Source organism: Bradyrhizobium sp. 23AC, assembly GCF_054863025.1.
Window position 1 is genome coordinate 1 of record NZ_JAVAYN010000004.1, and the last position, 56,769, is coordinate 56,769.

Annotated in this window: 54 protein-coding genes (1 of these 54 only partly in view); 35 read left to right on the top strand and 19 right to left on the bottom strand. The window is 61.3% G+C overall.

The genetic code is table 11. From position 1 onward, the window contains the following. Positions 1 to 275: 275 nt before the first annotated feature. The gene (locus RAD10_RS11155) at positions 276 to 1,088 is read right to left on the bottom strand and encodes a helix-turn-helix domain-containing protein (protein WP_246788890.1); all 813 of its coding nucleotides are present in this window, start codon (positions 1,086 to 1,088) and stop codon (positions 276 to 278) included. A 73-nt stretch (positions 1,089 to 1,161) separates the two neighbouring features. Between RAD10_RS11155 and RAD10_RS11160 the strand changes: the two genes are divergently transcribed. Continuing rightward, on the top strand, positions 1,162 to 1,698 hold the full coding sequence (locus tag RAD10_RS11160; RefSeq protein WP_461617512.1) for a peroxiredoxin-like family protein: 537 nt from the start codon (positions 1,162 to 1,164) through the stop codon (positions 1,696 to 1,698). Between the two features lie 292 nt (positions 1,699 to 1,990). On the opposite strand, the gene RAD10_RS11165 is transcribed toward RAD10_RS11160, so the two are convergent. Both RAD10_RS11165 and RAD10_RS11170 read right to left on the bottom strand, forming a co-directional pair. After that, positions 1,991 to 3,004 (bottom strand): methyltransferase, encoded by a 1,014-nt coding sequence (locus RAD10_RS11165; protein ID WP_461617513.1) that lies wholly within the window; start codon positions 3,002 to 3,004, stop codon positions 1,991 to 1,993. Positions 3,005 to 3,040: 36 nt separating this feature from the next. Further along, a complete protein-coding gene (locus RAD10_RS11170; protein WP_461617514.1) occupies positions 3,041 to 4,021 on the bottom strand; it encodes a Bug family tripartite tricarboxylate transporter substrate binding protein in 981 nt (326 codons plus the stop codon). Between the two features lie 171 nt (positions 4,022 to 4,192). Between RAD10_RS11170 and RAD10_RS11175 the strand changes: the two genes are divergently transcribed. The 3 genes from RAD10_RS11175 to RAD10_RS11185 all read left to right on the top strand — a co-directional run bounded on the left by RAD10_RS11175 (position 4,193) and on the right by RAD10_RS11185 (position 6,698). Continuing rightward, positions 4,193 to 5,752 (top strand): winged helix-turn-helix domain-containing protein, encoded by a 1,560-nt coding sequence (locus RAD10_RS11175; protein WP_461617515.1) that lies wholly within the window; start codon positions 4,193 to 4,195, stop codon positions 5,750 to 5,752. Between the two features lie 259 nt (positions 5,753 to 6,011). Then, a complete protein-coding gene (locus RAD10_RS11180) occupies positions 6,012 to 6,242 on the top strand; it encodes a hypothetical protein (protein ID WP_461617516.1) in 231 nt (76 codons plus the stop codon). Positions 6,243 to 6,380: 138 nt separating this feature from the next. Next, complete coding sequence (locus RAD10_RS11185) at positions 6,381 to 6,698, top strand: hypothetical protein (RefSeq protein ID WP_461617517.1); 318 nt, start codon at positions 6,381 to 6,383, stop codon at positions 6,696 to 6,698. Between the two features lie 63 nt (positions 6,699 to 6,761). Here the strand turns inward: RAD10_RS11185 and RAD10_RS11190 are convergent, their stop codons facing one another. Further along, positions 6,762 to 7,406 carry a glutathione S-transferase family protein gene (locus RAD10_RS11190; protein ID WP_461617518.1) on the bottom strand — a complete coding sequence of 215 codons (645 nt, stop codon included), beginning with the start codon at positions 7,404 to 7,406 and terminating at the stop codon, positions 6,762 to 6,764. Positions 7,407 to 8,425: 1,019 nt separating this feature from the next. On the opposite strand from RAD10_RS11190, the gene tnpB reads away from it, so the two are divergent. Together tnpB and tnpC are read left to right on the top strand one after the other, a co-directional pair. After that, positions 8,426 to 8,674 (top strand): IS66 family insertion sequence element accessory protein TnpB, encoded by a 249-nt coding sequence (tnpB, locus tag RAD10_RS11195; protein WP_461617519.1) that lies wholly within the window; start codon positions 8,426 to 8,428, stop codon positions 8,672 to 8,674. A 70-nt stretch (positions 8,675 to 8,744) separates the two neighbouring features. Continuing rightward, positions 8,745 to 10,331 (top strand): IS66 family transposase, encoded by a 1,587-nt coding sequence (gene tnpC, locus RAD10_RS11200; RefSeq protein ID WP_461617520.1) that lies wholly within the window; start codon positions 8,745 to 8,747, stop codon positions 10,329 to 10,331. Between the two features lie 189 nt (positions 10,332 to 10,520). On the opposite strand, the gene RAD10_RS11205 is transcribed toward tnpC, so the two are convergent. Further along, the gene (locus tag RAD10_RS11205) at positions 10,521 to 11,465 is read right to left on the bottom strand and encodes a DUF5996 family protein (protein WP_461617521.1); all 945 of its coding nucleotides are present in this window, start codon (positions 11,463 to 11,465) and stop codon (positions 10,521 to 10,523) included. 404 nt (positions 11,466 to 11,869) lie between these two features. Then, entirely contained in the window at positions 11,870 to 12,553 is a 684-nt protein-coding gene (locus RAD10_RS11210) for an ABC transporter substrate-binding protein (RefSeq protein WP_461617522.1), read from the bottom strand. A gap of 904 nt (positions 12,554 to 13,457) precedes the next feature. Between RAD10_RS11210 and RAD10_RS11215 the strand changes: the two genes are divergently transcribed. After that, complete coding sequence (locus RAD10_RS11215) at positions 13,458 to 13,730, top strand: hypothetical protein (RefSeq protein WP_461617523.1); 273 nt, start codon at positions 13,458 to 13,460, stop codon at positions 13,728 to 13,730. A gap of 153 nt (positions 13,731 to 13,883) precedes the next feature. Here RAD10_RS11215 and RAD10_RS11220 read toward each other — a convergent pair whose 3' ends face one another. Both RAD10_RS11220 and RAD10_RS11225 read right to left on the bottom strand, forming a co-directional pair. Continuing rightward, complete coding sequence (locus tag RAD10_RS11220) at positions 13,884 to 14,105, bottom strand: hypothetical protein (protein ID WP_461617524.1); 222 nt, start codon at positions 14,103 to 14,105, stop codon at positions 13,884 to 13,886. Between the two features lie 1,292 nt (positions 14,106 to 15,397). After that, entirely contained in the window at positions 15,398 to 15,589 is a 192-nt protein-coding gene (locus tag RAD10_RS11225) for a hypothetical protein (protein ID WP_461617525.1), read from the bottom strand. 459 nt (positions 15,590 to 16,048) lie between these two features. Between RAD10_RS11225 and RAD10_RS11230 the strand changes: the two genes are divergently transcribed. Together RAD10_RS11230 and RAD10_RS11235 are read left to right on the top strand one after the other, a co-directional pair. After that, positions 16,049 to 16,180: a hypothetical protein gene (locus RAD10_RS11230; protein ID WP_461617526.1), complete on the top strand. Its 132-nt coding sequence runs from the start codon at positions 16,049 to 16,051 to the stop codon at positions 16,178 to 16,180. Positions 16,181 to 16,220: 40 nt separating this feature from the next. Beyond that, positions 16,221 to 16,745 carry a hypothetical protein gene (locus RAD10_RS11235; RefSeq protein ID WP_461617527.1) on the top strand — a complete coding sequence of 175 codons (525 nt, stop codon included), beginning with the start codon at positions 16,221 to 16,223 and terminating at the stop codon, positions 16,743 to 16,745. 444 nt (positions 16,746 to 17,189) lie between these two features. On the opposite strand, the gene acnA is transcribed toward RAD10_RS11235, so the two are convergent. From acnA to RAD10_RS11250, 3 genes are all read right to left on the bottom strand, one after another. Beyond that, positions 17,190 to 19,802, bottom strand: coding sequence for an aconitate hydratase AcnA (gene acnA, locus RAD10_RS11240; protein ID WP_461617528.1), 2,613 nt, complete (start codon positions 19,800 to 19,802; stop codon positions 17,190 to 17,192). 10 nt (positions 19,803 to 19,812) lie between these two features. After that, positions 19,813 to 21,126 carry an MFS transporter gene (locus RAD10_RS11245; RefSeq protein ID WP_461617529.1) on the bottom strand — a complete coding sequence of 438 codons (1,314 nt, stop codon included), beginning with the start codon at positions 21,124 to 21,126 and terminating at the stop codon, positions 19,813 to 19,815. A gap of 109 nt (positions 21,127 to 21,235) precedes the next feature. Beyond that, positions 21,236 to 22,111: a GntR family transcriptional regulator gene (locus RAD10_RS11250; RefSeq protein ID WP_461617530.1), complete on the bottom strand. Its 876-nt coding sequence runs from the start codon at positions 22,109 to 22,111 to the stop codon at positions 21,236 to 21,238. Positions 22,112 to 22,244: 133 nt separating this feature from the next. On the opposite strand from RAD10_RS11250, the gene RAD10_RS11255 reads away from it, so the two are divergent. After that, entirely contained in the window at positions 22,245 to 23,450 is a 1,206-nt protein-coding gene (locus RAD10_RS11255; protein ID WP_461617531.1) for a lactonase family protein, read from the top strand. Between the two features lie 424 nt (positions 23,451 to 23,874). On the opposite strand, the gene RAD10_RS11260 is transcribed toward RAD10_RS11255, so the two are convergent. The 3 genes from RAD10_RS11260 to RAD10_RS11270 are packed head-to-tail and all read right to left on the bottom strand — an operon-like array spanning position 23,875 to position 26,257. Then, positions 23,875 to 24,696 carry a DUF3108 domain-containing protein gene (locus RAD10_RS11260; RefSeq protein ID WP_461617532.1) on the bottom strand — a complete coding sequence of 274 codons (822 nt, stop codon included), beginning with the start codon at positions 24,694 to 24,696 and terminating at the stop codon, positions 23,875 to 23,877. Continuing rightward, positions 24,693 to 25,622, bottom strand: a complete 930-nt coding sequence (locus RAD10_RS11265; protein WP_461617533.1) for an NAD(P)-dependent alcohol dehydrogenase — start codon at positions 25,620 to 25,622, stop codon at positions 24,693 to 24,695. The genes RAD10_RS11260 and RAD10_RS11265 overlap by 4 nt, the downstream gene beginning before the upstream one ends. Positions 25,623 to 25,642: 20 nt before the next feature. Then, on the bottom strand, positions 25,643 to 26,257 hold the full coding sequence (locus RAD10_RS11270; RefSeq protein WP_461617534.1) for an FMN-dependent NADH-azoreductase: 615 nt from the start codon (positions 26,255 to 26,257) through the stop codon (positions 25,643 to 25,645). Positions 26,258 to 26,466: 209 nt separating this feature from the next. Here RAD10_RS11270 and RAD10_RS11275 point away from each other — a divergent pair, with 209 nt between their 5' ends. Continuing rightward, positions 26,467 to 27,060, top strand: coding sequence for a TetR/AcrR family transcriptional regulator (locus RAD10_RS11275; protein WP_461617535.1), 594 nt, complete (start codon positions 26,467 to 26,469; stop codon positions 27,058 to 27,060). A 163-nt stretch (positions 27,061 to 27,223) separates the two neighbouring features. Here the strand turns inward: RAD10_RS11275 and RAD10_RS11280 are convergent, their stop codons facing one another. From RAD10_RS11280 to RAD10_RS11295, 4 genes are all read right to left on the bottom strand, one after another. Beyond that, a complete protein-coding gene (locus RAD10_RS11280; protein WP_461617536.1) occupies positions 27,224 to 28,825 on the bottom strand; it encodes an AMP-binding protein in 1,602 nt (533 codons plus the stop codon). Positions 28,826 to 28,830: 5 nt separating this feature from the next. Next, positions 28,831 to 29,283, bottom strand: a complete 453-nt coding sequence (locus tag RAD10_RS11285; protein ID WP_091960650.1) for a VOC family protein — start codon at positions 29,281 to 29,283, stop codon at positions 28,831 to 28,833. Between the two features lie 33 nt (positions 29,284 to 29,316). Beyond that, complete coding sequence (locus tag RAD10_RS11290) at positions 29,317 to 30,528, bottom strand: ABC transporter substrate-binding protein (RefSeq protein WP_461617537.1); 1,212 nt, start codon at positions 30,526 to 30,528, stop codon at positions 29,317 to 29,319. A gap of 103 nt (positions 30,529 to 30,631) precedes the next feature. Then, complete coding sequence (locus tag RAD10_RS11295; protein ID WP_461617538.1) at positions 30,632 to 31,555, bottom strand: LysR substrate-binding domain-containing protein; 924 nt, start codon at positions 31,553 to 31,555, stop codon at positions 30,632 to 30,634. A 200-nt stretch (positions 31,556 to 31,755) separates the two neighbouring features. Here RAD10_RS11295 and RAD10_RS11300 point away from each other — a divergent pair, with 200 nt between their 5' ends. From RAD10_RS11300 to RAD10_RS11325, 6 genes are all read left to right on the top strand, one after another. Then, a complete protein-coding gene (locus RAD10_RS11300) occupies positions 31,756 to 33,456 on the top strand; it encodes an acyl-CoA dehydrogenase family protein (protein ID WP_461617539.1) in 1,701 nt (566 codons plus the stop codon). 5 nt (positions 33,457 to 33,461) lie between these two features. Further along, positions 33,462 to 34,247: a 2-keto-4-pentenoate hydratase gene (locus tag RAD10_RS11305; RefSeq protein ID WP_461617540.1), complete on the top strand. Its 786-nt coding sequence runs from the start codon at positions 33,462 to 33,464 to the stop codon at positions 34,245 to 34,247. A 125-nt stretch (positions 34,248 to 34,372) separates the two neighbouring features. Further along, on the top strand, positions 34,373 to 35,353 hold the full coding sequence (locus RAD10_RS11310; protein WP_461617541.1) for a Bug family tripartite tricarboxylate transporter substrate binding protein: 981 nt from the start codon (positions 34,373 to 34,375) through the stop codon (positions 35,351 to 35,353). A 142-nt stretch (positions 35,354 to 35,495) separates the two neighbouring features. Beyond that, positions 35,496 to 36,443, top strand: coding sequence for a tripartite tricarboxylate transporter substrate binding protein (locus RAD10_RS11315; RefSeq protein WP_461617887.1), 948 nt, complete (start codon positions 35,496 to 35,498; stop codon positions 36,441 to 36,443). Between the two features lie 3 nt (positions 36,444 to 36,446). Continuing rightward, a complete protein-coding gene (locus tag RAD10_RS11320) occupies positions 36,447 to 36,932 on the top strand; it encodes a tripartite tricarboxylate transporter TctB family protein (RefSeq protein WP_461617542.1) in 486 nt (161 codons plus the stop codon). Positions 36,933 to 36,940: 8 nt separating this feature from the next. Continuing rightward, entirely contained in the window at positions 36,941 to 38,449 is a 1,509-nt protein-coding gene (locus RAD10_RS11325) for a tripartite tricarboxylate transporter permease (protein ID WP_461617543.1), read from the top strand. Positions 38,450 to 38,480: 31 nt separating this feature from the next. Here RAD10_RS11325 and RAD10_RS11330 read toward each other — a convergent pair whose 3' ends face one another. After that, positions 38,481 to 39,095 (bottom strand): TetR/AcrR family transcriptional regulator, encoded by a 615-nt coding sequence (locus RAD10_RS11330; protein ID WP_092253200.1) that lies wholly within the window; start codon positions 39,093 to 39,095, stop codon positions 38,481 to 38,483. 96 nt (positions 39,096 to 39,191) lie between these two features. On the opposite strand from RAD10_RS11330, the gene RAD10_RS11335 reads away from it, so the two are divergent. From RAD10_RS11335 to RAD10_RS11420, 18 genes are all read left to right on the top strand, one after another. After that, positions 39,192 to 39,680: a tautomerase enzyme gene (locus RAD10_RS11335; protein WP_183235226.1), complete on the top strand. Its 489-nt coding sequence runs from the start codon at positions 39,192 to 39,194 to the stop codon at positions 39,678 to 39,680. A 15-nt stretch (positions 39,681 to 39,695) separates the two neighbouring features. Then, positions 39,696 to 40,475: a crotonase/enoyl-CoA hydratase family protein gene (locus tag RAD10_RS11340; RefSeq protein ID WP_461617544.1), complete on the top strand. Its 780-nt coding sequence runs from the start codon at positions 39,696 to 39,698 to the stop codon at positions 40,473 to 40,475. 299 nt (positions 40,476 to 40,774) lie between these two features. Next, positions 40,775 to 41,827: an NAD(P)-dependent alcohol dehydrogenase gene (locus RAD10_RS11345; protein WP_461617545.1), complete on the top strand. Its 1,053-nt coding sequence runs from the start codon at positions 40,775 to 40,777 to the stop codon at positions 41,825 to 41,827. Between the two features lie 1,181 nt (positions 41,828 to 43,008). Next, positions 43,009 to 44,679: an aromatic/alkene/methane monooxygenase hydroxylase/oxygenase subunit alpha gene (locus RAD10_RS11350; protein ID WP_461617546.1), complete on the top strand. Its 1,671-nt coding sequence runs from the start codon at positions 43,009 to 43,011 to the stop codon at positions 44,677 to 44,679. Between the two features lie 84 nt (positions 44,680 to 44,763). Further along, positions 44,764 to 45,804, top strand: coding sequence for a 2Fe-2S iron-sulfur cluster-binding protein (locus RAD10_RS11355; RefSeq protein ID WP_461617547.1), 1,041 nt, complete (start codon positions 44,764 to 44,766; stop codon positions 45,802 to 45,804). Positions 45,805 to 45,865: 61 nt separating this feature from the next. Continuing rightward, complete coding sequence (locus RAD10_RS11360) at positions 45,866 to 46,936, top strand: aromatic/alkene monooxygenase hydroxylase subunit beta (protein WP_092252089.1); 1,071 nt, start codon at positions 45,866 to 45,868, stop codon at positions 46,934 to 46,936. A 6-nt stretch (positions 46,937 to 46,942) separates the two neighbouring features. Then, positions 46,943 to 47,314 (top strand): MmoB/DmpM family protein, encoded by a 372-nt coding sequence (locus RAD10_RS11365; RefSeq protein WP_018319956.1) that lies wholly within the window; start codon positions 46,943 to 46,945, stop codon positions 47,312 to 47,314. A gap of 122 nt (positions 47,315 to 47,436) precedes the next feature. Then, positions 47,437 to 48,459: an amidohydrolase family protein gene (locus RAD10_RS11370; RefSeq protein WP_092252091.1), complete on the top strand. Its 1,023-nt coding sequence runs from the start codon at positions 47,437 to 47,439 to the stop codon at positions 48,457 to 48,459. A gap of 4 nt (positions 48,460 to 48,463) precedes the next feature. Further along, the gene (locus RAD10_RS11375; protein ID WP_461617548.1) at positions 48,464 to 49,300 is read left to right on the top strand and encodes a metal-sulfur cluster assembly factor; all 837 of its coding nucleotides are present in this window, start codon (positions 48,464 to 48,466) and stop codon (positions 49,298 to 49,300) included. 103 nt (positions 49,301 to 49,403) lie between these two features. After that, a complete protein-coding gene (gene groEL / locus RAD10_RS11380) occupies positions 49,404 to 51,035 on the top strand; it encodes a chaperonin GroEL (RefSeq protein ID WP_461617549.1) in 1,632 nt (543 codons plus the stop codon). 176 nt (positions 51,036 to 51,211) lie between these two features. Continuing rightward, positions 51,212 to 51,706 (top strand): hypothetical protein, encoded by a 495-nt coding sequence (locus RAD10_RS11385; RefSeq protein ID WP_095426616.1) that lies wholly within the window; start codon positions 51,212 to 51,214, stop codon positions 51,704 to 51,706. 103 nt (positions 51,707 to 51,809) lie between these two features. Continuing rightward, entirely contained in the window at positions 51,810 to 53,876 is a 2,067-nt protein-coding gene (locus RAD10_RS11390) for a sigma-54-dependent Fis family transcriptional regulator (protein WP_461617550.1), read from the top strand. A gap of 17 nt (positions 53,877 to 53,893) precedes the next feature. Beyond that, positions 53,894 to 54,343 carry a hypothetical protein gene (locus RAD10_RS11395; protein ID WP_461617551.1) on the top strand — a complete coding sequence of 150 codons (450 nt, stop codon included), beginning with the start codon at positions 53,894 to 53,896 and terminating at the stop codon, positions 54,341 to 54,343. Next, positions 54,340 to 54,648 (top strand): hypothetical protein, encoded by a 309-nt coding sequence (locus tag RAD10_RS11400; RefSeq protein ID WP_461617552.1) that lies wholly within the window; start codon positions 54,340 to 54,342, stop codon positions 54,646 to 54,648. The genes RAD10_RS11395 and RAD10_RS11400 overlap by 4 nt, the downstream gene beginning before the upstream one ends. An 8-nt stretch (positions 54,649 to 54,656) precedes the next feature. After that, a complete protein-coding gene (locus tag RAD10_RS11405) occupies positions 54,657 to 55,772 on the top strand; it encodes a WD40 repeat domain-containing protein (protein WP_461617553.1) in 1,116 nt (371 codons plus the stop codon). A gap of 47 nt (positions 55,773 to 55,819) precedes the next feature. Next, the gene (locus RAD10_RS11410; RefSeq protein ID WP_091960733.1) at positions 55,820 to 56,002 is read left to right on the top strand and encodes a hypothetical protein; all 183 of its coding nucleotides are present in this window, start codon (positions 55,820 to 55,822) and stop codon (positions 56,000 to 56,002) included. Positions 56,003 to 56,486: 484 nt separating this feature from the next. Beyond that, positions 56,487 to 56,648, top strand: a complete 162-nt coding sequence (locus RAD10_RS11415) for a DUF2934 domain-containing protein (RefSeq protein ID WP_461617554.1) — start codon at positions 56,487 to 56,489, stop codon at positions 56,646 to 56,648. Then, positions 56,645 to 56,769: the 5' portion of a hypothetical protein gene (locus tag RAD10_RS11420; protein WP_104463822.1), read on the top strand. The gene runs 61 nt beyond the window's last position; 125 of the gene's 186 nt are visible here — the first part of the coding sequence; it begins with the start codon at positions 56,645 to 56,647; the stop codon falls past the right edge of the window. Before RAD10_RS11415 ends, RAD10_RS11420 begins: the two co-directional genes overlap by 4 nt.

The window sequence follows — 56,769 nt, forward strand, 5'->3', positions numbered from 1 at the left end:
GGCCTCAGCGTGCCGACCTCATTACTCCTTCGCGCTGATGAGGTGATCGAATAGAGATCCTATTTGCTGCGATGCACAAGTCTCTTGTTGGCCCATAGGGGACCTGCCGCGCCGTCCGCCGCTTCGTCAGCTTGTGACCCAAGGCGGACAACTGGGCCTATCTAATCGAAGTCTAGCGGAGGCGCAGATGGACACCGCGCTAAATCCTTTGCAAGCTACTTAGTGTATGCGGCCCATCGAGTAGCCCGATCTTGATGCTCTGCTGGCCGTAGCCCCTAGGTGGCAGCAGCGACATCCTGAGACAAAGAACCTGGTTTACGCAAAGAGACCGGTGAATGGCCGAATGCCAATGCGTATGCGCGCGAGAACGCTGCTGCGCTGCCAAAACCCACGCGTCGGGCGACCGACTTGATGCGCTCGCCGCGCTGAAGCTCACGCTGGCCAAGCGTCAGCCGCCACGCCTTAAGATAGGCAGCCGGTGTAGTGCCAGTCACTTTGGGAAACAGCGTCATAAAGCGGCTCCGCGAGAGCCCACTGATACTGGCAAGTTCCTCGGTGTGCCACGGGCGAGAGGGTTGATCGTGCATGGCGACCAGAGCCTTATGGATCGCTGGATGGGATAGGCCGGCAAGAAGTCCCGGTTGCGTTGAGCCGATATCGATTGCCCTCCGAAGGACAAGCAAGATGATCACCTCGCACAGGCGGTTGAGAGCGACTTGCCTGCCGCATCGCATGTCCGAGGCCTCGGTCACAAAAGCTGCAGTAAGAGCTTGCAAAGTAGGAGCCTCGCTGAGGGGGATCACGATCCGCTCGGGTATCGCATTCATGAGCGGGTTTGTGACACCCCCGAATCTGATCGCGGCCGCAGCCAGGATCCCGCCGCCGTGATCGAGCATCGCATCACGGTGGGGGCAGAAGGTGACCCTCGTTGCGGAGCCGCCCTCTCCCAAAATGACAAGGTTTGCGACCGCGTCTCGCTCGTCTTTCGCCGCGACCGTCACTGACAGTTCAAAGGCATCAAAGAAGGCGGAAAGCCGGTCGCGCTTGCCGACAACAGGACTCTCAATCATGTTTTTGGAATTATTCATGCTCGCGAGTGTGACATGAGGTGGATGCAGGAGCAACTCTTCTGTGTTGCCCAAGTTCGTGAAAGGAATCTTGATGCTTACACCCCGTCAGAAAGCACCGGCCCTTGTCGTAAGAACGCTCGACCATGGTCGCTTCGATCTAGCAACGGAAAGCCCCGAGCGCATGACGCTCATCTGCTTCTATCGCGGCTTGCATTGCCCGATCTGTGCCAACTACCTGAAGGAATTGGACCGCCTGACCCCGGAATTTGCCGTGCGCGGCGTTACGACCGTCGCCATCAGTTCAGATGGGGAGGAGCGAGCGCGCCAGATGGCGGACAAGATCCAAGCCAAAAATTTGCGTGTGGGACATAGTCTGGGATTGAGCGATGCCCGCAATTGGGGTCTCTATATCTCGACCTCTCGCGGAAGGACCTCGATCGGAATCGAAGAACCTTCCTTGTTCTCCGAACCCGGCGTGTTTCTGATCAGACCGGATCAAACGGTTTACTATCTCTCCGTCCAGTCCATGCCGTTCGTTCGTCTCAACTTCGCTGAAATGGTCCAGGCGTTGGATTTCGTCATCAAGAACGACTATCCAGCCAGAGGCGAGTATACGGGCGCGATATGAGACGTTGGGCGCGTCTTCATCCGCACAGGTTTGAACGCTAGCGGCACCGCGACCCGGTGCGAAAGATTGCAGGCTCGCTGCCGGTAATCGTTGAGCGCCTTCCGTGGATTTCCGCTAGTGGCCCGAATGCGAAGTCTAGGCAGCGTCCCGGGTGGTCGGCCCATGGGTAGACCGGAAGCAGCCGGCCGACACTCCGAAGGGCGCTCTTGACCCAAAGCGGAATCCAGAATTGGCGGGACGTGGGCTCGCCTATGCCCCAACGGTCCTGGGTCGGAGCAATGGGACGCTTTCCCTAGTGCTCGCCGTTTCTGAACTGGATTAGACTGAACATGCCAACATCTGCCGTCCCGACTAACCTGAAGCCGGCCGATGAGGCCAGCTTGCAATACTCGGCTTCCATGCGCTCGCGGCCGCCAGGTCCCCGCAGCATGTTGAGGTCGCTCATGGCGCAAGAAAGGTTCTCCGCACCAGCTGTGGCATCCGGCATGATCCGTTCGATTACGATCAAGGTTCCGCCGACAGGCAATGCATCCCTACAATTGCGCAGAATGACCTCGCAACGATCGTCTTTCCAATTGTGGAGGATGCTCTTCATCAGGATCGTGTCGGCGCCTCTCGGAATTGCTTCGAAGAAATTGCCGGCCACGAATCGGCCACGATCGGCGATACCGAGCCGTTCGAAATGCGCACAAGCCTCTGCTTCGCAGCGCGCCAGGTCGAGCACAACACCCTCAAGATGCGGGGTGTGCTGAAGCACCCCGCCGATCAATTCGCCGGTGCCGCCGCCGACATCCATCACTATGCGCGCGGCCGAGAAATCGTGAGCCGCGATGATCTTTGGAACAATTGACCGCGTGAGGCTCACCATGGCGGCGTTGAACCGACGAGTCCACTCCGGTGGATTGCCAGCTGCAGCATAGCGATCGTCGCCATCGCCCCGCAGCTGCGCAGCGGTTTTGCCGGTACGGACTGAAGCGAGCAAACCGCTCCAGGACTGCATGAGCATTTCACCCTCGAAGATAACCCAGTCCTTGAAAGAGGGATCGCCGTCCCGGTCGAGTTGCCGCCCGAGATCGGTCATGGCAAATCGGTCCTGCTCGGGTTGCCTGCAGAGGCCAAGTGTCGTCAGGGTAATGAGCAGTCTCCGCAACGCACTCTCCTCGGCGGACACGAGGCTCGCGAGCTCGGCCACCGACTTCGTCCCACCGCCGATAGCCTCGGCAAGATTGAGCATTGCCGCCGTATATATAACCGCGGTGATGCGGTGCGACTGTACGAGCTCATACACAGACGTTAATTGGCACATGCGCTCCCTCCGCTAAACACCAAGCTCAAGCCAATTTCAGTCGGTTGGGACAAAGCCGGTCGTCCGCACGATGTGCTTCCATCGCGCCGACTCAGATGTGATCAACCGCGCGAAGTCGTCCATGGCAATCGAATCGGGCTCGACGGCGAGCTTTGCCATGCCGGACTTCACTTCCTCAGTGAGCAGAGCTGCCTGAATCGTCATATTAAGCTTCTGGACGATTGATGCAGGTGTCTTCGCCGGAACGAAGAACGCATACCACGTCAGATCCTCGAGCGACGGATATCCGACCTCCTGCATCGTGGGCACCGCGGAAACAAACGGGCAGCGGCGCGGCCCGGTCGTTACCAGCGCACGTAGATCTCCGGACCTAATGAGTCCAAGCGAGCTGCCGACCGGCATGATGGCCGACGCGATCTCGCCCTTGACAAGATCCTGGATGGCGCCATTTCCCTGGTAAGGCACGTGAAGAAAATCAAATCCCGCGATACGCCCGAGCATCGCACCGATGAAATGCAGTGTCGTTCCGGCGCCTGCCGTCCCGTAGGTGGCGACGTTCGGGTTGGCCCGACACCAGGCGACGAACTCTGCGAGCGTCGTTACGTTCCCAGGCACTTTCGGGCCGACCGTCAGCAGCGTCGGGGTCGAGGCCACGGTCGACACAGGCGTGAAATCCTGCGGCTGGTACCCCAGCCTCTGATAAACGTGTGGAAAGAGCGTCATGAAGCCGAGTGGAGCGAACAGCATCGTCGATCCGTCGGGGTCGACGGCTTTCACTGCCTCCGCGGCAATGCGACCGGCTGCGCCAGGGCGGTTCTCCACGACGATCGTTTTAGCATAATCGTTCATTTGGCCGGCAACGAGCCGCGCGAGCGCGTCCTGCAGGCCCGGCGTGAAGCCCGTCAAAATGTGCACGGCCTTTGCGAACGGCTGCGCGTGCACCCGCGGCACGAGGCTCGCGGTTGAGACCGCGACAGCGCTCGTCCACGCCGTCAGTACGTCACGACGCGTCATCATCACTCGTCTCCCTGATCCATGCACCGTTTCGGCAATGCGCCGGCGCGGGCTCTGGGATGTATCAGGTCAGGAATGGACGAACTTGGTCGTCGGCTTACTTTTTCCTTACCAGCAGCTTATCCTTGCGTCCGAAGGTATCATGCCAATAAATCACAGTTGCGAGGAAGTGGTTTGCGCTATTTCTTTGAAGGCTGTTCTTTTGATACCGACCAGCGCGAGTTGCGCCGCGGGCTGGACGTGATCGCGGTTGCGCCGCAGGTATTCGACCTGCTCGAATATTTAATCTGCAATCGGCAACGCGTCGTCAGCAAAGATGATCTGATTAACGCAATCTGGCAAGGTCGCGCCGTCTCGGACGTGGCGTTGACCACGCGCCTGAACGCCGTACGAAAGGCAATAGGCGATTCCGGAGACGAGCAGCGCCTTATAAAGACTTTCCGGCATAAGGGCGTCCGCTTCATTGCCACTGTGCGCGAGGCGCCCGATCGGAAGGCGCCAACTATCACGAGCGACCTACTGAGACCTGCCCATGACAAGCCTTCGCTCGTTGTTTTGCCGTTTGTCAATCTCAGTCCCAATCCTAGGCAGGACTACTTCGTTGACGGCGTCACGGAGAGTCTGACAGCCGACCTTTCGCGGGTAGCCGGTATCTTCGTGATCGGCCGCAATACGGCCTTCGCTTTCAAGGGAAAGCATGTCGACCTGAAGCAGATCGGACGCGATCTCGGCGTTCGCTACGTCCTCGAGGGAGCGGTGCAGCTAGGTAGAAGCCGGATGCGCATCAGCTGCCAGCTTAGTGATACCGACACTGGCAACCACGTCTGGGCCGAACGTTTCGACAAACCAATCGCGGACCTTTTCGATATGCAGGACGAGATCGGTGCCCGTCTTGCCAATGAGTTGGGAACTGAACTCGTCAGCGCAGAGGCGCGGCGCGCCGCGCGGGCGCCGGACGTGGCTTCTATGGACCTGTATTTCCAGGGCATGGCGAACGTAAATCGCGGATCTGCCCCTGAGAACCTGGCGCAGGCACGACACTTCTTCGAACAAGCTCTCGACCGCGATCCAACCAATCTTGATGCTATGGTGGGGATGGCGTTCGTCGATACCACGCGGGCTACGTCGATGCTGATCGACCGGATGGCGCCGCTGCGCGTAGTCGAAATTTCCTTGGCGAGGATACTTGCTCAAGTGCCCAACCACGCGATGGCCCATTGCCTCATGGGCGTCGTGCAGATCTTCACCAAACGAGCCGCTCAGGGCATTGCCGAATGTGAACGGTCTTTGGCGCTCGATCGGAATTTGGCCGCGGCTCATGCTTGGATCGGACTCGGCAAATGCAATCTGGGTCATGCCGAAGAGACTGAGGCCTGCGTCATGGAATCCTTCCGGCTCTCCCCGCGCGACAACAGGGCCTTTTCCTGGATGAATACAGCGGGGGTGGCGCAGTCGTATCTTGGAGCCGATGAGGCGGCTGTTCATTGGTTTAAGCGCTCCATCCAGACCAACCGGAATATTGCGCCGTTTGTCCATTTCTATCTCGCCGCCGCATTGGCCCACCTCGGGCGGGTCGATGAAGCACGGGCTCATCTGCAGGCGGGGCTTACTATTATTCCAGCCTTCAGCATCGACCAGTTCCACGCCAGTTCGCCATCGGATCATCCGACGTGTCTCGCGCAGCGAATTCGCATTGCTGACGGTCTACGTAAGGCTGGCCTCTGCGAGAACTAGTTGGTGACCAGACAGTCTGGACGTCTGCAATTGACCCAAAGCTGACCTGGCGACTGTCAGTGGCTTGCCTTGGATTTGCGAATGGCTCAGTTTGAGTAAGTTACTGAAAGAATAATTATTTCCCGCTGCGTATCAAAAGATACAGAAACCAACCCCGGGGCTGGTCATTATCCCTTCATCACGGACCGGACCTTGGCTTTTATCCGTGATGAGAACGCCCCTTGCGCTCCCGCCTTCCTCGAACGGAAAGGAGCGCGTTATGACGATCATTCGTCGGCGTCGTTTCAAACAAACTAGATCACTCAAAGAGCGGCTTCTCGAAGAAGCTCAGAAGCTCTTGGAAGAGGCCAGGTTGCTGCCGCACGGACCGGTGCGCGACGCGGCATTACGAAGAGCGAGGCAAGCAGAGACAGCCGCCCACATGGACGATTGGCTTAACTCGCCCGGCCTACAACCGCCGAAAAAGGACGATGTGCCGGGGCCGAAGTAAGGCCGCCTCAGGCCGTATTTGACCCCTAGTGCCTAGTTCGCCTCTCATACTGTCTAAGTTCAGGTCTGCAGGTCATATGACCCGGGCCAGATCATCAACTTTGCGATAGAGGTATTTTCGACTATCGGTCTTGTGCTGATGTCGTTCGAAATGACCTTCCTCGCAAATTTTGGCGTGCGCTCGCCTGCATCGTATTCGCGAAGTTTTTTTATGATCGTCGGGTGGGGCCTTGTTGAGCAATCCCCCCTAGATGGACACGTATTGGAAGCACTCCTTGTATTCGTCTACGTGATCCTGCTGATCACGACCCCGGTTCTGGGGTTCGTTGCAACCGTCCTATGGGGGCCAGGCATCGAATGGCTTGGGCACGATGTTGAGGCCGCTTACACCTTTAAGCTGGTCGCCATCGGGCTGGTCGTGTTCTTCTTAATCGCGATCACTTTCGGCCTCATCTGAGACCTGACACGATAGCGGAAGCCGGAGGCCGAACTGACGAGCCGCACTCCGAGTTGAGCCCCTTCAATTCGAGCGCGCCGGTGGACCTTCCGGAGGACATGTGCGCTGGAAGCTATCCCGCTTCGCATGTTGCTCATAATACTTGCACAGGTACGTGGCGCCCGCGAGTGCGTCCTTGCCTTCTGGTGCCAGTGACAACCGGTGCAAAATCGGCATCAGGTTAATATCTGCGAAAGTAAACCGGTTGCCGGCAAGAAATCCGGTCTCTTTGACGGCGGCGTCCAGCACAACGACCTGCCGGTGGAGGTCCGGCAGAACTGATTCGATCGCAATGCGATCTGGTTCACAATGGTTGAGCCGCGCAAGGATGTACGCATAGAGATAGGTACGGATGAAGGTGCGGTCCACAACTGTATTGACGAATGACACCCACTGTTCCGTCAAGGCTGCCGGGAGAGGCTCCGTCGGAAAGATCGCCGGGCCGGCAAATACCCTGTCCAGATACGTCGCGATCGCCTTGGATTCAAATAAGTGCACATCACCATGGCGCAGAACAGGCATTTTACCAAGCGGGTGAATGGCGAATAGCTCTGGAGCGGCGAGATTAGTTTCCGTTAGCGTGTAATCGATGCCTTTTTCTGCGCACACCATACGCACGGCGCGAGTGTAAGTAGACGCACTTGACCCGATCAGTTCCGGTTTCAGCACGTTCTGCCTCAAATAATAAGTGGCGATCGTATGAAGCTAACGCAGCCTCTAGCCCAGTGCAATTGAGGTCGGCGCCAGAGATTGGTGCGCTGGCAGGTCGCATTGTGGCCCAACTGCGAAGTTGCGCCGGATCTGCCGGATGCTCACCGCTCCTCAATGGACATCGCGCGATAGCACAGAGCGCTGGGCTCCGTTGCTTTTGGCACTCTCACGGGATTGACTGCCAAGCCAGTAAGGAACAGGCTGTTTTTCGTATCAGCCGCCACCTGCCTTGAATGTTAACGCGAGAAGAACATCTCAAACGGAGCAAGGAAGCCGCGATCGCGCTTCTGAGCGCCGGCCGTATGCGCGAGGCGGTTTCTTCGATGATGACAGATATCGTAAAGAGCCCAAGCAGCGCATTGCCTCATGAAATCCATGCATTCGGCATCTGTGCTGCCGCGGCTGGCGACAAAAGGGCGGTGCGAGAATACGTCGAAGGCTTTATCTGACGTCTCTCAGCTCTATGTCCGCAAATGGCCCTTAGCAGACTTTTCAGCGCCGCTCGCGAGCCGTCAGCTTGTGACCCGAAGCAGACACCGTCTCCTCACGGCAGGTAAGCTGTTGCGCGCGCTGGATGAGCCCAGGTCGACTTCACTGTGGTCTGAGATTGCGCCACCAACTCAGCCCGAAAGCGAATATCCAGTTGAAGTATAGGAGAGCAGTGATTGCTCCCGCTATAGGGCCCTGCACCCGCCAATAAGCTAAGAAATGGCTCGTGCCTTCCAGTCGAGTTGCAAATGCAGTGGCGGCGAGCACCAGGCCAGCGGCGATGACAAGGCAGTTGGAGATAAAAAGGGATGACTCGGCGCGGAGTGTATTGAACCAGGCTGCGAATGAGATGGCGGCCAACGGTAGACAACTAAACGCGCCCGAGAGCCGTGGCCGGCCCCAGACAGAAAGATGAAGCCGAAGAGCTGCAAAGCAGAGAATAACGAAGCCACGACTTCCCGAGCCTTGCGCGTCTGGTCCAGGAGAGCTTGAAGCGTGATCCGCACGCTGGTGATCTTTACGTTTTTAGGGGCCGCCGCGGCGACCTGATCAAGATCATTTGGCATGATGGCCAGGGCGCATGTCTGTTCACGAAGCGGTTGGAGCGCGGCCGCTTTTTGTGGCCATTGCTGGCGGACGGCGTTGTGACGATCAGCGTCGCGCAACTATCCTATCTCCTGTCCGGAATTGACTGGCGAATGCCGCAGGCAACCTGGCGTCCGCAGGCTTCCGGTTAAGCTGTGGCTTATTGACTCACGAGGGAGATCGGTCGCGAATTTTAGCGGCGAATATGATTGATTTGCCCTCGTGACAACGCTTTCCGATCCGCTTCCCGCCGACCTTGACGCTGCGCACGCAATCATCCTTGCGCAGCGCGAACAACTGGCGCTGGCGAAGAGCGAAGTGACCGTCGGTCGACTGGAAATCGAGCGGCTGAAGCTGATGCTGGCCAAGGCACGGCGCGAACAGTTCGGGCAATCCTCCGAACGCGGCAAGCTGCTGGTCGAACAGCTCGAGCTTGCCATCGAGGATCTCGAAGAGACGCAGGCCGAACAGGAAACCAAGGCCGAACTCGCCGCGCCAGGGGCCGCCAAGGAGAAGCGCGCGCAAGATCCACGGCCGCCGCGACGTCCGTTGGCGGACAATCTGCCGGTCGAGCGCGTCGTCGAACCCGCGCCTTGCGCATGTGGTAAGTGCGGCAGCGAGCGGCTGCACAAGCTCGGCGAGGTGGTCTCGAAGACCCTGGAATGCGAGCCGCGGCGCTGGAAGATTATCGAGCATGTCCGCGAAAAGTTCTCCTGCCGGGATTGCGTGGCGGTCACAGAGGCGCCGGCACCCTCCCATCCGATCCCACGAGGCTTTGCCGGGCCGAACCTGCTGGCGATGGTGCTGGTCAACAAGTTCCTGCTGCATCAGCCATTGAACCGGCAGAGCAAGACGTATGCCCGCGAAGGGATCGAGATCGATGTCTCGACCCTGGCGGATCGGATTGGCGCCTGCGTGGTGGCGCTCGATCCCATTATTGAGGCGATCCGGATCCAAATCATGAGCGCGGAACGCATCCACGCCGACGATACGACGGTGCCGGTGCTGGCCAAGCTTAAGACGGTTACCGGCCGGATCTGGACCTATGTTCGCGATGACCGGCCGTTTGGCGGCACGGATCCGCCGGCGGCCCTGTTCTACTACTCACGCAACCGGGCTGGAGAACATCCGCAAAGCCATCTTGCCGGCTATGCGGGCCTCATGCAGGCCGATGCCTTCGATGGATATAACCAGCTCTACAAGGCCCAAAGGAAGCCAGCTCCGATCCTTGAAGCGGCCTGTTGGAGCCACGGCCGCAGAAAGTTCTTCGACCTGGCGAAATCTGGAGAGGCGCCGATTGCCAGCGAGGCCGTGCGACGCATCGATATCCTGTTCGAGATCGAGCGCACCATCAACGGCAAAACGCCGGAACAGCGGCTTGCGGCACGTCGTGATAAGTCGAGGCCGATCGTCGCCGATCTCGAAATCTGGATGCGCCAGCAGCGAATCTTGCTCTCATCAGGCAACGATACTGCAAAGGCGATCAACTACCTGCTCAACCGCTGGGCGGCGTTCACCCGCTTCCTGGACGATGGCCGCATCTGCCTCTCGAACAACGCTGCCGAACGAGCGTTACGCGGTGTGGCTGTCGGAAGACGAAATTGGACCTTCGCCGGTTCAGATGCTGGCGGCAATCGTGCCGCCGCTGTCTATACCCTGATCGAAACCTGCAAGATGAACGACGTCGATCCGCAAGCCTGGCTCGCTGACGTGTTGGCCAGGCTTCCAGATCACCCCGTCAATAGAGTCGCCGACCTGCTCCCGTGGAATTGGACGGCGACCCAACAGTCCAAAGCGGCTGCTGCCTGAGCGCCGCGGCAGATCGGCGCGCCTGCCCGGGGTGCTGGCCGGATGCGTACTTGACAGCGAACACCAAGGCAGATCCGAGGCGGGCGGCGCCTACCGTCGATGGGACGAGCGGCCCCCGCCGGCACAGCATAGTGGCTCGACGTCGCGCTTAAGGTGCTCTGCCTGAACAAGGGGAAGGCTGGTCGAACTTTATCTCTTCCTGTCCAGAGGGCGGGGCCGAAGGGGGTGACCAATTGGACATTCGAGCGCGGCACGATCCCAGCCTCCGAGATCCGCTGCCGCACGATAGGTGCTTTCCAGAAACGACATGAGCGTCGCCTCCGGATCGCTCGACTTCCTCACAACTTCGTAGGCCAGGAGATATTCTCCGAGCTTCTGATCGAAATATGCGCCCGTCGGCAAAATCTGTTCGTCGGCAAAGCCGTTCGGAGTGGGATAGGCATAGGAGTAGAAAGCCGCAAAGTCTGTGCCGCCTCCGCCCGGCCAGAAACCGGCGGATGAGACTTCATCACTGTAGGCCTCGCGCGTCACTTCATCCGGTAAACCCGGTACGCCCCCCGGGTGAAGCGGAGCAGGACGTCCGGAGAAGCGCGTCACCGCGAGATCGAAGCTGCCCCAAAAGAGATGGACTGGACTGACCTTTCCGGTGAAGCCCGTCCGAAACCGATGAAAAACACCGTCGATTGCAACCAGGGCCCTGAAGAACCGCGTCGCGGCGTCTGCATCATAGGGGCGGATCTGATGGTCGTCCTGGAAAGGGATCGGATCAGGGACTTCATTGGGCCGCCCGTCGAATTCCGGTGTGCCGCCGAGACGTCCCACCAGCTCACAAAACTTGGTGTGAAAGTCGGCAACGGACATCGGCCCGAGCGCCATTTCAATCCTGCGCCCATTAGAGGCCTCTGCGATGACCATATGGCGGGAGAGATCGAAGGTGATCTCGATACCTGAGGCGTCTGGAACCAGTGAAGTCGTGAGCCCGCGAGCATTCACGTAGAAAGTCGCGTGCCATGAATGGTTGATCCACGGCGTCCTTGCGAGCCGATACTTGCCGACAACTTGGCAAAACAAATGAAGCGCGGAACAGGTTTCGCGCCATGTCTCGAAGGAGATTTCCGGCCAGATCGCGCTCATGGCGTTTCCTCCGTTGTGTTTGGTCGCTGGACGAGTCGCTGGTATCGTTATTTCACATATGAGCCTTGACGGTGGCGCGTCGCCAAGTTCGTTGAGTTCCGGCCATTCTCCCATGGCTGTCTTTGACCGGACCGTCGGGCGAAATGGCCGGTTTCAGTCAAAATCGGCGATTTGCTTCCTTGCACGCCACGTCCGGTCTGCACTTAAGAGCCGACGCTTAGACGAGCGTCGCGTTAGTCAGCCTCGGGCCATAAGCGGAAATTGAGAACTCACTCGACCGTCCTGTCAGCACGAGTGAGTAGCATCGGCGGCATTTCGACACCTAGCATCTTGGCTGTCTTGAGATTGATTACCAGCTCGAACTTTGTCGGCTGCTCAACAGGCACCTCGGCTACCTTTGCGCCTCACAATAGTCTTGCGACCTGACGCGCGCATTGGTCGAAAACCGTGCTAAGGCGGGGACCATATCCCATCAGTCCGCCTTCTTCCGCCTGCTCGGGCCACTGCAGAATTGCGGGCAGGCGGCGGAGGGCCAGCCGATCGCGGATCAGGTACTGAAATTTCGATGCCAGGATCGGCGAGGCCAGCAGGTTGACAGCCCCGACCTCTTCGACCTTCAAAGCGTCAATCACACGGATGATATCCTCCTCGGATCGTGCGGCAAACGGAACGATCTCGACGCCGAGCCTCTTAGCAGCGCTTTCGAGAGTACTCATGTTTGGTATCGGCAGGCGGTCGGCGAGAACGGCTATTCGACGGATTGCTGGCAGCGCTTCATGCAGCAACTCCAATCGCTTGGCGTCGAGCTGGAACGCAAAGATGGCAACACCAGTGGTGTTGCCTTCGGGATGCGGCATCGAGGCGACTAGCTTGCTGCCAAGCACGTCGTCCGCGATCACCACGATCGGAATACGCTGCGTTGCTTTCTGTGCTGCACGACCTGCTTCGGCCCCGACCGCCATCAGCACATCTGGACTTGCCTCGACCAGCTCAACGGCCATACTGGCATAAGACACGGTAGCCACGCTTTCGCCACGGCTGTCGATCCCCGTTTCTGCCTCTGACAAAGCCGGCTCTGTCCAGCTCATCAAAGAAGCTGAGCGGTATCGGCCCCAATGCCGCAACGCGATACCGCCGGCCAGCCCGCTGTGCGCGGGCTTTGAGCGGCAACGCCGCAGCGCCAGCAATCAGCGTGACGAACTCGCGCCGCTTCATGTGGATCCCGGGAGCATCTGACCGGTCTCAGTCTAGCACATAGGAGGCGAAGAGTGGCGTCGGCTTCGGGTCAGACCCCGATATCGACAAGGAAGGGTAACGGACTCCAGGTATCGGGGCGTTGAAATATCGACTGTGGGCCAATTCCGGAAGTCGAGCTACCACACAGAGCGAACGACGTCCTGGCCGGCATACGAAGCTGTGTCGGGCGCGCTTGAGAATACTCTCCTCATACTCGGTCAGCTTGCATCGAATGTCGCTATCACTCACTGGTAAAATTGTTCGCGCTGTGGTTGGATTTTAATTGGCGTTCGGCGCCCTTGAGTTGTTTGACGAAGTTTTGCTGAAACAATGCGCTGCTATAGTCTGTACCAGCGTGACTCGCCCTATCGTTTTTCGCGCAGACAATCAGGTCAACCAATCGGCTCTTGAAGTTTGGAACTGGTGCAGTCTGTGAGTGGGCTCACATCGAAGAGCCATCTGACGGGCCTACAACCACCGCGAAAATCGAGGTGGAAAAATCTGACATCACACTCAAACGATGGGGGTGACGATGCCCGCCATATTCGACCTGCTCTATCGTGAATATTGCCGCGCTTGCGTCGCGGAGATGCGAAAGCAGCTTCTGATCGCAGCTGAGCGCCCTGAAGCTCCAGCCCGTGTCTGCAGTCCGCCCTCCGACCCTCATCTTACGTCGTCTTGGAGATCACGGCTCGAAATCGGGCACGCGCGCTCCTTGCTTTCGTAACAACTACGTCGCCCTACAGGAGGTGTATCATGAAGACCGCACTTCTCATTGCAGCTATGTTAGCTGTTGGTGTCGTATCCGCTGATGCTGGTCGAAATCAGCGTCATGGTTCATCATTCCACAAAATGCACCGTGTTGGATCAAGCATGGCGGCTGTTGGTGTTCCAGCAGGCGGTGGTCTTGGCGAACAGCCTGCTTCGGCACTTTATAGGCGGAATCTGCGCGACTCGGGCTACGATGCTAAGAAGAACTTTGATAAAGGTGGTCATATGTGCGTCACCTGTGATTTTTACGGCAATTGACCAAGCTGGTGCTGTGGCGACTGAGAATGGGATAACAACAGGAGCAACCGGGCAAGACGACTCGGGCCGGGTGTGCAAATAGAAGCCTCGCATTGTTTGAATACGAGCTTCGCCAAAAATTCTCGCGTGGGACTTTCTGCGGGCAGCTGCATATCAGGTCTCTTTGTAAGCGTGTTCAGCCTCGACGCCGCGGAGCGGGGCGGCAAGGCAGGGATATTCGACGCCATTGCGAACGTAGCGGTTGACGTGCTCGACATAGCGGGCCGATCCGTCGGCCTTGCCCTGCCAGCTGAAAAGCAGCACGGCACTGTTGTAATGGCGCAGTACGTGACCAGCGCCATTACTGAAATACTTGCTCATGACGTGGCGCTTCATGGCCACGCCTCCAGCTTCGCCAGCTCCGGCTCGTCGACTTCCGGAAGGCATCCGGAACGGAGACGTTCCTATTGTGAAGCGAGAAGATCTTCGCGGGGCGCGAGCGGCTTCACGTAAGTTCCACTTTCGTGAAGCACAAGATATTCTTCGCGCTGATGGCTTCCGTGATCATAACCTAGGGCGGTTCCTGTCAGCGCCACATCGACGGTCTCGTGGTCGCAAATTCCGTCTGCCGAGATAGCAGAGCCTCTGCACGTTGGGTGCTTACGAGAGCACACTCATCGCACCTAAACAGCCGGGACCCGCCGTGCTCTCCCAAAAACTTCATTGGCTCCAGGCAGAGTTCGCACGGGCAAAACGGCGTAGCCACAGCAGCTTTGAAATTAACTTTCATCCTAGTCTCCGACCATTTTCTCTTCGTACGGCCGAACCAGTGCAGCAGAGCTCGGTCCGCGAGCGGATCTGCGATGTTCGCAATGTCGCTTGCGCAATCTCGATAGAGCTTGAGATCGCCTTCGCTCAGTATTGAATCGATCTCACAGTGGACGACTGCAGCCTAGAACCGGTGGGGACAAGTGCCTGTACCCGCCTAGACACGCCGCGGGCTATTCGTCTGTTTTCCCCAGAGAGGCTGGATTTTCCACACGGACCGCTCGGCCAATCCGGTACTGCGCGCACCCGGCAAACCTTAATGCGGAAAAATACGTGAAGCGTGACCTGGTGCGCGCGCGCAACGGCGGTGTGGCAATAACCTGCGTCGGGTTACTTGTGCCCCTGGGTTTTCTCGGCGAGTTCGACCTTCTCTCTCAATCTCTCAACGTCCGCCATTGCTTTGAGCAATCTCACCAAATCGGAGACCATGTGTGCCAGAGTGGGCTTGCGCGGCTTTAAGACTCGAGATTTCTGTTTCATCGCGAAACGTCTCCCTGCCAGGACCGACGGAGTTTCGTTGGATCCGCAAGGACCATGCCAGGGGAGTGCAACCGGGATTTCAGGCAGAGGGCGCTGAACGGGCGAGGGCTATCGGGTGGGCGAACCCTTCCATCCATAGGACTGGCGCGGGATCTGGCCAGTGATGTCGACGTCCTTTTTGTCGCAGGCCGCCACTCCGAAGCAGACGGTCAGAATGACGGCTGTTGTTAGCGGCAGCATCGAAAGAAACTGGCTCACATCTACACCCCTGAATGCGACACACTGGCGAGCGATCACGTTCGGAAAATCAGATGCGTTGACCTAACGGCCGACTATCCCCAATCGGCGATGAAGCGCAAGTAGGCCCTTGGGTGTACTTGTTATCCGTTCAAAGCTCTACGACCCGCTGCGGTAATTTGGTATTCGGTTTCGCCCGATGTTTGTGAGATTGAGTCAACCAGGCCGAGCTCCACCAAGCGCGCGACGAGTTCGTGATCGAACAGTGGAGTGCTGATCCACGGTTCGGAAGAAAGCTGATTCAGGAACGCGCGCTCGATCTCGGTTAGATCCATGGTCGCCTCTCTAGAGACAACTCGAACTGCCTTGGCGTTTTCCGCTTCGGTGTGAGCAAATGTATCAGGATGGACCGAAAGCGCTTATCAGCCCGATTGTGATGGGAGCCAGCCCCACGACAGTCCATAGGGCAGGCGAGCTTGAGTCCAGGCCAGCAACAAGGATCCAAAGACCGAAGCCCACAACGAGTGCCGAAATGGCGTAGCCGACTGCCTTTTCCATAGTTCGATCCACGAGCAACTAAGGATCGATGGTCCTAGAACACGACAGAGATCGAAACGTTCCTACGCGGCAAGTCCGCCGCCCTCCCTGAGTGCCCCTGTAAAAGAGGCGCGACCTGCAAACGCGTTCGATACGGGGGCTGCCGCTGGCCGTCGGAACAATCTCCCATCTTTTAGTGGTTGCCCGTCTCAAAGACGTGGGGAAACATGTCGGCTCGATCGGGCAGGATGGGTGGCATGGGTCTTTCAATTCGCTTTTATCTCCTCGCTGAAGACGGTCTTCAAAGCATCTCGCAGCGTGTGATGATGGGCTTGATCAGAGGCAAGGATGCCATGCCGCAGTACGCTGGCACGAAGCAGAAGGTCTGACGTCATCCTTGAGGGCAAGAAACCGCTCCGGATCGAAAGAGTGCAGGGGAGTTTCCTGACGTTCGACGACAAGGGTAAGATGCACAAGGACCTCGTGGCATCTGGCATTGCGGCGCTCGAAACCGGCATGGCGCTCGAGGAAGCCTTAAAGCAACCGCAGACCAAGATCGTGGACCTCACGCCAAAGCTCAATCGCGAGAAGTGGGAGAGAGAGAACCGATGGACACTTTCCAAGGATGACCTGGAGGCCATTGCGGACGATTTTTGGAGACGCAAGGAAGCGAATCGGCTGCGCATTGAGCGCGCCCCGGCGATCGCTCCTACGCCTCCTAAGGTCACCTACGAGGCCAAGGAGGCGCACCAAGAGATCAGGACGAGCCTGATTAGCATCGCCAACAAGCTTCAATGGCTAAGCGAGCCTGCTCTGAAAGGCGCCGCGTTCGAGGCGCGCGAGAACGCCAAGATCGAAGCAGATGGGCCGCTGTGGCTCGGGATTGCCGCGGCGGCTGATCGCTACCGCGAGATCCAGGTTCGCCGACGCACGGTCACGCCGAAGAATGAATAAGGTATCGCAGCTCCGATGAGTGTGGGGAAAGGCGGTAGCGCTCTCCCGCTACCACATTCCCGACAAATCCCTGAAATTCCTCGAACTTGCCTGATCGCTGCTGTTGCGCACGAGGGATATGGCCCGCGAACCTCTCAGCAACGGCCACTAGGGCCAATCAGGCTTCTAACGCCTACTCTAAACGAGATGGTCACCGGGGCGATCGCGTTCGCACCGGCCGTCTCGTGGTGGGAAGTGGCTCCGTTGTGGGCTTTGGGAGCCGGCCACGCTGAGGCTGCTGAGCCTCGCCTTGTCGGCGGAAGTGTGGATTCTCGTAACGAAATCGGCTTCCTCCGTCGGTTCGCCGATGGTGTCCATCAGCGCGCTCACATCGTGCTTGTCACGCAAGAAGCTAACCCAGGGCGCTTCTAAGGGACTGCTGCGATGTGAGAGGAGTGTTGTCCCTTACGTCGAGAGAGCGACTTGAGAAGCCAGAGATCGGCGTAAGATCATTGGCAGCAGGCCGCCCGTCTGGAGGATGTCGCATTCGAGGCTGGTTTCGATCGCCGCGGTGGCTATGAAGCGATCAATCTCGCTACCGTCTCGCAGAATGCGCACCGTCACGGTGCCGCGCGGGCGGATTGCGTCGACGAGAGCATCGACCTCGATCTGGTCGGTTGGACGGAGGCCAAGCGCGTGCGGTCGGCGATCGGTCGGTAGACGAAGAGGCAATACGCCCATGCCGATCAAGTTGGAGCGGTGGATGCGTTCGAAGCTGAGCGCCAGCACTGCTCGTACACCGAGCAGGGCCACTCCCTTGGCCGCCCAATCGCGGGACGAGCCCATGCCGTAACGCTCGCCGGCGAGCATGACCACAGAGCGGCCTTCTTCCGCGTAGTGGGCCGCGGCCCGCCACAGCGAGAGACGCTCCCCGGTGTTGGCGTGGACCGTGGTGCCTGAGCGGAGCTCGGGTGCAAGGAAATTGCGCACGCTCTTGTTGGTGAACAGGCCCCGCAGCATCACCTCCCAATTGCCGCGGCGCGAGGCAAAGACGTTGAGATCATGTGGTGCTTCGCCATGCGCGACGAGATACTCTCCGGCATCGCCGCTCGCCGGAATCGCTCCGGCCGGCGAGATGTGATCAGTCGTGATGTCGTCGCCGAGCACGAGCAGCGGCGTTGCCACATAGCGGCCAAGGCGCGCGCCCTTGCCCTGGCCGGCAAATGGCGGCCGACGGATGTAGGTCGAGGCTTGGTCCCAGGGAAACAGCGCATCAATGGGTGCGTCGAGTGCGGCCCAATCGGGGCTGGCTTCAGCGGCCTCATAGGCGGTTGCGTAGTCGGTCGTATCGCGGGCTTGCGCCAGTGCGGCGTCGATTTCGGCACCGCACGGCCAGAGATCGGAAAGCTGGATATCGCGGCCATCTGTGCTGCGCCCGATCGGATCATGCAGGATGTCACGTCGCGCATCGCCGGCAAGCGCGAAGGCGACGACAAGCGGTGGCGATGCAAGAAAGCTGTTCTCGACCTGAGCGTGGACGCGGCCAGGAAAATTGCGGTTGCCGGAAAGCACCGCGACCGGCGCGATCTTCCTTGAAGCCACTGCCTCGGCCATGACGGGTACGAGCGGTCCGGAATTGCCGATGCAGGTGGTGCAGCCATAGCCGACGATGCCGAAACCTAGCGCATCCAGGTCGTCCAGCAAGCCAGCGCGCCGCAAATAAGTTTCGGCGGTGGGCGAGCCCGGCGCGAGAGAGGTTTTCACCCAGGCCGGCGGCTTCAAGCCGAATTGCCGCGCCTTGCGGGCCACGAGGCCGGCTGCGATCAGAAGGCGCGGGTCGGACGTGTTGGTGCAACTCGTGATCGCCGCGATTGCGACCGAGCCATCGCCGGGAATCTCGGCGGGAGATGCGGCAGCGGCCAGCCCAAGCACGTCCGCGGTGCGGCTTGCAGCGATGCGATCCTGCGGGCGGCGCGGGCCGGCGAGGCTGACCTCGACCTCGTCGAGATCGATCGTGAGCGTATCCGTGTAGCGCGGGTTCGCGTCCGGATCGAACCAGAGCTGCTGCCGGCGGGCATAGGCCTCGACAAGGGCGACCTGCTCGGCGCAGCGGCCAGTCTGCGCAAGATAGTCCAGCGTGTGCTGGTCGATCGGAAAATAGCCGGAATTGGCGCCGAACTCCGGGGTCATGTTGGCGACCACCGCGCGGTCGCCGGCGGACAATGTGGAGACGCCGGGGCCGTAGAATTCGACGAAACGGTCGGCCAGATCAATGCGGCGCAAGCGCTCGGTGACGGTGAGCGCGAGGTCGGTGGCGAGCACGCCCTCGCGCAGAGAGCCGGTGAGGCGGACACCGATCACATCGGGTACGCGCAGCATAACAGGCATTCCGAACATCACACTCTCGGCTTCGAGCCCGCCGACGCCCCAGGCGAGCACGCCGATGCCGTTGATCATCGGCGTGTGGCTGTCAGTCCCGATCAGCGTGTCCGGCGCCGCCCAGAGCGCACCATCACGATCGAAGCTGGTGACGGTGCAGGCCAGGCGCTCGAGGTTCAGCGTGTGCATGATGCCGGTCCCCGGGGGATGCACGCGGACGCCAGTGAGCGCCGACGTCGCCCATTTCATGAAGCGATAGCGCTCGGCGTTGCGCTTTAGCTCCTGCTGCATGTTCTGCTGGAGCGCATCCTTGCGCGCGAACACGTCGACACCGATCGAGTGATCGGTCGAGACGTCGACCGGCAGCACCGGATTGAGCCGGGTCGGGTCGCCGCCGACCTCGGCCAGCGAGGCGCGCAGGCCTGCAATGTCGACCAGGGCAGGGCCGCAGGTGGTATCGTGCATCAGGATGCGTGAGGGCTGAAAGGCGATCTCGCGGTCGCTTGTTCCACCCGCGAGCCAGCCGCGGATCGCGGCGACGGCCGCCTCGCGTTCCCCACCCTCCGTATTGCGCAGCACGTTTTCGAGCAGGATGCGCAGGATCACCGGCAAGCGCATGAGATCACGCCCCATCTCGCGCGCGACGTCGGCAATGAGATAAGTCTTGTTCGCTACGGCAAGGTGGGCGTGGTCGCTCATGTCTACGTCCTCAGGCGTGCTGCTCAGCGGGCTTGGCGTGCGCCCCTGCGGCACTTTCCATCCGGGCAAACCAGGTCATCAGGAAGGAGACGAACAGCAGGCCGCTGAGGGACAACAAGCCGGCATAGGTGCTGCCGGTCCAGTCCTTGATCGTTCCGATCGCATATGGCCCCGCAAAGCCGCCGAGATTGCCGATCGAGTTGATGGCGGCGATTGAGACAGCCGCGGTCGAGCGACTGAGGAATAATCCTGGAAGCGACCAGAAGGGTGACTTGAAGGCATAGATGCCGGCCAGCGCCAGCGAGATCAGCGCCATCGCGATCGCCGGCTGCACGACGAGGCCCGTGCAGGCGAGCGCGATCGCGCCGAGCAGCAGGGGCAGCGCTGAATGCTTCTGCCGCTCACCGGTCCGATCGGAATTGCGCGACCACAGCACCATTACGACCGTTGCAAACGCATAAGGCAGCATGGCGACGAGGCCGACCTCGAAATTGGTCAGCGAGCCCGACATGCCCTTGATGATCTGCGGCATCCATAGCCCGATGCCGAGATTGCCAACCTGATAGATGAAATAGATTACCGACAGAAACAGCACCTTCGGGTTCGTGACCGCAGCGATAACGCCGAGATGCTCGACGTTGGGGCGGGCGGCGTGGTCCTTGCGAAGCTCCCCGCAGAGCCAGTCGCGCTCCTCGGTCGTAAGCCAGCGCGCTTCTTCGGGCCGGTCGGTCATGATGAAATAGTTCGCGACGCCGGCGATCACGGCAGGTCCACCCTCGAGCAGCAGCATCCAGCGCCAGCCGCTCAAGCCGAAGCCGGAGACGTGGTCCATGATCCATGTGCTGAGCGGCGCGCCGAGGAGATACGATACCGGGATGGCCGCAGTGAACAACGCCACCGTGGTGGCCTGCTCCTTGGCGCGGAACCAGTAGGTCAGGTAGATGATGATACCCGGGAAGAATCCGGCTTCCGCGACACCGAGCAAAAAGCGCAGCATATAGAGCTGCATCGCACTTTGCACGAAGGCCGTCGCGGTCGCGACGATGCCCCAGGTGATCAGGATCCGCGAAATCCAGATCCGTGCGCCGTATTTGTTCAGCGCGACATTGCTCGGCACCTCGAACAGGAAATAGCCGATGAAGAAGATGCCGGCGGCGAAGCCGAAGGCCTCGCTGGTCAGTGCCAGCTCCTTATTCATCTGGAGCGCCGCGTAGCCGATATTGGCGCGGTCGAGGTAGGAGATCACGTAGAGCGCGAAGCAGTAAGGCACGATGCGCCAGAACACCTTGCGCGTTGCGGACTGTTCGACGGATGTCGTGGACATGGCGGCGCTTCCCCGGGGGTTGTGGTTGGCGCGCTTATCCGTTCCTCCGGCAGCCGCCTTAGGAAGCCCTTATTGCATTTTAAGAAATAAAAGACAATAACCCGCTCCGCTAGGCCCGGGGGATCTTGATCAGCCCCGCGCCGGAGATATGGACCCGCAGGAAGTCGGCGGCCTCCTGGCGGAGGCAGTTCTCCAGCAAATCCAGGATGTTGAGGTGCTCGCGGCACTGCTGGGGCAGGCGGCTGCGATCCACCGTGATGCGGTACTCGACGAGGCGGCGCAGCCGGTTGACGCGTTTCACCGCGTCGAGGAAGAACGGATTGCCGCTGCACGTCATCAGCATCTCGTGGAAATCGTTGTTGGCGGCGAAGATTTCCGCGCGGGAGGCACGCTTGTAGGCGCCGTCGAGCAACCATTGCTGCTTTTCGCGCGCTGCGGCGAAGGCCGCGCGATCGACCTCGAAGCTCGGCAGCATCAGCGCCTGAGGCTCAAGCGCGCTGCGCAGCTGATAGCCCTGCTGGTAGCTTTCGCGTGAGGTCAGCAGCGGTCCGAACTCCCAGCCATTGCCAGGTAGGCGCTCGATCCAGCCTTCATCGGAGATTTTCGTGAGGATCTTGAGCATGCGAGTGCGCGATAGGCCGTAGCGGCGCATCAACTCGCTTTCGCTGACGCGCTCGGGGAGCTGGCCGGACAGGCGGTCTTCGGCGATCGCAAAGTACCATTCGTCCTCTTGTTCCTCGGCGGGATGCGGGATCTGCGGAAGCTCGCGTGCGCTCATGAGAAGAAAGAAGCCGCGGTTCGGCTCGGATCGCACGACCTTCATGTCCTCCAGTATCTGAAGAGCGGCGTTGATCGGCGCGCGCGAGACGCGCAGCGCATCCGCCAGCGCCTGGCTGGGCAAATGCTGGTCGGCCTCGAGATCGTTGAGGCGGATGTAGTCGAGGATCCGCGCGGTCATCTGGTTGGCAAGGTTGGGGCGGGGCATGCAAACGACTCAGGAGGGGAGGCGCATCGATCTTTGGCCGACCAGCCGGATCGGCACAAGCGCAACGAAGCCCGTTGTGCTCGATTCATAATTGTGTTTTAAGAGATAAAAAGCAATATTTGGAAAAATGCCTATGTCGCCATTGAAGCTGCCGCCCGGACTGTCCCGGCGCAGGCTCGCGCATCTTGCGATCGGCGGCGCCTTGGCGGCCGCCGCGCCATCGCCGCGCGTACAGGCACGCCAAGCATCAGAGGAGCAGGCCATGCCGGAAGGATCCGCCTCATACGTCTATGTCGGCGCACGCACCACCAAGGAACGCAACGCCCGCGGCGACGGTCTCAATGTCTATCACATGGACAATGCGAGCGGCGCGTGGACCCACCTTCAATTGCTCGGTGATCTCGTCAATCCCTCCTTTCTTGCCTTCGACCGCGCGCAGCGTTTTCTCTACACCGTCCATGGCGACCTCAGCGACATCACGGCGATGAGGATCGAGGCCGGGAGCGGCCGGCTTGAAGTGATCAACCGGCAGAGCACGGAAGGCAAAAATCCCGTGCATCTCGCGATCGACCCCAGTAACCGCTTCATCGTGGTCGCCAACCACATCACGTCGACGTTGGCGCTGCTGCCGCGCCAGGACGATGGCTCACTGGGGGCGGTGATCGACCTCGTGAAGCTGGAAGGCAAGATCGGACCACACCGCGTCGAGCAGCCTTTTGCAAAGCCCCACCAGGTGGAGTTCGATCCCTCCGGCGCGTTCATCGTCGTGCCGGACAAAGGGCTCGATCTCGTCTTCACATATCGGATCGACGCGGAGAAGGGGAAGCTCGTGCTGGCCGCGAAACCCGTTCAGGCCCGCGAGGGCGCGGGGCCACGTCACGTTGCATTCCACCCTGGCGGCCGGTTCGCCTATGTGGTCAATGAACTGGATTCGACGGTGACGGCGTATCACTTCGACACGGCCAACGGAGCGCTCCAGCCCCTCCAAGTGGTGTCGGCCGTGCCAGATACGTTTACCGGCAACAGCCGTGCGGCCGAGATCGCTGTGTCTGCTGATGGGCGCTTCGTCTACGCCTCCAATCGGGGCAACGACAGCATCGGCGCATTCGCAATCGAGGCCGCGACCGGCAGGCTGTCTCCCATTTGTTGGACGGCAACCGGCGGCAAGACGCCCCGTTTTTTTGCGCTGGCCGCCTCCGACAGATTCCTGTACGCCGCGAATGAGGACAGCGATACTATCAAGTTGTTCAAGCGTGATCCTGCGAGCGGTGCACTCGCTGCGACGAACCAGACTGTCAAAGTGGGAAGCCCCGTTTGCGCTCTGTTCAGAAGCGTTTGATTTACGGCTCTAAGATGGCCAGCCGAGCCGGAAGACGAATGGTTCCCTCGACTGAAGTGGCCTTGCAGATGTAACGCGCCGGTGTTCCTCAGGGGATGAAGCGCCTCGCGGATCAGGCTGCTCGGGCGAACCGCCTTGTCGCTGCTGTAATAGAGCGCGGCCGTGTCGATGAGATTGACTCCAAGTCCGACGACACGACGCAGCACGGCGCGGCCCATGACAGGGCCCGGGCTGGCCCTCGGAATCCGTTGGCCGAAAGGCGCATGGCGCCAAAGCCGATCCGGTTGACGGCCGTGTCACCGCCGATCAGGAAGTTCGTCCTTCTAGTTGATGGCATTTTTGGACTCTCTCGCTATTTGTCCGACGACGCAGTTGTCGCGAACGTAGCGTTTGATGGATTCCGGCGTTGTCAGACCTCAGCGGGTCAACGTCCGTCGATGCTGTACTCATCGAGCTGGACGCTGCCCGTTCCAAGGGGCAGCGGCACCGTTGCCGATATCAGCAGGGCATAGGGAGTATCCTGCAAAGCAGCCAACCGGATCTTGATCCCGGTGTTGGACATCATGAACCTCGTTGTGGTCGCGTCCGGATTGTGACCTGCGAGCGGCTTGTAGCGCACCGAGCAAACCGTAACGGGACCCCTGTACGCGCGGGATTTCACCTGCTCCGACCCTGCATAAGCAAACTCCAGGTCCGAGCGTGCCGCTCCCGTGAAAAGGCGCACGGTTCGTCTACATGTCGATGGGTCGAGATCTCCGCCGTTCTGCCGCACCGGCATGATCAGTGCACTGAGAGGATCGACGACGTTCCTCCTGTGCTCTTCCGTCAGGGGAACCCTCGGACCATCGGTCTCAATTGGCGGGTCGATTTCGGCAGCCTTGATGTTGCCGGCAGCAGATGCCACGCGGATCGTGCGTGTCTCAGCTCCAGCCTGGCTGAGCGAGAAGGACGATGGCAGGATCAGTCCGTCCTTCAATATTCCATCAGCCTTCATACTCAAACGGTACGGCCTTGCGATGGCTGCAATGCCGCTCAGATGCGCGGTGAGATCGGCCTCGTAGCTCGTGGGTCCGATGTTGCTTGTCGTCGTGAGCTCGCCAACCCGGACTCCGAGATACGACAAGGAATATCTGGCGCGAACCGTGGCCGCATCCGATGTCGGTATCTGGATGGTCAGACTTGATGCCAGCAGAAGCGCGCGGAACGCGCTTCGTTTGGGGGGCAAGGCGAGCCGCTTCGCCATCATAGCGCGAGGACAATTCGGCCGGGGCCGCGAAAACCGGACTCCGCGTTTGCGATCGCGGTCAGGGCCTCGCTGAATGGCTTCTCGAGACCGATCGTCGGGCGCAACACACCCTCATGCGCAAACTGGGCGATCTCGGGGAGATGCTCGGTTCCCATGGTCGCGAAGGCCATCTTGTAACGCCCAGACAGCATTCCCCGGACGACTCGTCCGGGCGTGGGATTGATGTCGACGAACACGCCTCCGCGGTTGAGCATGGAAAGCCCTTCGCTGACGGACATAGTTCCAGCCGTATCGAAGATCGCATCGAACTTTCCGGCGCTTCGGTACGGGGAGCTGTCAGCGTAGTTGAAGAGCGGATCGACGCCAGCGGCCCTGGCCTTTGGCATGGCGGCCTTGCCACACGAGCCAGACACCGTCGCGCCTCGCGCCAGCGCCAATTGTACCGCGAGCGCGCCGACGGCTCCGCTACAGCCATTGATGAATATGCGCGATCCGGTGCGGGCTTGCGCCTTGTCGATGATTGCAGCCCAGGCCGTCGTCGCCGGGATGGGAAGGCAAGCAGCTTCGCCGAAAGAGAGCTGCGCCGGCTTTCTTGTCAGATATTGGCAATCGACGACGATGGACTCGGCAAAAGCGCCGGCGTTCTTGAAATCCATCGTGCCGAAGACGTCGTCTCCAAAGTTTACGTTCGTCACGTCCTCGCCGACCGCCTCAATAGTGCCGGCGTAGTCGGAGCCGATCCCCTTCGGAAACGTCCGGCCAATGATCAGTTTCATGGCTCCCTGACGGAGCTTCCAGTCGAGGGGATTGATGGCGACTGCCTTCACCTTGACGCGCACCTGGGTGCGTTCGAGCGGCGGCGGAACGTAGTTGCCGAAATACATTTGTTCTGGACCGCCGAAGCGGTCGTACTGAACTCTCTTCATGGCGGGCTCTCGGTTCTGCATCAGTGTGAGGCCACAAGGCTTTCGATCTCGGCCGAGGCTGCTGCCATGGCGGCATTGCGGCTCTCCGGGCTGATTCCGAGACCTTCTGCACGGATCGCGATGACCTCGCTGACGCCGAGGAAGGTGAAGAACCCTTTGAGATACTTCTCCTGATGATCGAGCCCGGCGGCCGGCTGGCCCTCGCGATAGAAGTTGCCGCGCGAGGACGCGATGATCACGCGCTTGCCCTTTGCAAGTCCTTCGACGCCGTTGGGGGTGTAACGGAAGGTCTTGCCCGCGACCGCCACGCGATCGAGCCAAGCCTTGAGCTGCGAGGGCAGGGAGAAATTGTACATCGGCGCGCCGACAACGACGATATCGGCATCAAGGAAGTCGTCGAGAGCTTTCGCATTCCGCGCCGCGTTCTCTTTTGTGGCGGCATCCTCGGGTGTCGAGCCTCGCTGAGCCAGCAACTCCGCACCGGTCAGATGTCCGATTGGCTCGGCCGCAAGATCGTAGCGGATGACATCGGTGATGGGATTGAGAGCAGTCAATCGCTTTACGATGGAGCCGGAGAGCCGGCGGCTGGCCGAATGATCGCCAAGGATGCTGGCGTCGATATGCAGAAGCTTCATAGTTCGTGTTCTTTCATATTGTCCCGCGATCGACCTTCCGATCGGGAGATCGCTTTCACGTGCCTGTGTGCGCGCACGTGCCGGAGAAGATTGGCCCGGCCGGCGAATTCGAATCGCTACCCGGACAAGAAATTACAGTCTGTGTAATTTTTAAATATTGCAGTGACTGCGAATTTACAAGGGGTGCTGTTTTTGGTATTCGAAATGCCATGGAAAACGAATCGTCGGCTCCGAAGGGATGGCGCGAGCAGAAGCGTCGAGAGACGCGGCAGCGCATTGCCGAAACCGGGCTTAATCTCTTTATCGCCAATGGATATGAGGCGACGACTCTGGAAGCGATCGCGGTAGCTTCCGGCATATCGGCGCGGACATTCTTCTATTATTTCAAGTCAAAGGAAGACATTCTCCTCGCCTGGCAGCAGGGATTGCCGGATGCGGTCCGGGCGGCGATCCTTGCAGAATCGCCGGACCAGCGTCCCGTTCATCTCGTGCGCAACGCACTTTTGAAGTTGGCGGCGCAGTTCAGCTCCGAACAAGCCGTGGCCATCGATCGCATTTTGCGTTCAACCGAGCAGCTACGGGCGAGCAATCAGGCGAAGTTCTTGCTGATGGAGAAAGCTGCGTTTGAAGCTCTATCCGAGCATTGGCCGCAGTCGCGCCGGCGCAAGGCGCTCCAGGTCGTTGCGATGGCCTCTGTCGGGGCGATGCGTCTTTCCGTTGAGGCGTGGGGCGACGAAGCAGGTCAGAAGCCGCTCGCGAGCTTCATCAAACAGACGTTTTCTGCATTGGAGACCGAGCTCTAGGCACGTACTCATTAAACGGCCGATCGACGGATGTTCGGTCATAAGCTAACAGCGGCTGAAGAGCATTCCCCAAGTTGCAGATATATCGCGGCTCAGATCAAGTCATGGTGTCATCGCAACGACGCAGTCCCTTGGAGAATGTAGGGTTTTGCAATCAGGCGCTTCAGTGCCTGGAAGCCGATTGGCCCAGCATGCCATCCGCCCGCAGCCGCTCGGCGCAGGCCCGCTCGATCGGCTTCTCGGAGATCGTTTTCGGAATCTCGGTCAAGACCTGGATGAGCTCGGGAATGTCGCGCTTCTGCAATACCAACCTGCAATATGTGAGCAGCGCGGCTTCGCTGAAATCAGGCGTGCGCGGGACAACCGCTGCGACGAGGGTCCTCTCGCCCGCAACATTTCGTGGGGTCGCGACGCCGTAGACGAAGACGTCGGAGAGGAGGCCCGATTTGATCAGAGCGGCTTCGACCAGCGCCGTGTTAATGAAGTCGCCGTCGCGCCGAACGCCTCCGCCGATCCGATAGTGGAAGAAGAACCAGCCGTCTTCGTCAGCGTGGACGACGTCGCCGGTGCGGAACCAACCTTCCACGACCTTGGCGTCGCTTGCCTCCGGGTTTCTGAAGTACGTGGTCTTGATCGGTACGCCATCCCGGCGCCGGAAGCGCAGCTCGCCGGGCTGCATGGGCGGGCAGCGCTGTCCGTCGTCATCGAATATCGCGGCTTCGAGCTCGGGCGGGGGCTTGCCCAGGCTGCCGATCGGTCCGCATCCCGGCGGGTTGGTAAGGGCGCCGCCGCCTTCGGTCGAGCCGTAGATTTCGCAGATCTGCACGCCATAGCGCCGTTCGTACTCCTTCCAGAGCTCGGGCGGCATGCCGGCGCTGATGATGAGGCGAACCGGATTGTCGGAATCGTCGGGCGCTTCCGGAATGCTGTAGATCTCCGGGATCATGCCGCCGAGAATGTTGAACATGGTGCAGCCGAACCTCCGGCAGATCGACCAGAGATGGCGCTTGCTGAACTTGCGGCTGATGACGACCGGCAAGCCTGCCGTCAGGCCGATGCGCAGCGTACCCTGGGCATTGATGTGCGTTAGCGACAGGCCGGTGTAGAGCACGTCATCGGCATTGAGATCGATCCCGTGCATGCCGCGCGCCCGGCTCATATAGGCGCCGTGCGAGATGACCACGGCCTTGGGATTGCCCGTCGTCCCCGAGGTGAACATCAGCATCATGGGATCGGCCGGCGAAACCTCGATGCGATCGCTGGATCCGCCTTCCTTCAAGACATCCCGGTAGCTCAGGTTCATCCGTGCGACCGAGGGAGGCCAGGCGCCATTCTCCGTGAGGATCACGGCCCAGGAGAGGGCATTACCGTCCAGGCCCGCAATGGCGGCCGCACAGTCTGCCGAGCAGATCACTCCGCGGCACTCGGCATGCGACAGCATGAAGCTCAGCTTCTCGCCGATCGTTCTGGGATCGATCGGCACGAAGACCGCTCCCAGCATTGCGGCGGCCAGCATCGCTTCGACGAATTCCGGATGATTGGCCATCATCAGGGCGAAGGTTTCGCCGCGCCGAAGGCCAAGCGCGGCGAGGCGCCGCGCGAGCGCAGCGCCGTTTCGTTCCAGCTGTGCGTAGGAGCGCTCCTCGGCCCGATAAATGCCGTCAGACGTCACGTCAACGAATGTCAGGGCCGTCTTGTCAGGCGTCTTTAGAGCTTGGGCTGCCACGAGGTCGGCGACAGTATCGAGCGGAGGAGCGGTGTCCACGGGTCTCACCCCCCAAAGCCATAGTAGCTCCGGACCACCGGTTCGCGGAGCTTGCCCGGCTCGAAGATTTCGATGACGACGCCATCGGGTGCGCCGAGCATGAAATAACCGCCGCCTCCCCCGAGGCGGCGGATGGGATTGGGAATATGCAGGCCGGCGACCTTCATACGGTCGTACAGCTCGTCGATACCGACGACCTGCATGCCGAGATGGTGGACGGCATTCTTGCCCTCGCCGCGCGGAAGCTGGTCGTAGAGATGCAGCGCGCCAATGCCGACCTTGATGAAGACGTTACGCGCGCCGGCGACGTCGCCGTCCCACATCACCTCGGCGTCGAACCACGTCCTGTAGAAGTCGATGGTGGCATCGACGTTGGATGCGAACAGGTGCACATGCTGCAGGTGATAGCGCTGCTTGGTGCCATAAGGATACTGCCACTCGTTCTCGGGTGTTGTCATTGTCGTCCTCGGATGTTGAAGTCGGATATCGGGTCAGCGCTTCACGAGCGGGCAGGTGCTCTCGGCCAGCGGAATGGTGACGTCCTGGGCTGGGATCGTGCGGAGGATCTTGTAAAGGTCCCACTCGCCCTTGGAGTCCTTGGGGGCTTTCACCTCCGCCAGGTACATGTCGCGAACGACGCGGCCGTCCTCGCGGATCGTGGCGCCATGCGTGAAGGCGCTCTCGATCGGAGTGGCGCGCATCTTCTCGATCACCTTGTTGGCGTCGTCCGAGCCGGTTGCCTCGATCGCTTGCAGATAGTGACGGACGGCCTCGTAGACGCCGATCTGCATGAAGGTCGGCCGCTGTCCCTTGCGTCGTGCCGCGAACTTCTCCGACCAGGCTCGGGTCTGTGTGTTGAGATCCCAGTAGAAGGGAGTCGTGAGGAATGTGCCTTGCGTTGCCTGCAAGCCGAGCGAGTGGACGTCAGTCAGCAGCAGAAGCATCGCCGCCATCTTCTGCCCACCGGCGGTGAGGCCGAACTCTTCGGCCTGCTTGATGGTTGCGACCGTGTCGCCGGCGGCGTTTGCGAGGCCGACGATGTTGGCTTTGGATGCCTGCGCCTGAAGCAGGAAGGAGGCGAAATCGGTGGTCCCTTGCGGGTGCGCCGAGGCTCCCAGCACCTTGCCGCCATTGGCCTGCACGACTGCGCTGGCGTCCTTCTGAAGCTGATGGCCAAAGGCGTAGTCGGCCGTCACGAAGTACCAGCTCTTTCCGCCACCTTCGACCACGGTCTTGGCCGTTCCGCGCGCAAGGGCATAGGTATCGAAGGTCCAGGCGACGCTGGTCGGCGAGCAGAACTGGTTGGTGAGCGCGGTCGTTCCGGGCGAAGAGAACAGCATGACCCGCGAGCGCGTCCGGGCGACCTCCTGCACCGCGAGCCCGACGGCCGAGTTTGGCACGTCGGCAATGGCGTCCACGCCGTCCTGCTCGAACCATTTGCGCGCGATGTTGGCGGCCACGTCAGGCTTGAGCTGATGGTCCGCGAAGACGATCTGGACAGATTTGCCGGCGACGCGGTTGCCGAATTCTTCCGCGGCCAGTTGCGCTGCGACGACCGAGCCTTCGCCGGTGGCATCGGAGACGATGCCGGACATGTCGGTCAGCACGCCGATCTTCACGATGTCGCCGGTGATCTGTGCTCGCGCTGGCGCACTTGCGCCGATCGCCAGTCCCGCGACCAGCATCCCGAATAGCAGCCTCATCCCGCGTTTCCCCCATCATCGGTGCGTGACGCTGGGGTCTGTGTCAGAGCCGGTTTGGACTGGCAAACGAGGTTTTCGCGGTGTCCCTTGAGTGAAACTCAACTCAATCGTTTGCACGCTTTCGCGAGGATGTCCTGGCCGCCGCCTTGTCGGCGCCCTGCTGCTTGCAGGCATTGCAGAGCCACGTGGCAAAGGCCGCCACCGCCGGATCGTCCGCCATGCGTTGCTCATATTCGAGCACGAAGTGGCGCCGCGTCGGCCGGACCACGGGATGCGCTCTGACGAGATTGAGTTGCGCAAGGTCCGGAGCGAGCAGGCTCTCGATGGCGATGGCGGCGCCGAGCCCGGCCGCAGCGGCCTCGATCGCGAGCCCCAGATTTTCAAAGCTGCTTCCGCCGCGGATCGGCACCTTGGTGAGCTGCGCATGGTCGAGCCAGCGCCGCCAATCGTCTGGCCGCGGCCTGTTGTGCAGCAGCGGAACGGACGCGAAATCCAGCGCGCCATCCTTCAGCAGAGCTGGCGAGCAGACCGGCACGGTGGCGATCGGCAGCAGAGGCCGGGTGACGAGTCTCGGCTCTCCGTCCGAGACGGCAATGACGGCATCGTAGCGGCTGGCAAGAAGATCAACCGGGTTGGCGCTGGTGTGCAGATCGATCTCCAGCTCGGGATGTGCCGCCTTGAGCCCCGGCCATACCGGCAGGAGAAAACGCGACAGGAAGAATCCGTAGACGCCGACGGATAGCCGTCTGAACTGCCGCAGGTGCAGGCCTTCAGCGGCATCCGCAATGCGATCGAGGGCCTCGCGGGTGGAATCGGCGAACGCCTTGCCGGCCGAGGTCAGGACGAGGCCGCGCGACCCCCGCAGGAACAGCGCGGTGCCCATGCGCACCTCGAGCGCGCGGACGTGCCTGCTGACTGCGCCGACCGTCACGTTCAACTCGTCGGCCGCTCGCGTGATCGACAGGTGCCGTGCGGCCGCTTCGAAAGCCCGCACGGCATGGAGTGGAGGAAGTCGTCGTGAAGCCATGATGGCGCGCCCCGCGGGATAACCGGGCCTTGAGTTTCGCTCAAGGCGCCCGCCCAAGAAGTCGTTTGCGTGGAGCGCTGTCAAGTCATACCCGAACACTGGCCCGGGGGCCGCCCCGCCCAAGATACGTCCGTCCGGAGAGGAAGCTCATGACCGTTCATGCCGGTTTGGCCCGTCGCGAAGCGTCGTCCCGACGCTCGATGGCGTTAGCGCCCACCTGCCGTGGGCTGAACTACTTTGCGATCGACCGGAGCATTCGGGATCTGCTTCCGCTCTACATGGACGCGCCATTGCTGGCGCATCTCCAGCCGCATCTTGCCGAGCTCGGCGCGCTCGCCGGCGGCAGGCTTCACGACCTTTCCGATCAAGCCGAGCGCCATCAGCCCGTCCTGCATTCCCGCGACTTCTACGGCCGCGACGAGGAGTGGGTCGAATATCACCCGGCCTATCGCGAGATGGAGCAGATCGCGTTCGGACAATTCGGCATGCACGCGATGTGCAACCGCGGTGGCGTGCTCGGCTGGCCCTCGGCCATGCCGCCGCTTGCGAAATACGTGTTTCACTACCTGTTCGCGCAGGCCGAATTCGGCCTGCTTTGTCCGGTGAATCTCACCGACAGCTCCTCCGAGCTGGTCCGGCGCTTCGGCAGCGGCGAGCTTCATGAACGATATCTTTCGCGGATGTGGAGTCAGGATCCGGCCACGCTGCTCAAATGCGCGCAGTTCATGACCGAGAAGGCGGGCGGCTCCGATGTCGGTGCGGCCGAACTGACCGCCGTGCGTGATGGCGCGCATTGGAGGCTCTATGGTGAAAAATGGTTCTGCTCCAACGCCGATGCGGAGCTTGCCGTGTTGCTGGCACGGCCGGAGGGCGCAGTCGGCGGCGGGCGCGGCCTCGGCCTGTTCCTGATGCCGAAGACGCTGCCGGATGGCAGCCGCAACGCCTATCGGATCATGCGCCTCAAGGACAAGCTCGGCAGCCGCACCATGGCCAGCGGCGAGATCGTGTTCGATGGTGCCGTCGCCTATCAGCTCGGTGAACTCGACCAGGGCTTGAAGCATATGCTGGTGATGGTGAATTCCAGCCGTGTCTCGCACCTGGCGCGCGCCGCCGGCATGATGCGCCGCTGCCTCAACGAGGCGCTCCAGGCTTCCCGCCATCGCAATGCCTTCGGTCGTGCGGTGGTCGATCATCCCCTAATGCGCCGGCAGCTCGTCAAGCTGATGGTGCCGACCGAGCAGGCGCTGTCCGCGCTGCTCTATTCGGCAACCGCACCGGAGAAGGTGCTGCGGTTGCTGACGCCGATCGTCAAATACCGGGCCTGCCGCGACAATGTCACGGTGGCGACCGGTGCGATGGAGGCGCGCGGCGGCAACGGCTATATCGAGGACTGGCCGAACGCGCGGCTGGTGCGCGATGCCCATCTCGGCCTGATCTGGGAGGGCACCAGCAACATCAACGCGCTCGATGCCGTGCAGCGCGCCGTCGGAAAGGTCGGCGCGCACGCCGCCCTGCGCGATGATCTCGCGTCTCGACTCGCCGAGATGCAGGGTGTTCCCGGTCAATTTCGCACGCGGCTTGAGGGCGCTATCAATAGCGCCATGCGCTTCGCGGAAGAGGTCGCGGCACGCCCAGAGAATGAGCGCTTCTGCCGTGCCGCGGCCGGCAAGCTCTATCATGCCGTCACCGCCGCGCTGTTCATCCAGGAGGGCTTGCGTCTGGGCGCATCCGGCGGCGACGCCCGCCGCCTGCTGCTCGCGCGCTTCGTGCTGGAGCACCGCGTGCAAGAGCCGAGCACGCTGAACCTGGAGAGCCAGCGCTGGGAGGACGAGGCCATCGACCTGTTGCTGGATGAGGCGCCAGTGCCGTTGTCGCGCGCGGCCGCGCTGCTGGTGAGGTAATCGCGATGGATCAGTCGGCACAACGCGAACTCGCCCATTTACTCGCAATCCTGCGCCGCCAAGGACGCCAGCAGAGCGGCCTCGACCAGCGTCTCGTGCCGCCGGACAAGCCGACCGCCTACCGTGTCGCGCGCATGGTCGAGGAGGAGCTCGGCTGGACCGTCGCGGGCTGGAAGATTGCAGCCATGAAGGAAGGGTTGCAGCGCGAGCTGCGCACGGACTCGCCGATTTATGGCCGGGTCTACGCGCCGCTCATCAAGCAAGCACCCGTCACGGTCGAGTATGCACGCCAGTGCAGTCCCATTCCGGAAGTCGAATACCAGGCGCTGCTCGGCGCCGATCTTCCGCCGCGTGAAGCGCCTTACAGCATCGAAGAAGTCAAGCAAGCCGTCGTTTCGCTGCATCCGGGCGTGGAGCTGGCCGAGTGTCGCTTCGTCCATGACGGCGCGTTTCCTCCGCTGCCTGCCATCCTTGCGGACGGAGCCGGCAGCGGGACCATTGCATACGGTCCGCCGATCGCGAACTGGCGGGAGCGCGACATTGCCGGCCAAGAGGTCGTGCTGACCTGCAACGGGACACTGAGGCGGAAAGGCAGTGCGGCGATCGCGCTGGACCATCCGATCGTGCCGGTGACATGGCTCGCCAACGAACTCTCGCGGACCGGCATCGGCCTGAAGGCGGGGCAGATGATCAGCACCGGCACGGTGACGGGAATGTTGAGACCGAAGCCCGGCGAGACTTTCGTCGCGGATTTCGGACCTTTCGGCAGCGTGACGGTGACATACGCGTGATCTGATCGAACGGACAATTTCCCAGAACAATAAGTCGGACGTGCTGCGCGACGATATCGCCAGACCCAACCGGCAAGGAACTGAAAAACGGCATGGCGTCAGCCTTGCGGGGAGGGGAGCAGCCTATGGAGTTCATCGGTCTTTGCCGCAAATTACTTCTTGCGTCGACCATTGCGTTGTCCATGCCCGCGATGGCGTGGGCGGAATTTCCCGAGCGACCGATCAAATTCGTCGTGCCCTTTGCAGCCGGCGGGCCGACGGATGCATTGGCACGGTCTCTGGCCGAGGGTGTCAGAGCTAAGGTTGGCCAACCCGTCATCGTCGAAAATCGTGCCGGCGCCGGCGCCAACGTCGGAGCCGACTTCGTCGCGAACTCGCCGGCCGACGGTTACACCCTTCTGTTCGGGACGTCGGGCCCGCTCGCCATCAATGTGAGCCTGTACGCGAAGCTCAGCTACGATCCGATCAAGAGCTTCGATCCGGTCATCATGATCGGAAAAATGCCCAACGTGCTTTCGGTGCATCCCTCTGTGCCGGCGCAGAATGTGCAGGAGTTGATCGCGTATGCGAAGGCGAATGCGGGAAAACTGAGCTTCTCCTCGTCCGGCAATGGCGCATCCACTCACCTAGCGGGTGTCATGTTCAATGCCATCGCCGGCACCGACATCCTGCACGTGCCGTATCGTGGCGGCGCGCCTGCGATCAACGATCTGATCGGCGGCCAGGTTCAGATGAGCTTTGCCGACATCTTCGTCTCCGCACCTCACATCAAGGCCGGACTCCTTCGCGCGCTCGGCGTCACGACGATCGAGCGGACGCCGGTTCTGCCCGATGTGCCGACCTTCGACGAGCAGGGCCTGAAAGGTTTCGACGTCAGCGTGTTCTTCGGCGTCGTCGCACCGAAGGGCGTGCCTGAGCCGATCATCGCGAAGCTCAATGCGGCCTTCGTCGCCGCCATGAACGACAGCTCGATCAAACCGATCCTTGATGCGCAGGGAATCATCCCGGCGCCGTCGAGCAGTCCCGCCTATCTGGGGACGTTCATGACGCAGGAAATTCCAAAATGGCGGGACGTCATCAACTCGATCGCACTGCGAGTTGATTGAGGCGGGAGAAGCCATCGGCAGTCGTGGTCGGCCAGGGGAGCGGATTCACGGTGCCGATGGCAGGCCGCCGGCAGGACACATGAAGACACGGGCTCGAGCGAACCACTGGAGAGAGGATCTTATGTTTCAACGCAGCAGTTTGATGATTGCGATCGCGGCGCTCGCCATGTTCGTGCCCGTCTACGCCGGCGCACAGGAATACCCGACCAAGCCGATCACGCTGATCATTCCCTGGCCGGCCGGCGGATCGACCGACCTCACCATGCGTGCGATCGCCGAGAGTGCTTCGAAGGTGCTGGGACAACCGATCGCGATCGACAACAAGGCCGGAGGAAGCGGCACGGTCGGCCCGGCCACCATGGCCGCATCCGCGAAGCCCGACGGCTACACCATCGCGCAGCTCCCGATGGGAGTGTTCCGTCTGCCGCTGATGCAGGAAGTCCCGTGGGATCCGTCGAAGGATTTCACCTATATCATCCACCTCTCGGGCTACACCTTCGGCGTCACGACCAGTGCGGAAGGTCCGTTCAAGACTTGGCAGGACGTGGTTGACTACGCCAAGGCCAATCCGGGCAAGGTCACCTATGCGACGCCTGGCGTCGGGACTTCGCCGCATGTCGGGATGGAACAGATCGCCATGCTCGCGGGCATCAAGCTCACGGCTGTCCCGTTCAAGGGCGGCGCGGAGACGAATGCCGCGGTGCTCGGTCAGCATACGATGCTGCAGGCCGACGCCACCGGCTGGCGTCCGCTGGTCGACGCCGGCAAGCTGCGCCTGCTGATGGTGTGGACCGCGAGCCGCTCGCCGAACTTTCCCGACGCGCCGACGCTGAAGGAACTCGGCTATCCCGTGGTCTACGACTCGCCGTTCGGCATCGCCGGCCCGAAGGGCATGGACCCCAAGATCGTCGCCAAGCTGCACGACGCCTTCAAGAAGGCGCTGGATGATCCGGCCGTGGTCGCGACGCTGTCCAAATACGACATGGTGCCGAACTACAAGAACAGCGAGGACTACAAGAAGTTCGTCGTCGAGGTCACCGAATCTGAGCGCAAGGTGATCGATGCACTCGGGCTCGGCAAGAAGAACTGACCCATGAGCGGCGATAGCAACGTCAAGGTCCGCCTCGACAATTCGGAGCTTTGGAGCGGGCTGATCGGGCTCGGGCTCGGCCTCTTCGTGATCCGGTCCGGCCTGAAGCTCAAGCTCGGCACCATCCACGATCCGGGCCCGGGCTTCGTGCTGTTCTATACCGGCATCCTGATCTGCGCGTTTGCGGCAACGATCATCGTTGCCGCGATCACCGAAGGCGGGCCGACCTTCGGCTCGCGCTGGAAAGATGCGCGCTGGGCCAAGCCGGTCATCGTCATCGCATGCCTCACCGGGTTCGCCATCGCGCTCGATCCGCTCGGCTTCCTGCTCGCCGCCATTCCGCTGACGCTGCTGCTGATGTGCCTGATTGACCCGGTGCGCTGGTCGCTGGCGATTCCAATTTCCATTCTCGTTCCCGTCGGCATGTGGTGGCTGCTCAAGCAAGCGCTTGGCATTCAGCTCCCGTCCGGCATGTTCGGTATCGGCTGAGCACGGTCATGGATACTCTCGTCAATGTCGCGCATGGCTTCGGGGTCGCACTGGCGCCGATCAACCTGCTTTACTGTTTCATCGGCGTCTTCATTGGCACGCTGGTCGGCGTGTTGCCGGGCATCGGGCCGATCTCGGCGATGTCGTTGCTGCTGCCCGTGACGCTCTCGGGCACGCCGGAATCCGGCATCATCATGATGGCCGGCATCTATTACGGCTCGATGTATGGCGGCTCTACCACCTCGATCCTGGTCAATATCCCCGGCGAGGCGGCCTCCGTCGTCACATGCATCGACGGCCACCAGATGGCGAAGCAGGGCCGCGCGGGTCCCGCGCTCGGCATCGCCGCCTTCGGCTCCTTCATCGCCGGCACCTTTTCGCTGGTCGCCTTGATGCTGGTCGCGCCGAAGCTCGCCAGCGTCGCCATCGTTTTTGGTCCCGCCGAGTATTTCAGCCTGATGGCGCTCGGGCTCGTGGTGCTGACCTTCCTCACCCAGGGCTCGATGGCGAAGGCGCTGTTGATGGCCTGTATCGGCGTCGTGCTCGGCCTGATCGGGCTCGACAGCATTACGGCGCAGCCGCGCCTGACCTTCGGTCGCATGGAACTGATGGACGGCATCGGACTCGTGCCGGTCGTGATGGGCCTGTTCGGCGTCGCCGAGGTGCTGCTCAACACCGAGCAGGCCATCAAGCGCGACATCATCAATGCCAAGATCACCCGGCTCCTCCCGAACAAGGAGGACTGGAAGGCGAGCGCCGGCCCTGTCGGCCGTGGCACCATTCTCGGTTTCTTCCTCGGCATCCTGCCGGGCGGCGGCGCCGTCGTGGCGTCCTTTGCCTCCTACGCGCTGGAGAAGCGGCTCTCCGCGACGCCCGAACGTTTTGGCCATGGCGCTATCGAAGGCGTCGCAGGGCCGGAAGCGGCCAACAACGCCGCAGCCGGCGGCGCGTTCATTCCGCTGATGACGCTCGGCATTCCGCCCAACGTGGTGATGGCGCTGCTGCTCGGTGCCTTCGTGGTTCACGGGCTGCAACCGGGACCGCTGATGATCACGCAGAACCCCGGGCTGTTCTGGGGCATCGTCGCCAGCATGTATATCGGCAATCTGATGCTGCTGGTGCTCAATCTGCCGATGATCGGCATGTGGGTGCAACTTCTGAAGCTGCCTTACAACATCCTGTTCCCCCTCATCATCCTCTTCACCATCATCGGCGTCTATTGCAGTGGCAATAACGTTTTCGACGTCTATGTGATGATCGCGTTCGGGATCATCGGCTATTTCATGCGCAAGCTCGGCTACGAGCCGGCGCCGCTGGTGCTCGCCTTCGTGCTCGGGCCGATGCTGGAGAACAATCTGCGCAAGTCGCTGATCCTCTCGCAGGGCGATCTCGGCACCTTCGTGACGCGGCCGATCTCGGCGGTGTGCCTCGCGCTTGCTCTGGTGCTGCTGATCGGACCGCTGTTGCCGACGCTGCGCAGAAAGCGCGAACTGGTGGCGCTTGACGAGGGAGCCTGACGTTGACCTGTGCGGCTCTCGCTTCTCGACGCTATGGCTTGTCGATTGCGCTCTTCAGCAGGAGCTCGAGCTCGTGACTGACCTCCTCCAGGGGTTGGGCGCTACGCGCAGCCCTGCACATGGCGACCGTACCTTCGACCGATGCGACGATCAGCGTGGCAAGCCGCCGTGCGCGCGACGCGGTGAGGCCTTCCTGCTTCAGCGCATTGGACAGGATCTGCTGCCAGTCCGCAAAGATGCCCTGAGCGAGATCAAGCAGATGGCGCTGGACCGCCTGTCCGCCGGCGGTTTCCTGATCGGAGGGATCGCTGACATATTCCTCGACGGCAACTGCCAGGATCGGACATCCGGCCTGATAATTCGTCTGTTCCAGCGTCCTCTTCCAAAGCGTGATGAAGGCGCGCAGGCCGGCCATGGCCCCCCGTTCGCTGGTGAGATGCCGCAGGGGGCCGCTGACCTGGGTGCCCGCAAAGACAATGGCATCTTCGATGAGCTGCCGTTTGCCCCCGGGAAAATGATGGCTGATCGATCCGCGCGGCGTGCCAGTGTGGCGCACGACCTCCCGTACGCTCGTCGCATTCACGCCGCGGCGGCTCATCAGATCGGCGGCCCCGGCCACCATTTTCGCTCTCGTATCGGACGTCATCGGGCACCTCGTCATCCGATGCTACAATATGACAGTTGACATAGCTAGCGCCGTGTGGGTGTATGTCACGTGACATAGTTTGCCGGAGAGCTCGAGATGACCTTTATCCATGTGATGACCCCGCAAGGCCGATTGACCGGTCAGCAGCGCCGGGTGCTTGCCAAGACGCTGACGGATGCCGTGCTGGTGCCGGAGGTCGGCCGGCTCGTTCCCCAGGCACGGCGAGGTTACCAGGTGCATTTCCTCGAGCGGCCACTCGACATGATCGCGCACGGCGGAGAGCTGCTCTCGGACCAGCCGAGCGACGTCATGGTGGTGGACGTCGTCGTGATGGACTGCTGCTGGACCCGCGAGGACCGGGCCACGGTCATTCGCAACGTTCTCAGCGCCCTCGCGGATGCTTGCGAGATGAAGGAGCCCTCTCCGAGCTGGTGGGTCAATTTCCGCATCATCGAAGAGGGCAATTGGGGCTCTCGCGGCGGCGTGTTGTCCTTCCTCGACATTCTCCAGGAGGGCGCAGCGGCGTTCCCGCCGGAGCGGGCCGCAGCCATTCGAACCGCACTCGCCATCAAGAACGACAGGTAGACAGGAGACGCTTGCATGACCACCGAAGGCACGATCCGCACCGAGGCGCATGATCACATCCTGAAGATCATCATCGACAATCCCGCGAAGAAGAACTCCTTCTCGCCACAGATGATGGATCTGCTGTCGGACGCGTTGACCGAGTTGCATGACAACGACGGCTACTGGGTCGGCGTGATTTGCGCGGAAGGCAAGGATTTCACCGCGGGCCTCGACATGCCGAAATTCTTCGGCCCGAATGCCGAGAAGCGGACTGTCAAGGAAGGCAATGTCGACGTTTTCGGCCTCACCAAGCGCTGCAAGAAGCCGATCGTCACCGCGACGCAAGGCATCGTCTACACCGTCGGCATCGAGCTGATGCTGGCCGGCGACATCGTGGTGGCCGCCGACGACAGCCGGTTCTGCCAGATGGAGGCTAAGCGCGGCATCGCGCCCCTGGGCGGCGCTCACTTCCGCTATCTGTCCCGCGCAGGCTGGGGTAACGCCATGTACCACCTCTTCCTCTGCGATGAATTCACGGCGCAGCGTGCGCGCGAGATCGGTCTCGTTCAGGAGGTCGTTCCGGCCGGCCAGCAGATCGGCCGTGCCATGGAGATCGCGGCGACCATCGCCCGCAACGCACCGCTTGGGATTCAGGTGACCAAGGAAGCGGCCGCGAAATACACCGAGCAGGGTGAGGCGGCTGCGATCGCCTGCATTCCGGCGATCCGGGACCGTGTGCTCAAGAGCGCCGACGCGCGCGAGGGCATCCAGTCCTTTGTCGAGCGGCGCCCGGCGGTCTTCCAGGGGCGGTGAGCAAGAGGTCGGCAGCGATCCCGCGATCAACCGGATGCGTCGAGCGTATGCTTCGGCATTGCGGGCGCAGGCTGTTCCTGGCACGGCCTCAAAGCGGACGCTAACCTGGAACACCGCAATCTCGCGTACAGCGCCTGGGTGGCTGGCCTTGTCGTCGCCAGTCCACTCGCTCGGCCCAAGGGGCCTCAGCATAAGCATTCCCTGGTGCGTTGCGACATTCGAGCAAGCTTGCTGGCACGAAAAATGCTGAGCCGCCTCGTCGAAGGCGAGCATGAAGTTCGCCGCGGACGGAGGACAACATGAAAGCCCAAGTACTGAGAGCGTATGACGAAAAGCTATCCGGCGAGCGCTGGGTTAGCGAAGAACAAGTGCCTGATCCGAAGCTGACGAAATCGACCGACGTCATCGTTCGCATTGGCGGTGCAGGCGTATGCAGGACCGATCTTCACATCATCGAAGGCGTGTGGAAGCCGCACATGGATCCGACCGGCGACAAGCTGCTGCCCCTGATCATGGGACACGAAAATGCCGGCTGGATCGAGGAGGTCGGCAAGGAGGTCGAGGGGTTGAAGAAGGGCGATCCTGTGATCGTCCACCCGAAGATCACCGGCGGGACGTGTCTCGCCTGCCGCCGGGGCTTCGACATGCACGGCCCCGGCACATTTCCCGGTCTCGATTGCAATGGGGGCTATGCAGAAGTTCTTTGCACCTCGGAACGGAACATTGTCCCTCTGTCGCGGACGCTTGCGCCCAAGGAGGTCGCGCCATACGCGGACGCGGGTCTCACGGCGTATCGCGCAGCGAAGAAAGCCACGCGTCACCTTTTGCCGGGCGAATTCTGTGTCGTCATCGGTGCGGGCGGCTTGGGTCACATCGGAATCCAGTGCCTCAAAGCGATGTGTGCGGCCGACATTATTGTCGTCGACAAGTCCGAGGCATCGCTGAAACTAGCTGAAAAATCAGGCGCCGATCACCTCGTGAAGGCCGACGGCAATGAAGTGGCAGCCGTTCTGGAGTTGACTGCTGGAAACGGTGCCGAAGCGGTGATCGATTTCGTCGGCGAGAAGGGCACGACCTCGAAGGGCCTGGCAATGACCCGCCCGATGGGGAGCTATTACGTCGTCGGCTATGGTGAGGACATCCGGGTGCCGACCGTCGACATGGTGATCACCGAGAAGAACATTATCGGCAATCTGGTCGGCACATGGGCCGAGTTGACCGAGTTGATGGCGCTTGCGGACAGAGGTTTGGTCGAGCTCGCTACAGCTGAGTATCGCCTTGCCGATGCCAACAAGGCTCTTCACGACCTCAACGCCGGCAAAATTCACGGACGCGCAGTTCTTATTCCCTGAACCTGATCCAACCCGATCCATCGCGGGTAAGCACTTGCTCGCGATGGACTTCGAGGGCTCGCGCTCTGAGATGGGCGTGCAGTTTTGTAGGGCGTTCGGTCAAAATACTCGGGCGTCCTGACCTGCTTGTGCGCCAAGCCGTCGAGGCAACCAAACGCAGGCGCAGAGAGTCTCATTCTGCGTCGTCGTCTCAATTTGCGTCGCAGCGGGGGAGCAAAATGCGCCGAAGCTTCCAGAGTCCCACCAGGTGCCGTGCTATCTGCGGCCGGAAGCGCGGGTTGACCGGCATCATCTCTGGCGTACGGCGCCGGGCTCCGGGAGGGGCGTCGATCGGTTCAAACGACGTAAGAAGGCCGATCGCAAATGGCTTCGCTGCTTGTTGGCCGGATAGTCCGAGCAGAACTCTCAAATAGCATCGTACGGCTTCGCCTTGGGAGCGTCAGATGAGGTTCGTCCTGGTGAATGGCAGGATGCCATGTTCGAAGACGCTTTGCATGCATTGCTGTGCGCCAATCCATGCAGGCTATTTGAGAGAACTCAGCACCGGGCTGTCGTTCTGTGATCACGAATGCTACGCGCTCTATTCCTGTCGCTGGGCCGTGAAGCTTGGGTCGGGCGTTGCGCGGATCAACGCCCCATAACGCATGTCCAGTGCCCGGGCGCGTGATCGCTGCTGCAATGCAAATAGTGCGGCGCAAACTCACGCTTCTGGTTTGCTGAGAATCTCAATCTGCAATTTCTGTCGCAATTTGCATCGGCCTCGTCCGCGGGCTCGCAGCTGTAACGCCTGCGTTTGCGCCGATCTCCGCTTTCGCGCAGCCGGAAGCGATCCGGCGAGCCGTCCCGACCGCTGGCACGACCGTTGCAAAGCTTCCGATACAAGAACGCCGACTGCTCTGTATGGGGCGAGCCGCGAAAAGAACGAGGGAAGGGACGTCGAGCTAAGGGCGCATCATGTGCGGGATGACGTAACTGCGATCGGAGGACCGCCGCTCCGATGATCGCCTCATCCTCCTAGTGCTCCACAGTCGTCCCAGGACCCTTGCCGATATCAAGCGTCCGGCCGTGCAAGCGGCCGCGAGGTGGCCCGTAACGCACGGGTAGGCACTGCCCGGTCCGTGGAGGGCCTGGGCAGGCGAAATATCGATGTGGTTTCTGACCCGATCAGGAGGAAAGACTAGATGTCTGGAACTTTAACTCTCAACAAGATCACGGCCCAGCGCGGCATTTCCGTAGGTGAGGCTGCAAAGAAGATCGCAGACCTCGGATGGAATCCGTCCTACGTCCAGGAAGCGATGACCTTCCCCACGGACTACAAGATCACGAAGGCGCCGAAGGATCCGATGAAGCAGGTCCTCCGCTCCTACTTCCCGATGCAGGAGGAAAAGGACAATCGCGTCTACGGTGCGCTCGACGCGGCGCTCCGCGGCGACATGTTCCGTAACGTCGAGCCGCGATGGGTCGAGTGGATGAAGCTGTTCCTGGCGATCATTCCGTTCCCGGAAATCTCCGCCGCACGGTCCATGGCCATGGTCGGCCGTCTGGCCCCGGGTGAGGATCTCCGCACCGGCTTCACGATGCAGATGGTCGACGAGTTCCGCCACTCCACCATCCAGATGAACCTGAAGAAATGGTACATGGAGAACTACATCGACCCGGCCGGATTCGACATCACCGAGGAGGCGTTCGGCAAGTGCTACGCCACCACGATCGGCCGGCAGTTCGGCGAGGGCTTCATCACCGGTGACGCCATCACGTCGGCGAACGTCTACCTGACCGTGGTCGCAGAGACCGCGTTCACCAACACGCTGTTCGTCGCGATGCCGTCGGAGGCGGCCCGGAATGGCGACTATGCGTTGCCGACCGTGTTCCTGTCGGTCCAGTCGGACGAGAGTCGCCATATCGGCAACGGCCACTCGATGCTGATGTCGATGCTGAAGGAGCCTGAGAACCACCTGCTGCTCGAACGCGACATGCGGTATGCCTTCTGGCAGAACCATGCCATCGTCGATGCGGCGATCGGCACCTTCATCGAGTACGGGACCACGAACCGCGACAAGAACAAGGAGTCGTATGCGGAGATGTGGCACCGCTGGATCTTCGAGGACTACTACCGGACCTATATGCTGCCGCTCGAGAAATACGGCATCAAGATCCATCATGACGACGTCCAGACCGCCTGGAAGCGACTGACCGAGAAGCACTACGTCCACAAGGTCGCGCAATTCTTCGCAGTCGGCTGGTCGGCGAACTTCTGGCGCATCGAGGCCCAGACCGACAAGGACTTCGAGTGGTTCGAGCACAAATATCCGGGCTGGTACGCGCAGTTCGGCGAGTTCTGGAAATGGTACGAGAAGCTGTCGCATCGCGGCCAGACCAACATCCTGTTCAATAGCGATGTCGGTTACGTCTATCCGCATCGTTGCTGGTCGTGCCTCGTTCCATGCCTGATCCGTGAGGACATGGTCACCGACGAGATCGACGGCAAGCTGCACACCTTCGCCCATGAGCTCGACCGCTGGACGGCGGTCGAAGCCTTCGCCGGCGAGTACCAGGGACGTCCGACCCCGGCGATGGGACGGTTCAGCGGCCGTCGCGAGTGGGAGAGCGTCTACCACAACGTGGATATCGCCGACGCCATCAAGGATCTCGGCTTCGTGCGCACGGACGGCAAGACGCTGGTCGCCCAGCCGCACCTGCGGTTCGACCAGAAGGAAATGTGGACGCTCGACGATGTCCGCGGCCACATCCTCAAGAGCCCGCTGCAGACGCTGCGGGAGATGAGCCCGGCCGACCGCGAGACTCATCTTGCCGACTACCGCAAGGGATTCACGATCAATCCCTGCCACTAAGCGAGATCGAAGGGGCCGGCTTCGGCCGGCTCCTTCCCGATCGTTCCCCGGAAGATATGAAGCGTTGGTTTGAGGAGGCTCCCTATGGGCGCGCCCACGAATGTCGTTCGCCTGCAGCCGGTTGGCATAGAGTTCGAGGTCGAGGAGAACGAAACCGTTCTCGACGCCGCGTTTCGCCAAGGGATCGCGCTGCCGCATGGTTGCAAGGAAGGACAGTGCTCGGCGTGCAAATGCGTGCTTACCGGAGGGGACGTGGAGCTGAAGAAATACTCCACGTTTGCCCTCAATGAGATGGAACGCGGCCAGGACTACATCCTGCTCTGCCGGACCTTGGCCTATTCGGATCTTGAGGTGGAGCTGCTCAACTATGATGAGGAGGTGCTGTCGAAATCGATCCCCGTCAAGGATTTCACGGGCACTGTCACGAACGTCGCTGCGCTGACCCATGACATCCGCCTCCTCGAGATCACGCTGGAGCAACCTCTGAAGTTCTGGGCGGGTCAATATGTCGACATCACGCTCCCGGGACCAGAGACGATTACGCGCTCGTTTTCCATGGCAAATCCGCCGGGCGAAGGCCAAAAACTCGCGTTCATCATCAAGAAGTACCCCAACGGACGCTTCTCCTCGCGACTTGACGGAGACCTTGTCGTCGGAACCGAAGTCGGAATCAAAGGACCTTACGGGACCTGTTTCCGACGAGAAAACAAAACCGGAGCCATGATCCTGGTCGGCGGTGGATCCGGGATGTCGCCACTGTGGTCCATCCTGCATGATCACATCAGCTCGGGAGAAGTGCGCCCGGTGTACTTCTTCTACGGAGCTCGAACGCAGGGCGACCTTTTCTATCTCGATCGCTTCGCCGAGCTCGCAGCCAACCATCCGGAGTTCACCTTCGTCCCCGTCCTTTCCCATGCAGCGGACGATACGGCCTGGAGTGGAGCGAAGGGCTTCGTGCACGAAGCGGTCGGATCGCACCTTCGCGGCGCCGGATATGGCGAAGACGTCGACGTCTACGCTTGCGGACCATCGCCGATGATCGAGGCGTTGACGCCGGTACTGCAGATGAACGACGTCGAGTCAGACCGAACCTTCTTCGACAAGTTTACGCCAGCCAACAACTAGGGCGGCATTGACCGCCGAGCGACCCATCTTAAGGCCCGACAACAGGAGGAGGAAGACGACCATGACTGCCGTTCAAACTGAATCAGCCAAATCCGGTGCAGCAGGTTCTGCGGTGTTCCCGGACTCGGATAGCCGAAAATATCGGTATTTCGAGCCGCGCAGCAAGCGCGCCACGCACTACGAGGACGTGACGGTCGACGTCCAACCCGACCCGGAACGCTACCTGTTGCAGGACTGGATCATCGCCTTTCCGAACGGCAAGGGTGCCTACACCAAGGACAACACGGCGGCGCTCAGCTCGAACTGGCACGCCTTCCGCGCCCCCGACCAGGAGTGGGAGCGCACTCACTACCAGCGGCAGTCCAGGATCGAGGCGATGGTCCAGGCGGTGATCGCCAACGGCCGCAAGTCCGGCGCACCGAAGAGCTTCGACAAGGCCTGGATCAAGATCCTGCAGAACCATCTGGGCGCCTGGAAGCATGCCGAGTTCGGCCTCGGCACGTCGCTGATGCAGGCTCAGCGCTACGGCTACACCCAGATGATCAACAACGCGACGCTGACCAACTCGTCGTACAAGCTCCGCCTTTCCCAGGACATCACGCTCTATCTGGCCGAGATCGGAATGGACATTCCGGGCTTCGACGACGCGGCAGGCAAGCGCGCCTGGCTCGAAGACAAGGGCTGGCAAGGTACCCGGGAAGCGATCGAATCGATCATGGGCTCGCCCGACTATCTCGAGCAGTACTTCGCCACGAACATCGTGTTCGAGCCACTCGTCGGCGAACTGTTCCGCAGCGGTTTCCTGATGCAGGTGGCCTCGTCGAACGGCGATTTCATCACGCCGCCGGTGATTTCGTCTGCGGAGGCGGATTACGAGCGCAATCTCGCCAACACGATCGATCTGATGCACCTCCTGGTGACCGACAATCAGCATGCCGCCCACAACAAGAAGCTGTTCCAGGGCTGGGTGAACAAGCATGTGGCGCTGGCGAACAAGGCGGCGGCCGGCCTTCAACCGATCTGGTCGCAACCGCACTCGAAGCCGGTGCAATACGCCGATGCCCGTGCGCAGTCGGTCGAACGCATCAAGAAGATTCTCGGCGAGCTCGGCCTCACCCTTCCCAAGGAGTAAATTGCAATGTCCGTCGTTTCCAGATCTGCGACCAACCAGAACATCTTTCAGAAGATGGGAGATCTTCGTTTCGAGCAAACGATTTCCCATCAGTGCGGCGTCACCATGAACGACAGCGTCGAGGCGCGGGCCATTGCCGAGTTCATGGGAAAGAAGCCGAACGTCACCGTGACCTACCAGCCCGCGCTGATCCGCATCGACGGCGAGGGCAAGCTGATCTTCAAGATGGACGAGATCAGCGAAATTCTCGGGAAGGAAATGACCGCCGAGATCTTCGAGGTGAATACCTCGACCCACTACGGCCGGATGGTGCGCATCGACGACAACACGGTGACGCTGTTCGGCAACATGGACGAGGTCTTCGAATACATCGAGTGAGCTCCATTCTCCCTGACTGGGTGGGGCCGCTTCGTGGCCCCACCTCTTCTCGAACCGTTCCAGCGCGACGATTGCGCATCGATTGATCGAATAGAGCTAACCAAGGATTCCTGGAGATCACCATGTTCATCACTCCCAGCGGCGAGGAAGTTTTCGTAATCGACGGCCACACCCATTTCTGGGACGGTAGCCCGGCCAACCAGCTCAACATCCACGGCAAGCAGTTCATCGACTGCTTCTACGCGTATCACACCTCGCTCAGCCCGAAGGACAAGCTCTGGCCGAAGGAGCAGTTCGAGAAATACAGTGCCGATCAGATGTACCACGATCTGTTCGTCGATGGTCCGGACGACATGGCCGTCGTTCAGTCGACCTACCTGACCGAGTTCTACAAGAACGGGTTCAATACCATCGATCGCAATGCCGAGATGGCGAAGAGGTACAAGGACCGCTTCATCGTCAACGGCGCCTTCGACCCGCGAGACGGCGAGAAGGCGCTCGAGTACATCCACTACATGAAGGAGACGTTCGGCATCAAGGGCGTCAAGCTCTATACGGCCGAGTGGAAGGGTGACTCGCGTGGCTGGAAGCTTACGGATCCCAACGCCTATCGCTGCTTCGAGCTTTGCCAGAAGCTGGGGATCACCAACATCCACGTCCACAAAGGGCCGACGATCATTCCGTTGGACAAGGATGCCTTCGATGTTCACGACGTCGACCATGCCGCGACCGATTTCCAGGGGCTGAATTTCATCATCGAGCATTGCGGCCTGCCGCGACTCGACGATTTCTGCTGGATCGCCGTGCAGGAGACCAACGTCTATGGCGGCCTGGCGGTGGCACTGCCGTTCATCCACGGACGTCCGCGCTATTTCGCCGAGGTGATCAGCGAGCTTCTGTTCTGGGTCGGTGAGGACAAGATTCTCTTCGGCAGCGATTACGCGATCTGGACGCCTCGCTGGCTGGTCGAGAAGTTTTGGAACTTCGAGCTGCCGGAAGACCTGAAGCAGGAGCACGGCGTCGACCTCACCCCCCAGGCGAAGCGGAAGATTCTGGGCCTCAATGCGGCGCGCCTCTATGGCGTCGACGTCGAGGCGCAGAAGGCGAAGCTTGCACAGCAGGTTCACGCGACCGCGGCGGAGTAGAATCATGAGCGCGCTCCAACATCAGCATGATCGTAAGACCGGCGAGGTGTGGGAGCGCCTTGCGATGGTGACGGATCCCGAGCTGGACGAGTCGGTTACCGAGCTCGGATTTGTCGAGCAAGTCTCCGTCGACCATGACGACGGCGTCGAGATCGTCTTTCGTCTGCCGACCTATTGGTGTTCGGCGAACTTCGCCTTCCTGATGGCCGATGACATGCGCCGGGCGGTATCCTCGCTGCCGTGGGTTCGCGAGGCCCGTCCGCAGCTTCGGGATCACATGGTCGCCGAGGAGATCAACAGGGGTGTCCGCGAGGGCATGTCGTTTGGTGATGCACTCAAGGACTTCGCGGCCGGCGGATCGCTTGACGAGCTGCGGGAGAAATTTCGCCGCAAGGCATTCGAACGGCGCCAGGAGACCATGATACTGGCATTGCGAGGGCTGGGTTATGAGGATCCGGCGATCTGCCGGATGGATCTGAGCACGTTTGACGCGATCAACTTCGACTCGGAGGAAATTGCCCGCCAGAAGCCGCGTTATCGAGAGCTTCTGGTCGAGCGGAACCTCGCCAATCTCGCCGGCGATCGCGCCTTTGTCACCTACGATGGATGCACCATCAAGCGACACGAAATGGTCTCGTATCTGCAGCGGTTGCGAGGCGTGCGTATCAACATGGAGTTCAACAGCTCCTTGTGCAGAGGGCTCCTTGCGGTCCGCTATCGCGAGGTCGATGGGGATCGGTCGAGCCAGACGCCGGGGCCGTGCGGTGGCTGCGGCAGTGGTTGTTCCGCGCAGTCTGTCGGTCGGGCGGCCCTGAAGACACATTCCGCCGCGCTTGTGTGAGCTGGGCCGCTACACGAAGCGCCTGCGAGCGCCGATAGACGGAGCGGACAGCAAGCCCGCCCGAGTTGATAACCAAGAGACGACCACGTGGGAGTGAAGCGCAATGCCAAAAGTTCTGCTGCATGACATCGAAGCTCGCCGTGCTCTCGCGCGCGGGGTCCAGAAGCTCGCCGCCGCGGTCGAATCGACGCTCGGTCCGAAGGGCATGAACGCGATGGTGGACAGGCCGATCGGCACGCCCATCGTATCGCGAGACGGCGTGACCATTGCCTCCGAGATCGAACTGCCGGACCGGTTCGAGAACATGGGCGCACAGGTGGTGCGCGAGGTCTCGATGCAGACCAACGAAGTCGCCGGCGACGGTACGACGACGGCGATGGTGCTCGCGAACGGCCTCATTCAAGGCGGCGTTGTGGCCCTGGAGCGAGGCGCCAAGGCCGTCGATCTCTGCAAGGGGATCGACCGGGCTGTCGAGGTCGTCGTCGAAACCCTGAAGGGTGCGGCGGTCGCCGTAACGGATCGCAAGACCCTGCAGGCGGTGGCGACGATCGCATCGACCGACGCTCACCTAGGCGGTCTGATCGCCGAGGCGGTCGAGCGCGTTGGCAAGGACGGCATCATCAGTTCCGAATACGGGCTGACGACGAGCACGACGCTCGAGGTCGTCGAAGGCATGTCGTTCGACCGCGGCTACATTTCCCACCATATGGTGACGGACGTCGAGAAGATGGAAGTGGTGCTGGATCAGCCCTACATTCTCCTGACCGATCTGAAGATCAGGACGCCGAGCGAACTGTCACCGGTCCGCGCGATGGTGGCCGCGACCGGACGGCCGCTCGTCATCGTCGCTGAGGAGATCGCGCCGGAGGTCGTCGTCACGCTGCTGGGCGATGGCAACCGCGGCAAGGTGCTCGTGGTCAATCCACCTGACTACGGCCATTGGCGCAAGGCGATGATGGACGACCTCGCCATCATCACGGGCGGGCGGGTCATTGCCCGCGAGCTCGGCGGCAGGCTGGAGGAGATCGGCATCGGCGATCTCGGCACCGCGCGGCAGGTGCGGGCGAGTGCGCGTGAAACGGTCATCATCCGGGGCGGTGGCGACGATGCGGCGATTGCGGCCCGGCGCCAGCAGGTGGCCAAGCAGCACGATCTGGCACCGCCCAACATCGAGCAGGACAAGCTCAAGGAGCGCCTCGCCAAATTGTCGGGCGGAACCGCGGTTATCTTTGCGGGGGGCGTCACGCCGGTCGAGCAGAAGCGTACGATCCAGCTGATCGACGATGCGTTGAGTGCGGCGCGGGCCGCGGCCGAGGAGGGCATCGTACCCGGTGGTGGCACGGCATTGGCGCAGTGCGCGCCGGTGGTGGCGCGCACGCTCGGCAATATCAATGGCGATCTGGGTGAAGGCATCAGGCTGGTACGTGAAATCTTGTCGCGTCCTGCCGCCTTCATCGCGCGGAATGCGGGGCATGACGCGCAGAAAGTCGTGGCCGAGCTGCAAAGCTCGCGGACGGGTGTCGGATTCGACGCCGCAAACGGCGTTTTCATCGACATGGTTTCGGCCGGCATCGTCGACCCCGTCAGGGTGACGTATACCGCGCTTCGAAACGCAGCCTCCGTCGCCACGCTGGTCCTGACCACCAACACGCTGGTTGCGGACGTGCCGCAATACACCGATCCGACGCAGGGACCGGCACTCGGCGGCGGAGCAGAGAAGCTTGGCCGCGCATGAGGCGTGTGCACGCACCTCGTGTTCCGCCGTACCGCTTCAGGCTCGAAGCGGTCGGGATATCTTAGGTGACAACGATCCGGAACGCGGTACAATCTTGGAAGCTCCGGCATGAGCCGAAGGAGGCGTGTAACAAGCCTCCACGGACATCCGACTAGCCGGGCAGGAGGAAGCGGGACATGGCCTACATCATCTCCAAACGCGACGGTCCGCACCGCGAAGAGGTGGCGGCGAAGGACTTCCTTCAGAAGAACCGCACCACCATCAACTCGCTCGCCAATCATCTGACGCTCGGGCGTTGGCAGGAGTTGCGCAATCCGAAGCCTCCTTCACAGCCTGAGCCATCCGGCAAGCTCTGGTCCACGTCTCCGGCGCGGCCAAAAGAGCTCGAGCCCTACGTGCGGATCAGCTTTAATGGTCGCGTCGTGATCGCCGATCTCGCTTCGGGCCGGCAACTCCATTTTGTCGGCGAGCTGCGCGGCAGCGGCCGATCGCGCCACTTCGCGCTGGCGACGCGCGAGAACGGGATCTTCGATCCGCTGGACGACGAGTTGTACAAGGTCCTGATCGACCTGGAAGGCGTGAGCGTCCCCGATGAGACGTCGGAGGCGCAACTGGAGCAGGTCATCTCAAATCGTCTCGGCTTGGACGCGATCGCCAGAAGCATCGAATAGTCTCCACGACCTGGACCTTGCGGGATATCGATCTCGATCGGGTCCGGCTCATGTCGTTTCTGCCGATCAAGCTGCTGTTTGCCCATTCAGATTTGGTGCCCCAATGCTGACGGAAACGTTCATGGCTAAGCCGCCGTTTTCCCTGGAAGGCTACAAAGTTCCGGACGCGACTGATGCGGAGCAGGGGCGGCCCTACGATGAACGAGAGACCAACAGGGCGTGGGAAAACTTTCTGACGTTCGGAGACGCGAAGCGCGAGAACGCGCTGGTGCGAGGCGTCATCGAGGAGTCATGGCAGCGCAGCATCCAATCGGGCGTCGATGCCCGTTGCAAGGGCAGCGGTCTCATCGCCTCGCCGGACGATCTCTATGAGCTGCGTCTGAAGAACGACGATCTGCTCGGCTCCAGCGCTCAGACCTTTCGCCGGGTGGCCGATGTCCTCGGCGATGCGGCCACGATGTTGGTCATCACCGACAGGAATGGCGTCGTGCTCGATGTCGGGGGCGACCAGCGGACGATCGATGCGGGGCACGATATTCGCCTCGAAGTCGGCGCCGATTGGGGCGAGACGGTGACCGGCACCAACGGCATTGGCACGGCGCTCGTCACGGGCAAGCCGGTCCATGTCCACGCGGCGGAGCACTTCTCCGAAGGCATCAAGGCCTGGACCTGCGTCGGCAGCCCCATTCGCAGCCCGATCGACGGCAGCATCATCGGCATCATCGATTTTTCCGGACCACAGGCAATCTTTCACCGGCACAATGTCGCGCTGGCGGTGATCGCGGCCAATCATATCGAGCTTGCCCTTTCGGAAAAGATCCGGCTCGAGAGAATACTGCTCCTCGAGGCGAGCATCTCTCGGATGCCGGGGATGGGCAGTGCCGACGGCGTGGTGATCCTGGATCGCTTTGGTCGGGTCGTCCATCACAACGACATGGCGTCGGCTCGCTGGCGTCGGCTCGCGCAGTCTCGTGAGTTGAGCATTGGGTCACAGATTCTTCCAAGTCGCGAAGGCCTGTTGGGAAAAGACCTGGCCGAGGGGTTGCCCGAGGAGCTGCGCGAGCAGCGGATCGAGCCACTAATCGTCGACGGGATTGTGAAGGGCGCAATGCTCGTGCTTGCTTCGAAGCCGCGGACAAATCCTGCTGCATCCGAGATGTCGCCGACAACCCGCGCCGCCCTGATGTCGGCAAAGGAAGCAATCGTCGGATGTAGCGAGGCATTGCTTGAGGTGGTGCAGAAAATCGAGCGGGCGGCGCTTGGCCGGACAGCAATCCTGCTCGAGGGCGAGACGGGCGTCGGCAAGGAACTCTTCGCCCGCTTGGTTCATGCCGCCAGTCAGAAGACCGGCAAGGAGCCTTTCGTTGCCTTCAATTGCGGTGCGGTTTCGAAGGAGTTGCTCGGCGGCGAATTGTTCGGGCATGCGCCGGGCGCTTATACCGGCGCTACGCGCGAGGGAAGGCCCGGGCGGTTCGAATTTGCCAATGGCGGCGTGCTCAGCTTGGACGAGATCGGCGAGATGCCGATGGACCTGCAACCTTACCTGCTCCGTGTGCTGGAAGAGCGCGCGGTGTACAGACTGGGTGACAGCAAGGCGCGCCCGGTGGACGTACGGCTGGTGGCGTCGACCAATCGGAACCTGAAGCAGGAAGTGGCCGAGGGACGTTTCCGGAAAGATCTGTACTTCCGGATTGGCGTCGTCAAGTTCACCATCCCGCCGCTCCGCGATCGGCTGGGCGACGTCGAGATCCTGATCGATCACTTCAACAGGCAATTCGCTGCGATCTACAGCACCCAGCCGCTGCGCTTCGAGGCGGCCACGATGGAGTTGCTGCGCCGCTATTCCTGGCCGGGAAACGTTCGCGAGCTGCGCAACCTGATTGAGAACCTGGTGCTGATGACGATAACCGGCATCGTCACGCCCAGGGACCTGCCGGAGGATTTCGTGGAGGTCACGCCGGCTCAACCTCCCTCGATCTCGGTGCAGTCGGAGAACAGCGCGACGGGATCGGAGGGCGACGAGATCGCGCGCTTTGACGAGATGGAGCGGCGTGCGATCGAGAGGGCCGTCGCAAACGCCGGCGGCAATATTGCGGCTGCCGCGGAAAAGCTGGGGCTCTCGCGCGCTACGCTGTACCGCAAATTGCACCAATACCGTTCCCGGACCTAACGATCGGGGAGCCTTTCATGGCGGCTGTCTGGGATGAGCAAAAGGGCGGGAAAGGTCCGGCCCCCGCGGCGACGCTGGCCTCGCAGATCCTCGCGCGTGCCGACCGCGACGTCACTTTCGTGGTGCACCTGGTTGGCGAAAGCCAAAGTTTGCTGGTGCGGCATTTCATCTTGTTCATCGAGACCGAGCTCGCAAAGCGCGGCATGAGCTACGGCGTACATCCGCTGCTGCGGCCGTTCGTCGAAACGCATGCACGCGAGCTGTCGGATTTCGTATTGCAGGGGATCGGCTTGCGGCATCAGTTCGGTCTTCAGGCCATCGAGACGATGATGGGCGATCCGGCGCGGTTGCTGAGGGTCGATCTGTGGGACTCGCTCCAATCTTACGTCAATGACGCGCAGCAACACTTCGTGTCCGATGCCCGGGGTCTCCAGCGGATCCTTGATCAAATCGAGCCGAGCCCATGAGTGTCGATCCGGAGGTTCTTGTCGAGATGCTGAAGGAGCGGTTGCTCGTCGTTCAGCAGATGTCGGCCGCTCAATCGTGGAACCTTCTGAACCGTCAGCTTGCCGGTGGAGCAGAATTCGAGATTCAGAGGATTGAGCAGGAGATCGCGGCGACGGGCGATTCGCATGCATTCGCCCAAATTATCGAGGACGCGCACGAGCGCTGGAAAGAAGCAAAGGCCGGAATGGCAGCATGCGACGCCCAATGCGCCGCGCTGGAACGACGCCTTGAAGAACTCGACAAGTGTATTGCGACCGGCAGGTGAGACGACCGATGGACACGATGGAAGCTGAGACGGCTACGCTCTATGACTTGCTTGGTCGGCACTGGACCATGGGGGCGCCGGTTACGAACGCGGCGTTCGACGCTGCGGGACAGGCAGTGGCGTTCGCGCTCGCCGATGGCTCTCTGGCCATCGCTCCGCTGGCCGACAGCGAACCGCCGAAAGACCGTTATCGTGTGGCCTTGGACGGCGGCCGATCGACGATCTCACCGCGGCGGAATCCGGTCCCGCCATTGACGAAAGTCGTCATCAGCGATGCTTCGCTTCATCTCGCCTCGATCGAGCCCGAGGGCTTCATCGCAAGCGATGGCAGTCAGCTGCTGCACGTGTCGGCATCCGGTGTCACGCGACAGGCCGCAAAATTAGCGGCCCCGATCGATCTCGTCGCCCCGGTGCATGCCGGCGGTATTCTGGCGGCCTCCGACGGGTCGGTCATATACTGCGATTCCAACGGCGACGTCGGATGGCTTCAGGAGCGTGCGGGAGGGCGTTCATCCGCGATCGCCGTCTCGCCAGACGGTCGAAGCTTCGCGATAGGAGCTGACGGTTGTCTGCTTGTGCGTGCCTTCGGACCCCGACCTGAGCCCACCGCTACAATGGCTTTGGGCGTCATCTCCAGCTTGGCGTGGAGTCCCGATGGAAGCTGGCTGGCAATGTCCGTCGCAGAAGGAGGTATCGTATTGCTGCGTCTTTCCGATGCGCGTGCCGTTCGGATTCCGAGCTATCCTGCAAGCGTCCGGTCTCTTTCGTGGAGTGCAGACTCCCGCATTCTTGTGACGAGCGGAGCCTACCGCATGATCGCATGGGACGCTTCCAGTCTCGACGACGGTGGCGAACAGCCGACGAGCGTCGGCACCGGCCGCGGTGGCTTCGTCCTTGTCGAGGCAGTGGACGTGCATCCGGGACGTCCGTTGGTCGCGGCAGGATACAGCGACGGCAGGGTCGTCGTTGCCAGGATTGGCGAACCCGACGAACTGGTCGTCAAACCGCCGGGCCGGAGCGCGGTCCAAACCGTCTGCTGGTCCGACGATGGCCAGCATCTTGCCATCGGGACACATGGCGGCGAGGCGGCGATCGTGACGTTTCCGCCGCAGATCTTCAAGTAACGGCGAGCTGGGCGACGAGCCTTGCCGCGAGCTCCAGGAGAAAGTTCATGACAGCAACCGAAGCGCGAAGCGAAGCCACAAGCAAGGATCACTTCTTCCAGGAACTGGCGGAGCTCTCCGAGCGTATGATTGCCGCGCACGGAAAGGAGTTTTCGATGGGGGCCTTGGTGTTGGCGGCGAGGTTCATCGCCGAAAACAAGCCCTTCGAGAGTAGCGCAACAACGCAGTGAGGGCGCGGCGAAGGTGCTACATCCGGAAGAGATGTATCACGCTCGGGCTCGCACCTCCGATCCAAGTTTATGAATTTACGTAGGATTTTTGGTTTTTTGGAATGTGGTGCGGATCCTTCTCCCGCTACCGATATCTCCGAGCTTCGCATCTCCATCCTCCCGAGACATTGCACGACCCTGGTGTCCTGACTTTTGCGATCTGGGGATGTGCGGTCGTGATCCCGGTGATGGCGGCCGCCTGGCCTTCTTGAGAGCCGGGGCGTTGCCCGTGTGGCTCCTGTCCTGGCTGGACGCCCTGTTCTTTCCTGGTCTCAAGGTATTGATGAGGACGTCGTCGCCCGAGCGCGCGCGATTAGGAACTCCCGCGCACGATCGAAGCTTGAATCCGCGGGTCAGCCTCGCCGCCGATCGCTGGCCTGCACGGCCCGCCTCCAAGCCCCCCATACCCCCCAGGGTGGGCCGTGCTTCACAGAGGAGACGAGAATTGCCCGACCCGACCGAGCAAGACATCAGAGAACGCGCGCACCGCTTGTGGGAGCAGGCCGGCAAGCCCGAAGGCCGTGAAGAAGAATTTTGGAACGCGGCCGAGCAAGAGCTGCGCAACGAGGACAAGTCGAACACGCTGCGGACGCCGGATACGCTGTGACCGACAAGAAATGCCCATTCTGCCAGGGTCTGGGATGGGTCTGTGAAAACCATCCGCTCCGGGCCTGGAGCGAGAAACTCGGCGGCTGCCGCTGCGGTGAGGGCATGCCCTGCACCTGCAA

Bases quoted from the DNA above. Each gene is read 5' to 3' on its own strand.
- RAD10_RS11370 (WP_092252091.1), top strand. From the start codon at position 47,437: ATGTTCATCACTCCCAGCGGCGAGGAAGTTTTCGTAATCGACGGCCAC.
- RAD10_RS11325 (WP_461617543.1), top strand. From the start codon at position 36,941: ATGGATACTCTCGTCAATGTCGCGCATGGCTTCGGGGTCGCACTGGCG.
- RAD10_RS11255 (WP_461617531.1), top strand. From the start codon at position 22,245: ATGTCGCCATTGAAGCTGCCGCCCGGACTGTCCCGGCGCAGGCTCGCG.
- RAD10_RS11350 (WP_461617546.1), top strand. From the start codon at position 43,009: ATGTCTGGAACTTTAACTCTCAACAAGATCACGGCCCAGCGCGGCATT.
- RAD10_RS11395 (WP_461617551.1), top strand. From the start codon at position 53,894: ATGGCGGCTGTCTGGGATGAGCAAAAGGGCGGGAAAGGTCCGGCCCCC.
- RAD10_RS11185 (WP_461617517.1), top strand. From the start codon at position 6,381: ATGTCGTTCGAAATGACCTTCCTCGCAAATTTTGGCGTGCGCTCGCCT.
- RAD10_RS11340 (WP_461617544.1), top strand. From the start codon at position 39,696: ATGACCACCGAAGGCACGATCCGCACCGAGGCGCATGATCACATCCTG.
- RAD10_RS11230 (WP_461617526.1), top strand. From the start codon at position 16,049: ATGGGTCTTTCAATTCGCTTTTATCTCCTCGCTGAAGACGGTCTTCAA.
- RAD10_RS11300 (WP_461617539.1), top strand. From the start codon at position 31,756: ATGGCGTTAGCGCCCACCTGCCGTGGGCTGAACTACTTTGCGATCGAC.
- RAD10_RS11390 (WP_461617550.1), top strand. From the start codon at position 51,810: ATGCTGACGGAAACGTTCATGGCTAAGCCGCCGTTTTCCCTGGAAGGC.
- RAD10_RS11400 (WP_461617552.1), top strand. From the start codon at position 54,340: ATGAGTGTCGATCCGGAGGTTCTTGTCGAGATGCTGAAGGAGCGGTTG.
- RAD10_RS11360 (WP_092252089.1), top strand. From the start codon at position 45,866: ATGACTGCCGTTCAAACTGAATCAGCCAAATCCGGTGCAGCAGGTTCT.
- RAD10_RS11265 (WP_461617533.1), bottom strand. From the start codon at position 25,622: ATGAAGAGAGTTCAGTACGACCGCTTCGGCGGTCCAGAACAAATGTAT.
- RAD10_RS11165 (WP_461617513.1), bottom strand. From the start codon at position 3,004: ATGTGCCAATTAACGTCTGTGTATGAGCTCGTACAGTCGCACCGCATC.
- RAD10_RS11160 (WP_461617512.1), top strand. From the start codon at position 1,162: ATGCTTACACCCCGTCAGAAAGCACCGGCCCTTGTCGTAAGAACGCTC.
- RAD10_RS11155 (WP_246788890.1), bottom strand. From the start codon at position 1,088: ATGAATAATTCCAAAAACATGATTGAGAGTCCTGTTGTCGGCAAGCGC.
- RAD10_RS11330 (WP_092253200.1), bottom strand. From the start codon at position 39,095: ATGACGTCCGATACGAGAGCGAAAATGGTGGCCGGGGCCGCCGATCTG.
- RAD10_RS11210 (WP_461617522.1), bottom strand. From the start codon at position 12,553: ATGAGCTGGACAGAGCCGGCTTTGTCAGAGGCAGAAACGGGGATCGAC.
- RAD10_RS11355 (WP_461617547.1), top strand. From the start codon at position 44,764: ATGGGCGCGCCCACGAATGTCGTTCGCCTGCAGCCGGTTGGCATAGAG.
- RAD10_RS11225 (WP_461617525.1), bottom strand. From the start codon at position 15,589: ATGGATCTAACCGAGATCGAGCGCGCGTTCCTGAATCAGCTTTCTTCC.
- RAD10_RS11385 (WP_095426616.1), top strand. From the start codon at position 51,212: ATGGCCTACATCATCTCCAAACGCGACGGTCCGCACCGCGAAGAGGTG.
- RAD10_RS11245 (WP_461617529.1), bottom strand. From the start codon at position 21,126: ATGTCCACGACATCCGTCGAACAGTCCGCAACGCGCAAGGTGTTCTGG.
- RAD10_RS11310 (WP_461617541.1), top strand. From the start codon at position 34,373: ATGGAGTTCATCGGTCTTTGCCGCAAATTACTTCTTGCGTCGACCATT.
- RAD10_RS11275 (WP_461617535.1), top strand. From the start codon at position 26,467: ATGGAAAACGAATCGTCGGCTCCGAAGGGATGGCGCGAGCAGAAGCGT.
- RAD10_RS11375 (WP_461617548.1), top strand. From the start codon at position 48,464: ATGAGCGCGCTCCAACATCAGCATGATCGTAAGACCGGCGAGGTGTGG.
- RAD10_RS11345 (WP_461617545.1), top strand. From the start codon at position 40,775: ATGAAAGCCCAAGTACTGAGAGCGTATGACGAAAAGCTATCCGGCGAG.
- RAD10_RS11260 (WP_461617532.1), bottom strand. From the start codon at position 24,696: ATGATGGCGAAGCGGCTCGCCTTGCCCCCCAAACGAAGCGCGTTCCGC.
- RAD10_RS11290 (WP_461617537.1), bottom strand. From the start codon at position 30,528: ATGAGGCTGCTATTCGGGATGCTGGTCGCGGGACTGGCGATCGGCGCA.
- RAD10_RS11215 (WP_461617523.1), top strand. From the start codon at position 13,458: ATGAAGACCGCACTTCTCATTGCAGCTATGTTAGCTGTTGGTGTCGTA.
- RAD10_RS11170 (WP_461617514.1), bottom strand. From the start codon at position 4,021: ATGATGACGCGTCGTGACGTACTGACGGCGTGGACGAGCGCTGTCGCG.
- RAD10_RS11410 (WP_091960733.1), top strand. From the start codon at position 55,820: ATGACAGCAACCGAAGCGCGAAGCGAAGCCACAAGCAAGGATCACTTC.
- RAD10_RS11295 (WP_461617538.1), bottom strand. From the start codon at position 31,555: ATGGCTTCACGACGACTTCCTCCACTCCATGCCGTGCGGGCTTTCGAA.
- RAD10_RS11250 (WP_461617530.1), bottom strand. From the start codon at position 22,111: ATGCCCCGCCCCAACCTTGCCAACCAGATGACCGCGCGGATCCTCGAC.
- RAD10_RS11270 (WP_461617534.1), bottom strand. From the start codon at position 26,257: ATGAAGCTTCTGCATATCGACGCCAGCATCCTTGGCGATCATTCGGCC.
- RAD10_RS11405 (WP_461617553.1), top strand. From the start codon at position 54,657: ATGGACACGATGGAAGCTGAGACGGCTACGCTCTATGACTTGCTTGGT.
- RAD10_RS11305 (WP_461617540.1), top strand. From the start codon at position 33,462: ATGGATCAGTCGGCACAACGCGAACTCGCCCATTTACTCGCAATCCTG.
- RAD10_RS11285 (WP_091960650.1), bottom strand. From the start codon at position 29,283: ATGACAACACCCGAGAACGAGTGGCAGTATCCTTATGGCACCAAGCAG.
- RAD10_RS11220 (WP_461617524.1), bottom strand. From the start codon at position 14,105: ATGAAGCGCCACGTCATGAGCAAGTATTTCAGTAATGGCGCTGGTCAC.
- RAD10_RS11320 (WP_461617542.1), top strand. From the start codon at position 36,447: ATGAGCGGCGATAGCAACGTCAAGGTCCGCCTCGACAATTCGGAGCTT.
- RAD10_RS11335 (WP_183235226.1), top strand. From the start codon at position 39,192: ATGACCTTTATCCATGTGATGACCCCGCAAGGCCGATTGACCGGTCAG.
- RAD10_RS11365 (WP_018319956.1), top strand. From the start codon at position 46,943: ATGTCCGTCGTTTCCAGATCTGCGACCAACCAGAACATCTTTCAGAAG.
- RAD10_RS11180 (WP_461617516.1), top strand. From the start codon at position 6,012: ATGACGATCATTCGTCGGCGTCGTTTCAAACAAACTAGATCACTCAAA.
- groEL (WP_461617549.1), top strand. From the start codon at position 49,404: ATGCCAAAAGTTCTGCTGCATGACATCGAAGCTCGCCGTGCTCTCGCG.
- acnA (WP_461617528.1), bottom strand. From the start codon at position 19,802: ATGAGCGACCACGCCCACCTTGCCGTAGCGAACAAGACTTATCTCATT.
- RAD10_RS11205 (WP_461617521.1), bottom strand. From the start codon at position 11,465: ATGAGCGCGATCTGGCCGGAAATCTCCTTCGAGACATGGCGCGAAACC.
- RAD10_RS11315 (WP_461617887.1), top strand. From the start codon at position 35,496: ATGATTGCGATCGCGGCGCTCGCCATGTTCGTGCCCGTCTACGCCGGC.